This window comes from Rheinheimera sp., assembly GCF_037442345.1.
Classification (GTDB): Bacteria; Pseudomonadota; Gammaproteobacteria; order Enterobacterales; family Alteromonadaceae; genus Pararheinheimera.
Map to the genome: position 1 here is coordinate 1 of NZ_JBBIQL010000016.1, position 56,015 is coordinate 56,015.

Annotated in this window: 55 protein-coding genes (1 of these 55 running past the window's edge); 34 read left to right on the forward strand and 21 right to left on the reverse strand. The window is 52.6% G+C overall.

What is annotated here, in order from left to right; all coding sequences use genetic code 11:
* Window positions 1-174: 174 nt before the first annotated feature.
* From WKJ04_RS11075 to alr, 9 genes are all read left to right on the forward strand, one after another.
* On the forward strand, window positions 175-786 hold the full coding sequence (locus WKJ04_RS11075; RefSeq protein ID WP_337880480.1) for a tetratricopeptide repeat protein: 612 nt from the start codon (window positions 175-177) through the stop codon (window positions 784-786).
* A gap of 57 nt (window positions 787-843) precedes the next feature.
* The gene (gene rnr, locus WKJ04_RS11080) at window positions 844-3,198 is read left to right on the forward strand and encodes a ribonuclease R (RefSeq protein ID WP_337880481.1); all 2,355 of its coding nucleotides are present in this window, start codon (window positions 844-846) and stop codon (window positions 3,196-3,198) included.
* Window positions 3,199-3,301: 103 nt separating this feature from the next.
* Complete coding sequence (gene rlmB / locus WKJ04_RS11085) at window positions 3,302-4,045, forward strand: 23S rRNA (guanosine(2251)-2'-O)-methyltransferase RlmB (RefSeq protein WP_337880482.1); 744 nt, start codon at window positions 3,302-3,304, stop codon at window positions 4,043-4,045.
* A 171-nt stretch (window positions 4,046-4,216) separates the two neighbouring features.
* On the forward strand, window positions 4,217-4,594 hold the full coding sequence (gene rpsF, locus WKJ04_RS11090; protein ID WP_337842303.1) for a 30S ribosomal protein S6: 378 nt from the start codon (window positions 4,217-4,219) through the stop codon (window positions 4,592-4,594).
* A gap of 4 nt (window positions 4,595-4,598) precedes the next feature.
* Complete coding sequence (priB, locus tag WKJ04_RS11095) at window positions 4,599-4,904, forward strand: primosomal replication protein N (RefSeq protein ID WP_337880483.1); 306 nt, start codon at window positions 4,599-4,601, stop codon at window positions 4,902-4,904.
* Between the two features lie 10 nt (window positions 4,905-4,914).
* Window positions 4,915-5,142 carry a 30S ribosomal protein S18 gene (rpsR, locus tag WKJ04_RS11100; protein ID WP_031568572.1) on the forward strand — a complete coding sequence of 76 codons (228 nt, stop codon included), beginning with the start codon at window positions 4,915-4,917 and terminating at the stop codon, window positions 5,140-5,142.
* A gap of 32 nt (window positions 5,143-5,174) precedes the next feature.
* On the forward strand, window positions 5,175-5,627 hold the full coding sequence (rplI, locus tag WKJ04_RS11105) for a 50S ribosomal protein L9 (RefSeq protein ID WP_337842301.1): 453 nt from the start codon (window positions 5,175-5,177) through the stop codon (window positions 5,625-5,627).
* A gap of 150 nt (window positions 5,628-5,777) precedes the next feature.
* On the forward strand, window positions 5,778-7,166 hold the full coding sequence (gene dnaB, locus WKJ04_RS11110) for a replicative DNA helicase (RefSeq protein ID WP_337842300.1): 1,389 nt from the start codon (window positions 5,778-5,780) through the stop codon (window positions 7,164-7,166).
* Window positions 7,166-8,239, forward strand: a complete 1,074-nt coding sequence (gene alr, locus WKJ04_RS11115) for an alanine racemase (protein ID WP_337880484.1) — start codon at window positions 7,166-7,168, stop codon at window positions 8,237-8,239. The genes dnaB and alr overlap by 1 nt, the downstream gene beginning before the upstream one ends.
* Window positions 8,240-8,279: 40 nt before the next feature.
* On the opposite strand, the gene WKJ04_RS11120 is transcribed toward alr, so the two are convergent.
* Entirely contained in the window at window positions 8,280-8,744 is a 465-nt protein-coding gene (locus tag WKJ04_RS11120; RefSeq protein WP_337880485.1) for a chemotaxis protein CheX, read from the reverse strand.
* Window positions 8,745-8,921: 177 nt separating this feature from the next.
* Window positions 8,922-9,371, reverse strand: coding sequence for a transcriptional repressor (locus tag WKJ04_RS11125; RefSeq protein ID WP_337880486.1), 450 nt, complete (start codon window positions 9,369-9,371; stop codon window positions 8,922-8,924).
* Between the two features lie 178 nt (window positions 9,372-9,549).
* Between WKJ04_RS11125 and WKJ04_RS11130 the strand changes: the two genes are divergently transcribed.
* The 5 genes from WKJ04_RS11130 to WKJ04_RS11150 all read left to right on the forward strand — a co-directional run bounded on the left by WKJ04_RS11130 (window position 9,550) and on the right by WKJ04_RS11150 (window position 12,715).
* Entirely contained in the window at window positions 9,550-10,347 is a 798-nt protein-coding gene (locus tag WKJ04_RS11130; RefSeq protein ID WP_337842296.1) for a glycosyltransferase, read from the forward strand.
* An 87-nt stretch (window positions 10,348-10,434) separates the two neighbouring features.
* The gene (gene dusA, locus WKJ04_RS11135) at window positions 10,435-11,412 is read left to right on the forward strand and encodes a tRNA dihydrouridine(20/20a) synthase DusA (protein ID WP_337880487.1); all 978 of its coding nucleotides are present in this window, start codon (window positions 10,435-10,437) and stop codon (window positions 11,410-11,412) included.
* Window positions 11,413-11,578: 166 nt separating this feature from the next.
* Entirely contained in the window at window positions 11,579-11,857 is a 279-nt protein-coding gene (locus WKJ04_RS11140) for a hypothetical protein (protein ID WP_337880488.1), read from the forward strand.
* Window positions 11,858-11,860: 3 nt separating this feature from the next.
* Entirely contained in the window at window positions 11,861-11,986 is a 126-nt protein-coding gene (locus WKJ04_RS11145; RefSeq protein WP_337880489.1) for a hypothetical protein, read from the forward strand.
* Window positions 11,987-12,508: 522 nt separating this feature from the next.
* Window positions 12,509-12,715 (forward strand): PspC domain-containing protein, encoded by a 207-nt coding sequence (locus tag WKJ04_RS11150; protein ID WP_337880490.1) that lies wholly within the window; start codon window positions 12,509-12,511, stop codon window positions 12,713-12,715.
* A 46-nt stretch (window positions 12,716-12,761) separates the two neighbouring features.
* Here WKJ04_RS11150 and prmA read toward each other — a convergent pair whose 3' ends face one another.
* From prmA to cutA, 6 genes are all read right to left on the reverse strand, one after another.
* Window positions 12,762-13,640, reverse strand: a complete 879-nt coding sequence (gene prmA, locus WKJ04_RS11155) for a 50S ribosomal protein L11 methyltransferase (RefSeq protein WP_337880491.1) — start codon at window positions 13,638-13,640, stop codon at window positions 12,762-12,764.
* A 103-nt stretch (window positions 13,641-13,743) separates the two neighbouring features.
* Window positions 13,744-15,087, reverse strand: coding sequence for an acetyl-CoA carboxylase biotin carboxylase subunit (gene accC, locus WKJ04_RS11160; RefSeq protein WP_337880492.1), 1,344 nt, complete (start codon window positions 15,085-15,087; stop codon window positions 13,744-13,746).
* Between the two features lie 14 nt (window positions 15,088-15,101).
* Complete coding sequence (gene accB, locus WKJ04_RS11165; RefSeq protein WP_337880493.1) at window positions 15,102-15,551, reverse strand: acetyl-CoA carboxylase biotin carboxyl carrier protein; 450 nt, start codon at window positions 15,549-15,551, stop codon at window positions 15,102-15,104.
* Between the two features lie 29 nt (window positions 15,552-15,580).
* Window positions 15,581-16,039 carry a type II 3-dehydroquinate dehydratase gene (aroQ, locus tag WKJ04_RS11170; protein ID WP_337842288.1) on the reverse strand — a complete coding sequence of 153 codons (459 nt, stop codon included), beginning with the start codon at window positions 16,037-16,039 and terminating at the stop codon, window positions 15,581-15,583.
* Between the two features lie 253 nt (window positions 16,040-16,292).
* Window positions 16,293-18,065 (reverse strand): protein-disulfide reductase DsbD, encoded by a 1,773-nt coding sequence (locus WKJ04_RS11175; protein ID WP_337880494.1) that lies wholly within the window; start codon window positions 18,063-18,065, stop codon window positions 16,293-16,295.
* Window positions 18,058-18,372: a divalent-cation tolerance protein CutA gene (gene cutA, locus WKJ04_RS11180; protein WP_337880495.1), complete on the reverse strand. Its 315-nt coding sequence runs from the start codon at window positions 18,370-18,372 to the stop codon at window positions 18,058-18,060. The genes WKJ04_RS11175 and cutA overlap by 8 nt, the downstream gene beginning before the upstream one ends.
* A 221-nt stretch (window positions 18,373-18,593) precedes the next feature.
* Here cutA and WKJ04_RS11185 point away from each other — a divergent pair, with 221 nt between their 5' ends.
* From WKJ04_RS11185 to WKJ04_RS11195, 3 genes are all read left to right on the forward strand, one after another.
* On the forward strand, window positions 18,594-18,884 hold the full coding sequence (locus WKJ04_RS11185; protein ID WP_337842285.1) for a co-chaperone GroES: 291 nt from the start codon (window positions 18,594-18,596) through the stop codon (window positions 18,882-18,884).
* A gap of 42 nt (window positions 18,885-18,926) precedes the next feature.
* Window positions 18,927-20,561: a chaperonin GroEL gene (groL, locus tag WKJ04_RS11190; RefSeq protein ID WP_337880496.1), complete on the forward strand. Its 1,635-nt coding sequence runs from the start codon at window positions 18,927-18,929 to the stop codon at window positions 20,559-20,561.
* A 219-nt stretch (window positions 20,562-20,780) separates the two neighbouring features.
* On the forward strand, window positions 20,781-21,509 hold the full coding sequence (locus tag WKJ04_RS11195; protein WP_337880497.1) for a hypothetical protein: 729 nt from the start codon (window positions 20,781-20,783) through the stop codon (window positions 21,507-21,509).
* Window positions 21,510-21,555: 46 nt separating this feature from the next.
* Here WKJ04_RS11195 and WKJ04_RS11200 read toward each other — a convergent pair whose 3' ends face one another.
* A complete protein-coding gene (locus WKJ04_RS11200) occupies window positions 21,556-23,610 on the reverse strand; it encodes a S9 family peptidase (protein WP_337880498.1) in 2,055 nt (684 codons plus the stop codon).
* A gap of 182 nt (window positions 23,611-23,792) precedes the next feature.
* Here WKJ04_RS11200 and WKJ04_RS11205 point away from each other — a divergent pair, with 182 nt between their 5' ends.
* The 6 genes from WKJ04_RS11205 to WKJ04_RS11230 all read left to right on the forward strand — a co-directional run bounded on the left by WKJ04_RS11205 (window position 23,793) and on the right by WKJ04_RS11230 (window position 28,729).
* Window positions 23,793-24,830 carry an FAD:protein FMN transferase gene (locus tag WKJ04_RS11205; protein ID WP_337880499.1) on the forward strand — a complete coding sequence of 346 codons (1,038 nt, stop codon included), beginning with the start codon at window positions 23,793-23,795 and terminating at the stop codon, window positions 24,828-24,830.
* Window positions 24,831-24,833: 3 nt separating this feature from the next.
* Complete coding sequence (locus WKJ04_RS11210; RefSeq protein ID WP_337880500.1) at window positions 24,834-25,730, forward strand: virulence factor BrkB family protein; 897 nt, start codon at window positions 24,834-24,836, stop codon at window positions 25,728-25,730.
* Window positions 25,711-26,664 carry a prolyl aminopeptidase gene (gene pip, locus WKJ04_RS11215; protein WP_337880501.1) on the forward strand — a complete coding sequence of 318 codons (954 nt, stop codon included), beginning with the start codon at window positions 25,711-25,713 and terminating at the stop codon, window positions 26,662-26,664. The genes WKJ04_RS11210 and pip overlap by 20 nt, the downstream gene beginning before the upstream one ends.
* A complete protein-coding gene (gene dtd / locus WKJ04_RS11220) occupies window positions 26,665-27,102 on the forward strand; it encodes a D-aminoacyl-tRNA deacylase (protein ID WP_337880502.1) in 438 nt (145 codons plus the stop codon).
* Window positions 27,103-27,111: 9 nt separating this feature from the next.
* Window positions 27,112-28,011: a bifunctional GNAT family N-acetyltransferase/hotdog fold thioesterase gene (locus WKJ04_RS11225; protein ID WP_337880503.1), complete on the forward strand. Its 900-nt coding sequence runs from the start codon at window positions 27,112-27,114 to the stop codon at window positions 28,009-28,011.
* A gap of 100 nt (window positions 28,012-28,111) precedes the next feature.
* A complete protein-coding gene (locus tag WKJ04_RS11230) occupies window positions 28,112-28,729 on the forward strand; it encodes a restriction endonuclease (protein ID WP_337842276.1) in 618 nt (205 codons plus the stop codon).
* A 182-nt stretch (window positions 28,730-28,911) separates the two neighbouring features.
* Here WKJ04_RS11230 and WKJ04_RS11235 read toward each other — a convergent pair whose 3' ends face one another.
* Together WKJ04_RS11235 and hutC are read right to left on the reverse strand one after the other, a co-directional pair.
* Window positions 28,912-30,939, reverse strand: a complete 2,028-nt coding sequence (locus tag WKJ04_RS11235) for a methyl-accepting chemotaxis protein (RefSeq protein ID WP_337880504.1) — start codon at window positions 30,937-30,939, stop codon at window positions 28,912-28,914.
* Window positions 30,940-31,167: 228 nt separating this feature from the next.
* The gene (gene hutC, locus WKJ04_RS11240) at window positions 31,168-31,902 is read right to left on the reverse strand and encodes a histidine utilization repressor (protein WP_337880505.1); all 735 of its coding nucleotides are present in this window, start codon (window positions 31,900-31,902) and stop codon (window positions 31,168-31,170) included.
* A gap of 109 nt (window positions 31,903-32,011) precedes the next feature.
* Between hutC and hutI the strand changes: the two genes are divergently transcribed.
* Together hutI and WKJ04_RS11250 are read left to right on the forward strand one after the other, a co-directional pair.
* Window positions 32,012-33,241, forward strand: a complete 1,230-nt coding sequence (hutI, locus tag WKJ04_RS11245; protein ID WP_337880506.1) for an imidazolonepropionase — start codon at window positions 32,012-32,014, stop codon at window positions 33,239-33,241.
* A gap of 55 nt (window positions 33,242-33,296) precedes the next feature.
* Window positions 33,297-34,808, forward strand: a complete 1,512-nt coding sequence (locus WKJ04_RS11250; RefSeq protein ID WP_337880507.1) for a bifunctional diguanylate cyclase/phosphodiesterase — start codon at window positions 33,297-33,299, stop codon at window positions 34,806-34,808.
* Here the strand turns inward: WKJ04_RS11250 and WKJ04_RS11255 are convergent.
* On the reverse strand, window positions 34,805-35,854 hold the full coding sequence (locus WKJ04_RS11255; RefSeq protein WP_337880508.1) for a formimidoylglutamase: 1,050 nt from the start codon (window positions 35,852-35,854) through the stop codon (window positions 34,805-34,807). The genes WKJ04_RS11250 and WKJ04_RS11255 overlap by 4 nt on opposite strands.
* 5 nt (window positions 35,855-35,859) lie before the next feature.
* Window positions 35,860-36,345 (reverse strand): ribonuclease E activity regulator RraA, encoded by a 486-nt coding sequence (gene rraA / locus WKJ04_RS11260; protein ID WP_337842270.1) that lies wholly within the window; start codon window positions 36,343-36,345, stop codon window positions 35,860-35,862.
* Between the two features lie 183 nt (window positions 36,346-36,528).
* Here rraA and WKJ04_RS11265 point away from each other — a divergent pair, with 183 nt between their 5' ends.
* The 4 genes from WKJ04_RS11265 to WKJ04_RS11280 all read left to right on the forward strand — a co-directional run bounded on the left by WKJ04_RS11265 (window position 36,529) and on the right by WKJ04_RS11280 (window position 41,798).
* A complete protein-coding gene (locus WKJ04_RS11265) occupies window positions 36,529-38,523 on the forward strand; it encodes a bifunctional diguanylate cyclase/phosphodiesterase (RefSeq protein WP_337880509.1) in 1,995 nt (664 codons plus the stop codon).
* 57 nt (window positions 38,524-38,580) lie between these two features.
* The gene (locus WKJ04_RS11270) at window positions 38,581-39,105 is read left to right on the forward strand and encodes a phosphatase PAP2 family protein (RefSeq protein WP_337880510.1); all 525 of its coding nucleotides are present in this window, start codon (window positions 38,581-38,583) and stop codon (window positions 39,103-39,105) included.
* A gap of 117 nt (window positions 39,106-39,222) precedes the next feature.
* On the forward strand, window positions 39,223-41,103 hold the full coding sequence (locus WKJ04_RS11275; protein WP_337880511.1) for a methyl-accepting chemotaxis protein: 1,881 nt from the start codon (window positions 39,223-39,225) through the stop codon (window positions 41,101-41,103).
* Window positions 41,104-41,105: 2 nt separating this feature from the next.
* Window positions 41,106-41,798 (forward strand): transporter substrate-binding domain-containing protein, encoded by a 693-nt coding sequence (locus tag WKJ04_RS11280; RefSeq protein WP_337880512.1) that lies wholly within the window; start codon window positions 41,106-41,108, stop codon window positions 41,796-41,798.
* Here the strand turns inward: WKJ04_RS11280 and WKJ04_RS11285 are convergent.
* The 5 genes from WKJ04_RS11285 to priA form a co-directional block, all read right to left on the reverse strand.
* Window positions 41,788-42,177 carry a gamma-butyrobetaine hydroxylase-like domain-containing protein gene (locus WKJ04_RS11285; protein WP_337880513.1) on the reverse strand — a complete coding sequence of 130 codons (390 nt, stop codon included), beginning with the start codon at window positions 42,175-42,177 and terminating at the stop codon, window positions 41,788-41,790. The two genes, WKJ04_RS11280 and WKJ04_RS11285, sit on opposite strands and share 11 nt — an antisense overlap.
* Entirely contained in the window at window positions 42,177-43,508 is a 1,332-nt protein-coding gene (gene hslU, locus WKJ04_RS11290) for an HslU--HslV peptidase ATPase subunit (protein ID WP_337880514.1), read from the reverse strand. The genes WKJ04_RS11285 and hslU overlap by 1 nt, the downstream gene beginning before the upstream one ends.
* 11 nt (window positions 43,509-43,519) lie before the next feature.
* Window positions 43,520-44,038: an ATP-dependent protease subunit HslV gene (hslV, locus tag WKJ04_RS11295; RefSeq protein WP_337842263.1), complete on the reverse strand. Its 519-nt coding sequence runs from the start codon at window positions 44,036-44,038 to the stop codon at window positions 43,520-43,522.
* A 94-nt stretch (window positions 44,039-44,132) separates the two neighbouring features.
* Window positions 44,133-44,666 (reverse strand): SPOR domain-containing protein, encoded by a 534-nt coding sequence (locus WKJ04_RS11300; protein WP_337880515.1) that lies wholly within the window; start codon window positions 44,664-44,666, stop codon window positions 44,133-44,135.
* 97 nt (window positions 44,667-44,763) lie between these two features.
* Window positions 44,764-46,935, reverse strand: a complete 2,172-nt coding sequence (priA, locus tag WKJ04_RS11305) for a primosomal protein N' (protein ID WP_337880516.1) — start codon at window positions 46,933-46,935, stop codon at window positions 44,764-44,766.
* A 206-nt stretch (window positions 46,936-47,141) separates the two neighbouring features.
* Between priA and rpmE the strand changes: the two genes are divergently transcribed.
* From rpmE to WKJ04_RS11330, 5 genes are all read left to right on the forward strand, one after another.
* Complete coding sequence (gene rpmE, locus WKJ04_RS11310) at window positions 47,142-47,354, forward strand: 50S ribosomal protein L31 (RefSeq protein ID WP_337842260.1); 213 nt, start codon at window positions 47,142-47,144, stop codon at window positions 47,352-47,354.
* Window positions 47,355-47,957: 603 nt separating this feature from the next.
* A complete protein-coding gene (locus WKJ04_RS11315) occupies window positions 47,958-51,218 on the forward strand; it encodes a winged helix-turn-helix domain-containing protein (RefSeq protein ID WP_337880517.1) in 3,261 nt (1,086 codons plus the stop codon).
* Window positions 51,219-51,243: 25 nt separating this feature from the next.
* The gene (locus tag WKJ04_RS11320; protein WP_337880518.1) at window positions 51,244-51,630 is read left to right on the forward strand and encodes a DP-EP family protein; all 387 of its coding nucleotides are present in this window, start codon (window positions 51,244-51,246) and stop codon (window positions 51,628-51,630) included.
* Between the two features lie 261 nt (window positions 51,631-51,891).
* Window positions 51,892-53,004 carry a diguanylate cyclase gene (locus tag WKJ04_RS11325; protein ID WP_337880519.1) on the forward strand — a complete coding sequence of 371 codons (1,113 nt, stop codon included), beginning with the start codon at window positions 51,892-51,894 and terminating at the stop codon, window positions 53,002-53,004.
* A 95-nt stretch (window positions 53,005-53,099) separates the two neighbouring features.
* Complete coding sequence (locus tag WKJ04_RS11330) at window positions 53,100-53,474, forward strand: rhodanese-like domain-containing protein (RefSeq protein ID WP_337880520.1); 375 nt, start codon at window positions 53,100-53,102, stop codon at window positions 53,472-53,474.
* A gap of 514 nt (window positions 53,475-53,988) precedes the next feature.
* Here WKJ04_RS11330 and suhB read toward each other — a convergent pair.
* The 3 genes from suhB to WKJ04_RS11345 all read right to left on the reverse strand — a co-directional run.
* Complete coding sequence (suhB, locus tag WKJ04_RS11335; RefSeq protein WP_337880521.1) at window positions 53,989-54,792, reverse strand: inositol-1-monophosphatase; 804 nt, start codon at window positions 54,790-54,792, stop codon at window positions 53,989-53,991.
* An 80-nt stretch (window positions 54,793-54,872) separates the two neighbouring features.
* Window positions 54,873-55,379: a response regulator gene (locus WKJ04_RS11340; RefSeq protein WP_337880522.1), complete on the reverse strand. Its 507-nt coding sequence runs from the start codon at window positions 55,377-55,379 to the stop codon at window positions 54,873-54,875.
* Window positions 55,376-56,015, reverse strand: partial view of a HAMP domain-containing sensor histidine kinase gene (locus WKJ04_RS11345; RefSeq protein ID WP_337880523.1) — the 3' portion only. It continues 593 nt past the right edge of the window; only the last 640 of its 1,233 coding nucleotides appear in the window; its start codon lies beyond the right edge, outside the window; the stop codon is at window positions 55,376-55,378. Before WKJ04_RS11345 ends, WKJ04_RS11340 begins: the two co-directional genes overlap by 4 nt.

Genomic DNA, 56,015 nt, shown 5'->3' on the forward strand with positions numbered 1-56,015 from the left:
TTTTCGATGATAACCACCTGCTGAAGCAGGTGGTTTAGGGGCTGAAAATAAAAAACGCTGCTTCGGCAGCGTTTTTGCTTTTTATGGTCTGCCAGTTTGTTGACGTCCAGATTGGCGTAAATTTTGTATAAAAACTGCCAGATACTGGATGCCCTTGCAGGACCCACAACACAGATGAAGAAACTGGTACTGATCGCAGCGTTGCTGTTAGCTTTTCATCAGACTCAAGCTCAGGAGCTTGAAGTGGTGCAGCTTTACACTCAGGACGAATTACTTGACCTGATTAAACAAAACATTCATCTGCAGCGGGTACAGGCTGATGATTGCCAGCTGGTGAACGACATTCAGGCCCGGGCAGATGTGATGAAAGTGCCGGCTTATCAATTCCTGTACGGCGATATGCTGGCCTATGGTGTCTGTGTGCGCAAAGACGTGGAACGGGGCTGGGACCTGATGCAGCAGGCGGCAGCCCAAGGGTTGCCGGAAGCGCTGGAGCAGGTGGGCCGTTATTACCATACCGGCAAATTTGTGCAGCAGGACAGAGATAAAGCCATCCTCTATCTGCGGGAAGCGGCAGGTCTGGGTAATTTAAATGCCCAGCTGCGCTTTGGCCAGATGCTGGTGGATGGAGACGCCAGTCCGGTGGATATGGAACAAGCCTATCGCTGGTTGCACCACACTGTGATTGCTGATGAAAAAAAACATGCGCAGGTTACGCAGCTGCTGGCTCAGTTAGCCAACAAAATGCCTGGGGCTGTATTGGAGAGGGCGAAAAAACCACTGTAGTGAAAAATTCACCTGCCCCTGCTACACTGCGCTCAGATTTAAACAAAAAGAGATACCATGACGGTTAATGATCCGCATCTTGCGCGTGAGCAGGAAAAATACGAAAACCCTATCCCAAGCCGGGAATTTATTCTCGAGCATTTAAAACAACGCCAGCAGCCGGCCTACTTTGAAGAACTGGCCTCTGAGCTGAAATTATCCGACGAAGACCAGCTGTTTGCGCTGAAAAAGCGTCTGCGCGCTATGGAGCGTGACGGTCAGTTGTTGTTTAACAAAAGCAAACGCTATGGTCTGGTCGATGACCTGGATTTACACAAAGGCACTGTGATAGGCCACCGTGAAGGCTACGGCTTTCTGAAAATGGAAAAAGGCGGGTCAGACTGGTTTATTCCGCAGTTTGAAATGAAGCGCCTGTTGCACGGCGACGTTGTATTGGCGTCTGTGTCCGAGTTCTCCGGCAAAGAAAAAATTGAAGCCCGAGTAGTGCGGGTGCTGGAACCCCGCACTGAACCCATAGTTGGCCGTTATTTTAAAGATTTCGCTTTAGGGGTGGTGGTGCCTGACGATCCGCGCATCAGCCAGGACATTGTGATTCCACCTGGCGACGAAAATGGCGCCCGCCATGGCCAGGTGGTGCTGGTTGAAGTGGTGCAGCGCCCGAGCAAACGCATTAATGCAGTGGGAAAAATTATTGAGGTACTGGGTGAACACATGGCCCCTGGTATGGAGATCGAAATCGCGATCCGTAATCACCAGATCCCTCATGTGTTCTCGCCAGAAGTTGAGCAGCAGGTCAGTGCCTATGGCCCTGAAGTACCAGCTGAAGCCAAAGCGGGCCGGGTTGATTTGACCGAGCTGGGTCTGATCACTATTGATGGGGAAGACGCCCGGGATTTTGACGACGCGGTTTACTGCGAGCGCAAAGAAGACGGCGGCTGGCATTTATGGGTGGCAATTGCCGATGTCAGTGCCTATGTGCAGCCGAATACGCCGCTGGATAAAGAAGCGCTGGACCGCGGTAACTCAGTGTATTTCCCGGACCATGTGGTACCTATGTTGCCCGAGCAGCTGTCCAATGGCCTCTGCTCATTAAACCCGCACGTCGACCGCCTTTGTTTTGTCGCCGATATGCATATCAGCGCCAAAGGGAAGCTGGAAGGTTATCGCTTTTATGAAGCGGTGATGCATTCCAAAGCGCGCCTGACTTACAACAAAGTGCACGCCATTTTGCAGGGCGACCCGAAACTGCGTCAGCAGTACGAAGCCAATCTGACCAATATTGAGACCCTGAATTCGCTGTACAAACAAATGGCGAAGTCGCGGGCGGAGCGGGGCGCCATTGAATTTGAAACGGTCGAAACCCGTTTTATCTTTAACAGCCACCGCAAGATTGAACAGATTGTGCCGGTGCACCGCAACGAAGCACACAAGCTGATTGAAGAATGTATGATTCTGGCCAACGTGGCCGCTGCGCAGCTGATTGAAAAACATGAAGCTCATGCCTTGTTCCGGGTGCATGAACGGCCGGATGGCGACCGCTTTGCGAACTTTAAACGTTTCCTGGCTGAGTTGGGTATCAATGCCGATATTTCCAATGAGCCGACGCCGCTGGAGTTGATGCTGGTATTGCAGAAACTGCAGGACAGACCGGACAAAGAACTGATTGAAACCACCATGCTGCGTTCGATGAAGCAGGCGGTGTATCAGGGCGACAATCTCGGCCACTTTGGCCTGGCGCTGGAAGCTTACGCGCATTTTACCTCGCCTATCCGTCGTTACCCGGATTTGGTGCTGCACCGGGCCATCAAAGCCATTCTGGCCGGGCAAGGGCAGCAGGTGACCGGTGCCCGTGGTTACAGTGCAGAGCAAATTGCGCCTTTGGGCGAGCAGTGCTCCATGACGGAGCGCCGTGCCGATGATGCCACCCGGGAGGTGTCAGACTGGCTGAAATGTGAATACATGCAGGATCATGTCGGTGACAGCTTCAAAGGGGTGGTGTCCACTGTCACCAATTTTGGCCTCTTTGTACGGTTGGTTGACCTTTATATTGAAGGTCTGGTGCATGTCACCTCCCTGCCGAATGACTATTACCACTTTGATACCGAGCGGCAGCAGCTGATTGGTGAGCACAGCGGTGCCGGTTACCGGATGGGCGATCTGCTGGAAGTCAAAGTGCTGGCAGTGAACCTGGAAGCACGCAAAATTGATTTGGGTGTGGTCGGCGCGCCAGCCAAAGTGTCGGGCCGTAAAATCAATGCCAGCAAAAAAGCAGCGCAAAGCCCACAGGAAGAAAAGGCTCAAATGCGCAAAAAAGGCGCACGTAAAGCAGAAAAATCTTCTGGTGCGCCTAAAGCCGCGTCGAAAAGGCCCGGCAACAAACCTGCGGCCAAACCGGCCCGCAAACGCAAGTAACAGCATTCACGGCAGAAATTTGCTAAACTTGCCGACATTTCAGGCCCGGAGCTCCGGGCCTTGTTGTTTCTGAGGCGCCGTCGCGCCCAAAGCTGAGGACATCATGAGCGCAGATTTTGTGTTTGGTATTCACGCCGTTAAGGCCTTGTTTGAGCGCAGTCCGGAAGATGTGCTGGAATTGTTTGTGCTCAAAGATCGCGACGACCAGCGGCTGCAGCCCATTTTGCAGCAGGCCCGCCAGTTTGGCGTGTCGGTGCAGTTCTGCCAGCGCCGGGTGCTGGATGACAAAGTCGACGGTGCTCAGCATCAGGGCGTGGTCGCCAAAGCCCGGATGCAACACAGTGGTGATGAAAAAGATCTGGCACTGATTATTGAGCAGCAGACCAATCCGTTATTGCTGATCCTCGATGGTGTGACAGACCCGCATAACCTGGGGGCCATTTTACGGAGTGCCGATGCGGCCGGAGTACATGCAGTGGTCGCGGCGAAAGACCGTTCCGTCAAGCTGACGCCAGTGGTGCGTAAAGTGGCCTGTGGAGCTGCTGAAGTGGTGCCTTTTATTACGGTGACCAACCTGGCGCGTACCATTCGTGAACTCAAAGACGCCGGTGTCTGGGTGGTGGGGGCGGCCGGTGAAACCGACAGCAGTATTTACCAGACCCGCCTGACCGGGCCTTTGGCCATTGCGATGGGGGCTGAAGGCGACGGCTTGCGTCGTCTGACCAAAGAGCTCTGTGATTCCTTGATGAAAATCCCTATGGCCGGTTCAGTGTCCAGCCTGAACGTGTCGGTTGCCACTGGAATTTGCCTGTTTGAAGCGGTGCGCCAACGCAGTAACGCCAGCTAAGTCAGTTTTTTCTCTCATTGGGTATTGCTGCCGTGTATTTTTGCAGCAATGCCTTGTGCTGCTTGCACAAAGTCCCTAGAATATGCCCCCTTCGACCACCCAAGAATGTTCCTTGCCTCTATGCGAGTCTGGTCGAGCTCAGCCGGGGCTAATTAACCGTAAGGAGCTACCATGCGTCATTACGAAATCGTTTTTATGGTTCACCCTGATCAGAGTGAACAAGTTCCAGGCATGATCGAGCGTTACACTGGCGCGATCAAAGAAGCTGGTGGTTCAATTCACCGCTTGGAAGACTGGGGCCGTCGCCAACTGGCTTACCCAATCGAGAAGCTGCACAAAGCTCACTATGTTCTGCTGAACGTAGAAGCACCACAAGCAGTGATCGATGAGCTGGAAACTAACTTCCGCTATAACGACGCGGTATTACGTAACCTGATCATGCGCACTAACGGTGCTGTGACTGAGCCATCACCAATGGCTAAAGTACGTGAAGAACGTCGTGAACGTGCTCCTCGTGATTCTGAAGAGCAGGTAGCAAACGACGAGTAATTGAATGGACAACAGCGTCGTTTTCACCGGGCAAATTTGTCGGCAGGTGGAGCACAGCGAAAGTCCGGCCGGTATCCCGCACAGTTATCTGGTATTGGAGCACCGCTCCATACAGCAGGAAGCCGGCATGAATCGCCAAACCTATGTCCGGCTTCAGGTCGTGTGCGCAGGGCAGGCATTCAGTTCAGTCACTCACAATTTGACAGTGGGGAATACAGTTCGGGTGTCAGGCTTTTTAAACCGGCATCAGAACCGCAGCGGTCAGTCAAAACTGGTGCTGCATGCCCAACAGATTGAAATTTTAAGTTAGGAGAAAGTTCATGGCCCGTTATTTCCGTCGCCGTAAATTCTGCCGTTTCTCTGCCGAAGGCGTGCAAGAGATCGACTACAAAGATACAGCTACTTTAAAAAATTATGTCACTGAAAGTGGCAAAATTGTTCCTAGCCGTATCACTGGTACCAGCGCTAAGTATCAGCGTCAGTTAGCCCGCGCGATCAAACGTGCCCGCTACCTGGCTCTGCTGCCATACAGCGATTCACACGCATAAGCCTGGTTCAACGATACAGAGAGGATTAAACAATGGATATTATTCTGTTGGATAAAGTTGCTAACCTGGGTGGTTTAGGCGACAAAGTGGTTGTTAAATCTGGTTATGCCCGTAACTTCTTATTCCCACAAGGAAAAGCAGTTCCTGCAACCAAAGCTAACATCGAAAAATTCGAACAGCGTCGCGCTGAGTTAGAAGCCAAACTGGCTGCTAACCTGACTGCTGCTCAGGCTCGCGCTGAGAAGCTGGCGGCTCTGGCTGAAGTGACCATCGCTTCTAAAGCGGGTGACGAAGGCAAACTGTTCGGTTCAGTCGGTACTCGTGACATCGCTGACGCTGTGACTGCAGCTGGCGTTGAAGTGAGCAAAGCTGAAGTGAAACTGCCACACGGCGCTCTGCGCGAAGTGGGCGAGTTTGACATCGATCTGCAATTACACGCAGAAGTGACAGTGACCATCAAACTGGTTGTTGTTGCTGAGGCGTAATTGCCAGGACAGGCCGGGGAAACCCGGCCTGTTTTTTTGTATTTCGAAACATCCGCTAGAAAATCTCTCTGCTGCTGCCTTCTGCCTATGGTAGGCTAAGCACCTTTACTGACTCTTCGTTATCGGGCGTTTCGCCTGAACTTCAGGTCTATGGACAAACAAAAAGACAAACAAGTCGCTGCGGTGAAGATGCCGCCTCATTCTATTGAAGCCGAACAGTCCGTACTGGGCGGTTTGATGCTGGACAATGACGCCTGGGACAAAGTGGCGGAAAAAGTGGTGGAGCAGGATTTTTACCTGCGCTCACACCGCTTTATATTCTCTGCGATGGCGCGTGTCGCTGAAGCCAATCAGCCCATTGACTTAATTACGGTCTCTGAAGATTTAGAACGCAATCAGCAGCTGAGTGACGTCGGTGGTTTTGCCTATTTAGGTGAAATTGCCAAAAATACCCCAAGTGCGGCCAATATTCTGGCCTATGCCGATATAGTCCGTGAACGTGCAGTGGTACGCGATATGATTGCGGTTGCGCACGATATTGCCGATGCCGGTTACGACCCGCAAGGCCGTAACAGCGCTGAGCTGTTGGACTTCGCCGAAACCAAAGTCTTTAAAATTGCCGAACAGCGCGCCAATGCCAACGAAGGGCCTGAGCCTATTCATGACATTCTGGCCAAGACCATCGACAAAATTGACGAGCTGTTCCGTAACCCCAGCAATGGGGGCATTACCGGTGTCTCCACCGGTTATATGGACCTGGATAAAATGACCAATGGCCTGCAGCCATCGGACTTGATTATCGTCGCCGCCCGTCCGTCCATGGGTAAAACCACCTTTGCGATGAACCTTTGTGAACACGCTGCTATTACCAGCGACAAGCCGGTGCTGATCTTCAGTTTAGAGATGCCGTCCGAACAAATCATGATGCGTATGCTGGCGTCCCTTGGCCGTATCGACCAGACCAAAGTGCGGACAGGTCAACTGGATGATGAAGACTGGGCGCGTTTATCTTCGGCCATTGAGCTGCTCAATGCCAAAGGCAAAATGTATATTGATGATGGCTCTGGCCTGACGCCGACCGAAGTGCGCTCGCGGGCCCGCCGGGTGGCGCGTGAGCATGGTGGCCTCAGTATGATTATGGTGGACTACCTGCAGCTGATGACGGTGCCGGGTTTATCAGAAAACCGCACCTTGGAAATAGCAGAGATTTCGCGTTCATTAAAAGCCTTGGCAAAAGAGCTCAAGGTGCCAGTGGTTGCGCTGTCGCAGCTGAACCGTTCTTTGGAGCAGCGGGCCGATAAAAGGCCAGTGAACTCTGACTTGCGTGAGTCCGGTTCCATAGAGCAGGACGCCGACTTAATTATGTTTATTTACCGGGACGAAGTGTATAACGACGACAGCCCGGACAAAGGCACCGCAGAAGTCATTATCGGTAAACAGCGGAACGGCCCTATAGGCCGTATTCGCCTGACTTTCCATGGCCGTTTCTCCCGCTTTGATAACTATGCCGGTACCGCCCGTTTTGAGGATGAGTATTAATGAGCCGTCGTCCTCAGGCCCGTATTGATACGGCCGCCTTGTTGCATAACCTGCAGCGGGTGCGTGAGACCGCGCCAGCGGCTAAAGTACTGGCGGTATTAAAGGCCAATGCTTATGGCCACGGCTTGCTGAAAGTCGCTGAAACTCTCAAAGACGCCAATGCTTTTGGTGTCGCCCGTATTGACGAAGCGTTAATGTTACGTGCCGGTGGGGTGGTCAAACCCATAGTGCTGCTGGAAGGTTTTTTTCATGCAGACGAATTACCTCAGGTGGTCGCCAGCAATCTGCAGATAGTGGTGCATCATCCTTCACAGGTTGAAGCCTTGGTTCAGGCGCGGCTGGATGCAGCTGTGCAGGTCTGGTTAAAGCTGGATTCTGGCATGCACCGCTTAGGCTTATTACCGGATGAGTTTTTACAGGCTTACCAGCAGTTGAGTCAAAGCCCGAATGTGATCAAACCCATGCGGTTGATGACCCATTTTGCCTGTGCGGATGAGCTGAAGAGCCTTGCGACGACGCAGCAAATGCAGCAGTTTTTTGCTGTTGTTGAGGGTTGTCAGGGCGAGCTCTGCCTGGCCAATTCGGCTGGTGTCTTTGCCTGGCCACAAAGCCATGGCGACTGGGTGCGGCCTGGCCTTGCACTGTATGGTGTCTCTCCGCTGGAAGACGGGGATGCGTCAGCCCTCCATTTGCAGCCTGTTATGACGTTTTGCAGCAGTGTGATTGCCGTGCGCACTGTGCAGGCCGGCGACAAAGTGGGGTATGGCGGCAGCTGGACTGCAACTCAGCCGACCCGTCTTGCGGTGGTGGCTATAGGCTATGGTGACGGTTATCCACGTAATGCCGGTAATCATTGTGAAGTGCTGATTAAAGGCAAGCGCTACCCTATAGTAGGCCGGGTATCAATGGACATGACCACTGTGGATATCGGCGATGCTCCGATAGAGCAAGGGGATGAAGTGGTGTTGTGGGGAGAGGGCCTGCCAGTCGAGGAAATTGCAGCCAAGGTGCAGACCATTCCTTATGAGCTGCTTTGCAATATCACCAGTCGGGTGGAAATGCATTATCTTTAAGCATAAAAAAACCGGCTTGCGCCGGTTTTTTTGCCACAGACTATTCGTCGAAACTGACTTCGATAAAAACTTTGCCGTGGTCAGAATCAAAAGGCATTAAGATTTTGGCACCTGTGGTTTTATGGGTAATGGTGTGCCCTTTTCCAGACACTACGACTGGAGTGGCCATATTAAACTCGTAGCCTTTTTCACCTAAAATACGTTTGGCACCACCAGTGACCATATTGGTGATTTCCCCGACCATATCTGTGACTTCTTCGTTGATCGTTGCCGGGCGCTCACCCAACATACGCGCCATAATTTCCAGCGCCAGAGATTCTTCAAAAGTAACAGAAAAGGAGCCTTTGGTCGTAGGACCAATCATACCTATTAAACCAGACACTTCACCCCGGGCCACTTCGTCTTTTTTCAGTCGGGGCTGACCTGGAACTATCTTGGTGCTGGCCATAGTCGCCAGCACATTGACCAGCGAAGAAAGAAATGGGTTTACATACTCAACATTCATGTAATTTGCCTGTTCAGAACCGGACTTGTCTCTGGCTTCTCAGAAAGGTTAGGTCTGTTGCTATCAGAACTCAAGTCTAGCTTATTGTTTTGGTATGAAGTTTTCCGCGTCAGTTTACAAAAAAATACGATACTGTTCACTAAAATAACGACTGACGCCAAGCAGCGTCAAGCAGATTCAGCCGTTTGCCTCTTTTTTAAGGCAAGATTGGCAAATCCCATGGGCTTCTATAGTTTGCCGTTGAATTAAAAAGCCTTTTTCTGATGCCAACCGTTGGAACTCTTGTTGCAGCGGTGTGGAGTGTAATTCTTCAACATGATTGCAGCGATCACAGATCAACAGTTGTGCCGGGTGATGCTCTTCAAAGTGGTGACACAGCAAAAAAGCATTGCTGGATTCAATTTTATGAATAAACCCCTGCTCGGTCAGAAAATCCAAAGCCCGGTAAATGGTGGCTGGTTTGGCGGCAGGCTCTGTTTGTTTGAGTTGGTCTAATAATTCATAGGCACCTATACCACCATGGGTATCAGCCAGCAGACGAAATACTTTTTCGCGAATACTGGTAAAACGGGCACCATTGACTTCGCAAATATGGCGGGCCCGGCTGACGAGCGACTCAATCGACATAACAGACTCCATTAAAATCTGACGCAGTTTAACACAGATGCCGATGGACACCAGAACTCCGCCGTACCCAGTACTGGCAGAAGCTATTCAGTAACAATTCATCACATCAAATAAACAATGTTCACTTCTTGCCTGACGGCAGTTTTATACCATAGCCACAGCGTAAAGGAGCAAACATATGGCTATTCCAAAGATTATTCATTATGTCTGGGTCGGTCCCAACAAAAAGACTGAATTGGTGGAGCGCTGTATCGAAAGTTGGCGACGGTATGCGCCGGACTATCAGCTGGTGGAGTGGAATAATGAAAAATTTATGGCGACCGACAATGCGTATGCCAGGCAGGCCTTTGCGGCCGGTAAGTGGGCTTTTGTTTCGGATTACCTGCGCCTCTATGCGTTAGCCAGCCAGGGCGGGTTTTACCTGGATACGGATCTGGAGCTGACCGGAAGCTTAGAACTATTCCGCCAGCATCGCTTTGTCACCGGGTTTGAACGCTTTAAAAACCGTTATGCACCCGTAACTGCATTAATGGGCGCAGAAGCTGCTAACCCCATTATCACTGAATTGTTGCATATGTACCAGCACCGCTCTTTTACCCGCAATGATGGTTCTTTGGATTTGACGCCCAATACAGGATTGATTGCAGAGTACTTTGCGCAGCGCTTTGGTTTGCAGGCGCCGTATCAGGGGGCTGGCCAGGTGCAGTTGGAACCAGGAGCTGTAATTTACCCGAGTCATTACTTCTGTACACCGGAAGCAGGGTTGCCTAACTACAGTATTCACCACTTTAACGGGTCATGGTTTCCTGAGTATGAACGCCGGCCACTGCTGCGTATGACGGGGTACCAGTTGGCTTTGCTGAAGAGGAACAAGGTACGTTCAGGTCAGTTGCCTTTGTTGCAAGGTGAGCATTTGATTGGCTGCCTGCGGCTGTTTAAGCGTTATAGTCTGATGCTGGCCAGCTATCAAAGCTGAAATTTCACGGAAAATCGGCTAGAATCGCTGCCTTGCCCGGGCCAGCCTGTCCAGGCAGCGAAACCTGATAACTGAGCCGATTGCCACATGCCACACAGCCAACTTTCCCACCGTTTCTCTGTTGCCCCTATGCTCGATTGGACAGACAAACATTGCCGTTATTTTCATCGTCTGTTGTCACAACATGCAGTGCTGTATACCGAGATGGTGACGACAGGAGCCATTATTTATGGCCAGGGGGATTACCTGGGCTTTAACGAGGAAGAACATCCTTTAGTGGTGCAGCTGGGCGGTTCTGACCCGGTGGATATGGCGCGTTGCGCCAAACTTTGTGAAGAACGGGGCTATGACGCCATTAATATCAATGTGGGGTGTCCATCCGACCGGGTGCAAAATGGCATGTTTGGTGCCTGCCTGATGGCACAACCACAACGGGTGGCTGACTGCGTGAAAGCCATGGCAGATGCAGTGGACATACCGGTGACAGTGAAAAGCCGCATTGGCATAGATGAGCTCGACAGTTACCAGTTTCTGGTGGATTTTATTGGCACTATCAGCGAAGCCGGCTGCCAGCAGTTTATTGTGCATGCGCGTAAAGCCTGGCTCAATGGTTTAAGCCCGAAAGAGAACCGCGAAATTCCGCCGCTGGATTACCTTCGGGTCTATCAACTGAAACAGGATTTCCCGCAGCTCGACATCAGCATTAATGGGGGGATCAAAACGGTGGATGACTGCCTGGGCCATTTGCAGCACGTGGATGGTGTGATGGTAGGGCGCGAGGTGTATACCAACCCCTTATTGCTGGCTGAAATTGACCAGGCCATTTATCAGGACAACAGGGTTGTTCCAACACCGCATCAGGTGGTGGAACTGATGATCCCTTATATAGAACGGCAGATGGCCACTGGCAGCCGGTTTTGGCATATAGCCCGTCATATGCTTGGTTTGTTTCAGGGAGTACCCGGAGCCCGGTTATGGCGACGTCATTTAAGTGAGGTTGGGCATTTGCCTGACAGCGGTCCGCAGGTGTTATTGGATGCCTTGGCCAAGGTGCCAAACAGATAGCTAAAAAGTGGTGAAATTCACCACTTTTTTTATTCCTACGGTTTTCGCTGAGATGGATGAGCAAAGCTCACATTCCAAGTTATTGTTTATTAACATATTATTTTTTTGTTCAGTTTGGCACAGCAATTGAACTATCTGATTGTCCTTAACCCAATGGAGAATCACGATGAAAACGTTAATTGCTGCCGCTGTACTGTCTGTATCTGCTATCTCTGTGCCTGCTCAGGCAACGCAGGTTGATTTAGCAACCCTGACTGATTTCAGTGTAAAAACCCTGACCGCTGATTTTATTGCCAAGCAGATCAGTGACATTAAATACTCTGTACTGGTGCAGGCGGAGCAAAGCCTGGCTCAGTTGACTGCCGCTGCCACACCACAACAAACTGAGCAGTCAGTGGCTGACAAAGCCCCGGTAGTGAAAATTATCGATCAGACCGGAGAGTAACGGATGCTGATGTTAACAGTCTGGCTGTTAGGGTTGTTTTTATTACCTGTCGCCAGTGTCGGAGTGATCTCCCTGTTGTGGCACTGGCTCAGTCAGCCGCTAAAAATTCCTTCGATAACCCGGTCTTAGCAGTACCGGGTTTTTTCTATCTGCGCCGGACTTCTCCTCTGCATTGGCTGATTCGCCATTCTGTTACAAAGCCTGTTTTTCATTTCTCTGCCCATTGGTCCACCTTTACCTGCAACATAATCATTTTGACTAAAAAGTGGTTAAAAAAACATTTGTACGATATTTAATCGTCACTTCAGGTTGTTCAAATTGTATTTAACTTTGTTAATTCATTGATATTTAAGGTAAAAATATAATTTTCAGATCTGGCATTAAAGTTGAATTGTATAGATATCAGTAAATTGCTGATCACTAAATTGACTAACTTGAGGAGAGATAAAATGGAAATGGTAGCTTTCGCTGTAGTAATGGTTTGGTTAAGTGTTGTGGCTGTTTGGGCTTACGACGAGTGTTAATAAATTCACCACTGCAGGCAAATAAAATGACGCTGATAATGCTTAACATTGCAGTCGTCTGGGCTCTGGCAGCAATGATGTGGTTTCTGGATCAGAAGGTCAGACAACAGACGGGGGAGTACGACAAATGAGAACAATCAATGATGGCTCGTGGTTTATCAACAAAGCGCGACGGAAAATTGCAGGGGTCTGCGCTGGCTTTGCCAGTTATTATGACCAACCCGTCTGGCTGGTCAGAGCCTTGGTGATCCTGCTGGCTTTGTGTTTTCCGGTTGTGGTCCTGGTGGCTTACGTGGCGGCTGCGGTATTTTTACCGGCACGTTGGGTGGTTTAGTATGAAGTGCTGTACCGCAGGTGGCTGTGGCCACCTGCCGAATTGATTAACGCTTACGGGCTGTCAGACGAACCCATTCTTCTTTGACCGCCACAGGGTCAAACTCGAATTCAGCCTGATACGCGGCAATCACTGAATCGGCCTGGCTTTCCAGAATACCGGATAATGCCAGTAAGCCCCCACTGCGAACATAAGCACTGATCACGCTGCTGAGTTCTGCCAAAGGTCCTGCCAGAATATTGGCTACTACCACGTCAGCCTGCAGACTTGGCTGGTCTTTTGGTAAGTAGAGTTCAATTTGCCCTGCAACACCATTGCGCTCTGCATTCGCTTTGCTGGCTTCAATGGCCTGAGGGTCTATGTCAATGCCAATGACCCGGGCTGCACCCAATTTCAATGCGGCTATGCCTAAAATGCCGGAGCCACAACCAAAATCAACCACTGTACTTTGGCTTAAATCCTGCGCATCCAGCCATTCCATGCATAAGGAGGTCGTCGGGTGGGTGCCGGTACCAAAGGCCAGACCCGGGTCGAGCATCACATTGACTGCTGACGGGTCCGGAATATCTCGCCAGCTCGGGCAGACCCACAAGCGCTGACCAAACCGGATTGGATGAAAGTTATCCATCCATTCGCGTTCCCAGTCTTTGTCTTCCAGTTGTTCCAGTTTGTAGTGCACGCCTTGTTTGAACATAGATGCCTGTTCCAGCTGACGGATCACTTTGGGCATCGGGTGTTCAGCATCAAACAGACCCACTACGACCGTATTGGTCCAATACAGCACTTCGCCAGGCATGGGTTCGTAAATCGGGGTGTCTGCAGCGTCAACAAAACTGACGGCCTGGGCTCCCCAGCTCATCAGCATGTCACTGACCTGTTCAGCTTGTTTTTCTGTGCTGTGCACACGCAGTTGGATCCAAGGCATACAAAAACTCGTTTGGCGGTAAAAGCAGGGGGCGAATTGTAGCAATAAAAAACAAAAAGGGTCAGAGCTTCAGCTCTGACCCTTCAGGTTATTTTCAGCACGCTTACTTCAGACCGAGTTTATGCTCTAAATAGTGGATATTGGTGCCACCTTTATTAAAGTTTTCGTCGTTCATAATCAGCTTATGCAGTTCGATATTGGTTTTAATGCCACCCACCACCAGCTCACTCAGCGCATTACGCATCCGGGCTAAGGCGATATCACGGTTTTCACCGTAAGTGATCAGCTTGCCGACCATGGAGTCGTAGTTTGGCGGTACTGTGTAATCGGCGTAGATGTGTGAATCCCAACGCACACCGTTACCACCAGGTGGGTGGAAGCGGGTGATGGTGCCAGGCGACGGGATAAAGGTCTTGGCGTCTTCCGCGTTGATCCGGCATTCCACTGCGGCGCCGCGGATCACTATATCACTTTGTTTCAGACGCAGTTTCTCGCCGGCAGCAACCCGCAGTTGCTCTTTGATCAGATCCACACCTGTGATCATTTCTGTCACAGGGTGTTCAACCTGAATACGGGTGTTCATTTCAATGAAGTAGAACTCGCCGTTTTCATACAGGAACTCGAAAGTACCGGCACCGCGGTAATTCAGATCAATACAGGCCTGCACACAGCGGCCACCGATAAAGTCACGTTGCTGTTGGGTAATGCCCGGCGCCGGCGCTTCTTCCACCACCTTCTGGTGGCGACGTTGCATAGAACAGTCACGTTCGCCCAAATGGATGGCATTGCCCTGGCCGTCGGCCAGCACCTGAATTTCGATATGACGTGGATTTTCCAGGAATTTCTCCATGTACACCATGTCGTTACCAAAGGCAGCTTTGGCTTCTGCTTTGGTCATCTCGATGGATGATACCAGCTCTTCTTCCGCACGAACCACCCGCATACCACGGCCACCACCGCCACCAGCGGCTTTGACGATAATCGGGTAGCCAATGCGCTTCGCAATGGTTTTGTTGGTTTCCGGGTCGTCACCAACGGCACCATCGGAGCCTGGTACACAAGGCACACCGGCTTTTTTCATGGCTTCAATGGCAGATACCTTGTCACCCATCAGGCTGATGGATTCAGGGCGTGGGCCGATAAAAATCAGACCACTTTCTTCCACTTGTTGCGCAAAGTCGGCCCGTTCAGCCAAAAAACCATATCCAGGGTGAATAGCCTGGGCATTGGTCACTTCAGCGGCCGCAATCAAGGCCGGAATGTTCAGATAACTTTGTGGTGAAGGGGCCGGGCCGATGCAAATGGTTTCGTCGGCCAGCAACACATGTTTCAGGTTGCGATCGACAGTCGAATGCACCGCCACCGTTTTAATACCGAGTTCTTTACAGGCGCGTAAAATACGCAGCGCTATTTCCCCCCGGTTGGCGATCAGGACTTTTTCTAGCATGGGACTGCCTTCTGTTATTCGATCACAAACAAGGGCTGGTCAAACTCTACCGGCTCGCCATTTTCCACCAGAATTTGCGTCACAGTACCCGCTTTATCGGCCTGGATCTGGTTCATCATTTTCATCGCTTCCACGATGCACAGGGTATCACCGACTTTGACGCTCTGGCCTACTTCAACGAAGGATTTGGCAGTAGGCGACGCGGCGCGGTAGAAAGTACCGACCATAGGAGAACGCATCTGGTGGCCCGAGATGGCTGGTTTGGCTGCTTCAGCTGGAGCTGCGGCGGCTGCTACAGGGGCTGCAACTGGTGCAGGAGCTGCAGCATATTGAACCGGTGCATACTGCTGAACAGGGCCGTTGCGGCTGATACGAACCGATTCTTCACCTTCGGTGATTTCCAGTTCGTTAATACCTGATTCTTCCAGCAGTTCGATCAATTTTTTAATTTTTCTGATATCCATGACATAAGTGCCTGTGTTGTAGTGGATAGTTAATTGGTTGATTTTGTTGATAACTGCGATACAGCTGCTTGCAATGCAAACTGGTAACCCATGGCGCCAAAACCACAGATCACTCCTTTGGCTATATCGGACAAATACGAGTGCGCCCGGAAGGGTTCACGGGCATGTACATTGGACAAATGCACTTCAATAAAAGGAATGGCGACGCTGAGCAGCGCATCACGAAGTGCAATACTGGTATGAGTAAAAGCGCCCGGGTTGATCAGAATGTAATCCTGCTCGCCCATCGCCTGATGAATGGCATCAATCAGCTCGTGTTCTGCGTTGGATTGCAGATGGCTGAGCTCGACCTGCATTGCTGCGGCTTGTTCGGTCAGCTGACTGACAATCTGGGCCAATGTCTGGGAACCATAGATCTGAGGCTCGCGTTTACCGAGCATATTCAGATTTGGGCCATTGAGCAGCAAAATCTTCAATTTTGACGCCATATTACGCGATGTTCCCCAAAAATTCTTATTGTGCAGTTTATCCTGCCAGAGCAGCTGTACAATTGCATTTTTTTTAAGCAGAGGCCGGGTGGTCCTGCAGTTTTGCGCCTTATTATAGTGAAATCGTTGCAAATGGCAGCAAAATACTGGTCTTATCAGCAGAGCGGAACTTTTTTGGCTGGTGGTGGACGATGGCAGCTAAAAGAGCGCAAAGCCAGTACAGAACTGACTTTGCTTCAGACCAACACCCAGATTATTGGTTCAGTATTGCGGTTAAATGACGCTGAAAATCAACTGGCCCCATAAAGCCTGTGATGCGGGATTGGGTCAGTTCCTGGCCATTTTTGTCAAAAAGCAGCAGGGTCGGCAGGCCGATCACCTGAAAATGCTCCAATACCTGCTGGTCAATAGTGTTGGCTTCCGTGACATCCACTTTAATCAGCACAAACTGGTTCATCAGCGCTTTTACGTCGGCGTCCGCGAATGTGATGTGCTCAAACTCCTTACAGGCCACACACCATTCAGCGTACAGATCGACCAACACAGGTTTGCCTTGTTCTGAGGCCTGCTGTACCGCCTGTTGCAACTCACTCAGGGTATCCAGAGTGCGGAAGCCAGTTTGCTGCACAGGCTGCACAACCGCTGTGGCAGGTTTCGGTAACCAGTAGCCTAAGTTAGCGCCGACTGTGCCGAACATCAGACAGAGTGCCAACACCCATGCACTGCTTTGTGCTAGTGGCTGCTGCAATTGACGCGATAAGCTGTGCAGGTAGACCGCCAGCATCAACAACAACAGCGTGGCCAATACAACCACAACGGCAAAGGGCAAGAAGCGGGATAACAGCCAGACCGGCACAGCGAGCAGCAAAAATGCAAAAATTGTTTTGACCGCATTCATCCAGGCACCGGCTTTGGGTAAGAATTTTCCGCCTGTGCTGCCGAGGATCAGCAGTGGCAAGCCCATACCCAGACTCAGAATATAAAGTGTCAGCGCCCCCAGCGCCAAATCACCGGATTGCGCCACATACAACAGCGCGGCAGTCAGCGGTGCTGTGGTGCAAGGGGAGGCCACCAGACCGGACAACACCCCCATCACAACGGCGCCTTTGACACTGCCACCTTGTTGTTGGTTGGACAGCTGGTTCACTTTACTGAGCCAACGTTCCGGCAGGCTCAGGGTAAACACACCAAACATCGACAACGCCAGCAGCACAAATAAGACACTGATGGCAATTAACACAGCCGGGTGCTGAAAATAGGTCTGGAATTGCAAACCCAGGCTGGCCACCAGCAAACCAAGCAATGAGTAGCTGATCGCCATGCCCTGCACATACGCCATCGACAAACTAAAAGCACGTTTGCCACTGAGTTGTTGGCCCTGTCCGACAATGATGCTGGTCAGAATAGGGTACATAGGAAAAACACAAGGAGTAAACGCCAGGCCAAGGCCCAGCAGGAAAAACAGCGCCAGAGTGGTGACCAGATTCTCGCCCTGCAATTGCCCCAGCAGCTGCAGTTGTTCAGATACCGGGGCCTCTGTTGTCGTTGTGGCTGATGCCTGCACTGGAGCTGTCGCCGCCACCGTAGTGGCGGTAAGTGGAATTTCCAGGGTCTGTACCGGGTAGCAGAGCCCGGCTTCAGCACAGCCTTGATAACGCACTTTAAGCAAGCCATCAGGCCCAACCTGGCTCAGCGGAATTTCCAGGATCACCTGATGAAAATAGACTTCAGAGTCACCGAAGGTTTCATCGCTGACCATGCGGCCTGCTGGATAGTGCGGGTGAGAAAAGCTGAGATCCACCCCAGCAAATTTAAATTTGTCTTTATAAAGGTAATACCCGTCTGCAATGGTAAAGCTGAGTTTCAGTGCGTTACCGTCCTGACGAAAATCCGCCACAAAGGCCTGCTCCACTGGCAAGTATTGCGGCTGCTGAGTCAGTTGCGCCAGTACTCCCCCAGGTTGCACCTGAGCCAGGCTGAGATGGGAAAAAAGTAAACACACAAAGAGCAGTAAGGATCTAATCACGTTCAGTTACCTCATACAGCCAAGTCTGATACGACGCCAATGCAGATTCTACAGGCAAAGCGATAATTTCCGGAACCTGATAAGGGTGCAACGCCAGAATGGCCTGCTCTATCTGGACATAATCCTGCTTACGGGCTTTCAACAGCAGAGGGATCTCTTGTGTCTGCTCTATTTTTTCTTGCCAGTTGTAAACAGAACGCACTGGGGGCAACAGATTCGCACAGGCAATTAAACGCCGTTGCAGCAAGTCATGGCTGATTTGCTCAGCGACGGCTGCAGTGGGGCAGTTGCAGAGAATAAGCAACATCATGGACTCCTGATTTGGACATACCATCACTGACCTGAGCGGCACAGTTTTTATTGCATGGCTTGGGGCTGTTTGCTGGAAAAATGTGCAATCAGACAAGCCGGCGCATTTTTTTCGGCGGCAGCCCTTGGGATTGTAAGGGCTTTGCCCCATATAGCCAGTACTCAATTTTTAGCGTCAGCTAATTTATAAACAAACTCGCTTTTAGGAGATAAAAAAGCATGAACATTCGTCCATTACACGATCGCGTGATCATCAAGCGTCTGGAAGCTGAAAGCAAATCCGCTGGTGGCATTGTGCTGACTGGCGCTTCTGCTGAAAAGTCTACCCGTGGCGAAGTGGTGGCAGTAGGTAACGGCCGTATTCTGGAAAACGGTTCAGTGAAGCCATTAGACGTCAAAGTAGGCGACAAAGTGATTTTCGGCGCTTATGTAGAACGCACAGAAAAAATCGACGGTCAGGAATATGTCATCACCAAAGAAGACAACATCCTGGGCATTATCACTGAGTAACTGAATTTTCCGTCTGAAAACCAAATTTGAGGATTAGTAAACATGGCAGCAAAAGACGTACGTTTTGGCGATGACGCCCGCAATAAAATGTTAAAAGGCGTAAACATTCTGGCAAACGCTGTTCGTGTCACTTTAGGACCGAAAGGCCGTAACGTGATTCTGGATAAATCATTCGGCGCTCCGCTGATCACCAAAGACGGTGTGTCAGTGGCCAAAGAAATCGAGCTGGAAGACAAGTTCGAAAACATGGGCGCCCAGATGGTGAAAGAAGTGGCGTCTAAAGCCAATGATGAAGCCGGTGACGGTACTACTACTGCTACTGTACTGGCGCAAAGCATCATCAACGAAGGTGTCAAAGCTGTTGCCGCTGGTATGAACCCAATGGACCTGAAACGTGGTATCGACAAAGCTGTTGCTGCCGCGGTGGAAGAGTTAAAGAAACTGTCTCAGCCATGTGCCGACAGCAAATCAGTGGCTCAGGTAGGGACTATTTCTGCCAACTCAGACACTGAAATTGGTGAAATCATTGCCAGCGCCATGGACAAAGTGGGCAAAGAAGGCGTGATCACCGTCGAAGAAGGCCAGGGCCTGGCGAATGAGCTGGCTGTGGTGGAAGGGATGCAGTTTGACCGCGGTTACCTGTCTCCGTACTTCATCAACAATCAGGAAGCGGGTCAGGTGGAACTGGACAACCCATTTATCCTGACAGTGGACAAAAAAGTCAGCAACATCCGTGAACTGTTACCAGTGCTGGAAGGTGTGGCGAAATCTGGCAAACCTCTGCTGATCATTGCTGAAGATATCGAAAGCGAAGCTTTGGCTACGCTGGTGGTGAACAACATGCGCGGTATCGTCAAAGTGACAGGCGTAAAAGCGCCTGGTTTCGGTGACCGCCGTAAAGCCATGCTGCAGGACATTGCCGTGCTGACTGGTGGTGTAGTGATTTCTGAAGAAATAGGTCTGGAGCTGGAAAAAGCCACGCTGGAAGACTTAGGTACGGCCAAACGTGTGGTGGTGACCAAAGACAACACCACCATTATCGATGGGGCCGGTGAGCAAGAAGCTATCGATGGTCGTATCAAACAAATCCGTCAGCAAGTGGAAGAAGCCACTTCTGATTACGACAAAGAAAAGCTGCAAGAGCGTCTGGCCAAACTGGCTGGCGGTGTGGCTGTAATCAAAGTCGGTGCTGCTACTGAAATTGAAATGAAAGAGAAAAAACACCGTGTTGAAGACGCGCTGCACGCAACCCGTGCTGCGGTGGAAGAAGGTGTGGTGCCTGGCGGTGGCGTGGCTCTGGTGCGTGTTGCAGCGAAAATTGCTGGCCTGACCGGTGCCAACGAAGATCAGACGCACGGTATCAAAATTGCGCTGCGCGCGATGGAAGCGCCACTGCGTCAGATCGTCGACAACGCAGGTGACGAGCCTTCCGTAGTCGTGAATGCAGTGAAAGGCGGTGAAGGCAACTACGGTTACAACGCGGCCAACGGCACTTACGGTGATATGGTCGAAATGGGTATTCTGGACCCAACCAAAGTGACCCGTTCTGCATTGCAGTTCGCTGCTTCTGTCGGTTCACTGATGATCACCACCGAAGCCATGGTGACAGAACTGCCGAAGAAAGATGCACCAGCTGCACCAGATATGGGTGGCATGGGCGGCATGGGCATGATGTAAGCCCGGCTGTTTAAGCACTGCACAAAACCCGGCCTGGTGCCGGGTTTTGTTTTTTCCGTCGCTATGCTTCAGCTGCGGTACAGCCAGAAGGCGGCAAAATTAGGTCAGGCCTGGTGTTTTTGCTACACTGCCGCCCCTCTGACGATGTCTGGACTGACGGCACCTTTTGGCTGACCGTTGGTCTAACCCCGACCCTAAACAAAGGCTGGATACTTATTGATGCGAATTTTTTTGCTCCCTCTGCTGGTGTGCAGTGCAGTGCTGATGGCAGAAGAAACCGGTCAGGCCAATGCAGAAGGCAATGCGTTGTCTTATGCACTGAAGGTGGCGAAACCATTGAAAGCCAATGTGCAGAGCCGTTGTCCGGATGACACGGCGTTGTCAGTCGTACTGGATGCGGAAAAACAACAACTCTGGCAGGACTACTGGCTGGATCAGGCCAAAGCGGCAAAAGGTTCAGCACTTTATGCCTGGGTGTATGGTCCGGACTGGCTAACCCGCTTCAAGCATCAGTTGTTTCCTTTAACTGGCGAACTGCAGAGGCCCGCCCGCCTGGGTGACAGCTACCGTTATGAATACAGTTTTGAGCAGTCTGAGCAGGCAAATGTCGCCTTCCCGGATATGCTGGTGTTTGATATCCGCTTCAACGGTTTTCTGAACGCGCAGACGCCGGATTTACAAATCCAACTGAATAAAGACTTGAGCCGGGTGGCTGGAGTGGCGGATCTGGATTTGGCACTGAATCAGCGTATGGTGCACAACCCTTGCCTGGTGGCGACACTGAACAGTGCCGTGGAAGCGGAACAGGTGGAACTGAAAGTTGCAGGGAAATCAGTGAAACAGCTGCGCTTGAGTGATGAGTTATTACCCAGTCGGCTCTGTGTGGTGGAAATCCACCAGCAACAGCAGGTCGTCGGCTCATTTATGATGCCAGCCACACAATGCTGACCCTTGATGACTGGGGCCAGAGCGGGACTCTGACCCCAAAGCCTGTTTAGGGCTGGGTGCGGTACTTGGCAAACCAGGCCAGGCTGTATTCCACTTTACCAATCATTCGGCTGGGTTTGTTTGAAATTCCGTGTGGCGAGCCAGGGATACGTACCATCACAGTGTCGACCTTGCGCAGCTTCAACGCCTGATAAAACTGTTCTGATTCGCTGATCGGCGTGCGTCTGTCTTCTTCGCCTGTCATTAGCATCACAGGGGTTTTGACATTGCCCACCAGCGATAATGGCGAACGTTGCCAGTAGTGCTCCACATTTTCCCAAGGCGTGCCCGGGAACTGATGGTAGGTCTGGTACAGATACGAATCCCCAGTCAGCACTTTACTCAGCCAGTTAATAATAGGTTTAGCGACCACAGCCGCTTTGTAGCGGTCAGTCAGGCCAACGGCATAAGCTGAAGCGATGCCACCGGCTGACCCCCCGGCAATAAACAGGTTATCCGGGTCAACAAAACCCAGCTCGATCATCGCGTTGACCCCTGAATCGTGGTCTGCGTAATCCTCTTTCGAACTGTATTTACCATGCAACAACATGGCGAAACGCTCCCCATAGGAGGTGCTGCCTCTGTGATTGTCGTAAAACACCACATACCCTTCTTTGGCAAACCGCTGCATTTCGGCGCTGAAATGCGGGCCATAGGCCAAATGCGGGCCCCCATGGATCTCCAGCAGCAGAGGGTACTTTTTGTCAGGGTCGAAATCGGGCGGGGTAATGTACCAGCCTTGGATCGTTTCACCATCAAAGGACGATTTGTAGTGAATTTCATGCACCTGACCAAGCTTTTTATGGCCCAACAGGTCTTCATTTAATTCGGTCAGGACCCGGGTTTTACCATCCACCAGCAGCGCCACATCGGCAGGCCGCTGCGGGGTGCCACGGGTAAAAGCAATCACTTCATTATTCAGGCTGTATTCGCCGCTTAAATACGGCTGTGGTAAACCGGCACCGGACAATTCATTGGTCAGTGGCGTCAGTTTGCCGGATAAACTGACCCGGGCCAAAGTACGTTTGCCCTGGTCGTCAAACTGCACCACCAGTTCGTCATTATCCAGCCACTGCGGATTCTCAATGTCTCTGTCCAGCCCGGCCTGCAGGTCGGTTACTTTGCCGCTTTTCAGATCCATCACCTTCAGTTTGCCATTGGTGTAAGGCACCTTGGCATTGTTGCCCCAGACAAACGCCAGCTTTTTGCCGTCTGGTGAAAAAACTGCTGCGCTTTCCTGGCCAGGCATTGAAGTCAGGTGGGTCAGTGCGCCAGTCTGCAGGTTGATTTGATGCAAATCGCTGTCTCTTGGCTGATACTCCCAGTCTTTATTCAGATTGGCAGAAAACACCAGCCCCTGACTGTCCGGCGTCCAGCTGAGGTCCGCGCCATAGTTGAAATCGCCATCGGTCAGTTGCCGCTCTTTGCCCCCTGTGGCGGGCACCACAAACAGATGACGGTATTCCGACTTCAGAATACCGGCACCATCGGCCTGATAATTGGCTCGTTCAATCAGGGTAAAAGGCGCTGACCATTTGGCACCTTCAGGCTTTTTCGGCAGCTTGGTGCTTTTCATCAAGGCGGTCGGTGCGGCTGGCACACTCATGGTGAATGCCAGTTGTTTGCCATCCGGTGACCAGCTCAGGTTACCGGGGCTTTTTTGCAACTGACTGACCAAAGCGGTTTTATTCTGATTCAGGTAATGCACATGAATTTGACGTGAGCCGCTGCGATCGGAAATAAAGGCAATGCGGGAGCTATCATCAGACCAGCGTGGTTGACTGTAATTAAACTGGTCCGCAAAAAGTGGTGTCTGGGCACCGGTGTTCACATCAATCAACCACAAACTGCTGTGGGTGCCGTCGGTCATAATGTCATTACTGTTCCGCACATACACCACAAAACGGCCGTCCGGCGATACTTGCGGATCGGCGGCGTACTCCAGTGCAAAAATATCTTCAGATTCAAAATAGGCTGAACTGGCAGCGAATGCGGCCTGGGGCAAGGCAGCCAGAAAGCTCAGCCCCAGCAGGGCGTGGCGGAATAAAACAGGGTGTTGCATAGGAAACCTCAGTATTTTTTCTTATCTCGCTTACCCTAACGCAGAGTAACCTTTTTGCCCACCACTGCAGCGACCAGCTCCCGTATTCTGGCGTTTAATCTGGCGGCCAGGCGCGCTGCGGCTGGATTTTAGCAGGCTGATAAATTACACTGGCCGCATCTTTTCCCGCCAGTTTTATTGCTATGTTATTGAATCGTCTGTGTTGTTTTGTTGTGGTCAGCTTATCTGTGTTGGGCTGTTCTGACCCTGATCCCATTCAGCGGATCTCAGGCCCGGCTCAGGGCTCGACTTTTATGGTCAGCTATTGGTCAGAGCAGCAGGTCGATAAAGCTGCACTTGAGCAAAAGCTGAAGCAAGAGCTGGATCGTATTGATCAGTTGATGTCGAACTACAGACCTGATTCGGTGATTGAAGGCTTTAATACCCAGCAAAGTGCCGAACCTGTGGAGGTTGGCACTGAGCTGGTGCAACTGGTGCAAATTGCCCGTGAGGTATCGGCCCACAGCCAGGGCTGTTATGACCTGACGATTAAGCCATTTTTTGAGCTCTGGGGTTTTCGTGGTGACAAGCTGACCAAACCCTCGGATGAACAAATTGCAGAAACCAAAGCCTTGATTGGTCTGGATAAAGTGAAAACCATCAGCCACAGCCAGCTGGCAAAAACTCAAGCGTCACTGCGTATTGATGTGTCGTCCATTGCTCAGGGCTACACAGTGGCGCAACTGGCCAAACTGATGGACCAGGCCGGTATCGAGAACTACCTGGTTGAAGTGGGGGGGGAACTGGTAAGCCGTGGTCGCAAACCAGAACAAAAACAATGGCGTATAGCTATTGAAAAGCCACTGCCAGATTCTCAGACGTTACAGAAAATTATTGCTGTTGAGCAAACGCAACCTCTGGCGATTATGACATCCGGTACCTACCGGCATTTTTATGATGAGGCCGGTGTCCGTTACAGTCATGTGTTGGATGGCCGCACTGGTGCACCTGTGACACACCCTACGGTCTCCACCACTATTCTGCTTCCGGATGCCACCTGGGCCGACGCCTGGTCCACGGCTTTTTTGTGTCTGGGCAGCGAGCAGGGCCTGCCGCTGGCGGACAAGCTGAAATTACCAGTGCTCTTTATTGACCAGCAAGGCAGCAGTTTTGTTGAGAAACCCAGCCAGGCCTTGACCGAGGCTCTGGCGTCCAAACAAGCTTTCAGTTTTGTGGAGTAACCCATGATGCCAGCAGGACGGCCTTGGCAGCAGTATCTGCATCAGATATATCGGGTGCTGGGATTGTATGTTCAGCGTTGTCTGCAGGATCAGATTAATGTGGTGGCTGGCTATCTGGCCTATATTTCCTTGTTGTCCCTGGTGCCGCTGATTGCGGTGATGTTTTCGGTGATGGGGGCTTTTCCGATGTTCGCCGAATGGCGTACTCAGCTGGAGGCCTTTATTTATGCTAATGTCGTCCCTTCCCGGGGGGATGAACTGCGGCTTTATATTGCTGGCTTTGTCGAAAATATTGGCCGGATGACGGCGGTAGGTGTGGGCGCTTTGGTCGTGGTGGCGTTAATGCTGATTCATAATATCGACAAAAGCATTAATAAAATCTGGCGGATAGAAAAACGACCGCGGCTGATTATTTCGTTTTCAATTTATTGGATGCTGCTGACTTTTGGTCCTATTTTGCTCGGGGCCTCTATCGCTGTGTCGTCTTACCTGCTGACTTTGTCAGGTTATGCCGAAGATTACACGCCGGGTCTGAGTAATCTGTTGCTGACGCTGACGCCATTTTTCTTTTCCGTTGCCGCCTTTTATCTGCTGTATTTATTGGTGCCCAATACCAAAGTGAAGTATCGCCATGCGCTGGCTGGTGCTGTGCTGGCCAGCCTGTTGTTTGAACTTTTGAAAAAAGGCTTTGCGCTGTACATCACTTATTTTCCGTCCTACCAGACCATTTATGGGGCTTTGGCGTTGGTGCCCATTTTGTTTTTGTGGGTCTATCTGGTGTGGTGGCTGGTGTTGGCAGGTGTGGAATTCACCGCATTGTTGCAGCAGCTTTACCCCTTAAATCAAGCCGAACAACAGCAACAGTGCGAAGGAGAGGTCAATGAGTCCGAAAATACCTGAGCCTTATGCAATACAGTGGTTGCCGACCGCAGACGGCCATCAGCTGTACCTGGAACAAAGTGGCGCACCTGACGGAATACCTGTGTTGTATTGCCATGGTGGCCCTGGTGGTGCCAGTTCACCTTTTCATCGCAGCCTGTTTGACGCCCGCCGCTACCGCATTATTTTGTTTGATCAGCGCGGTTGTGGTCAGTCCAAACCCCTGTACTGCCTGACCAACAATGATACACACCACCTGGTGGCGGATATGGAACTGATCCGCGAGGCTTTGGGTATAGAGCGCTGGCTGGTTTGTGGCGGTTCCTGGGGCAGTACACTGGCACTGGCGTATGGGCAGGCCCATGCCTCACGTTGTCTTGGCTTTATTTTGCGCGGTATTTTCCTGGCCAGGGATGAAGATATTCAATGGTTGTATGGCCAGGAAGGTGGCGCCGCCCAAGTGTTTCCTGATTTTTACCGTGATTTTTTCAGACCCATAGCAGGTTCGGAACTGGATGACCCAATCAGGGCTTATCATCAGTTGTTGCACTCTGATCAGCACAGAACCCGATTGGATGCAGCCTTAGCCTGGAGTTTATGGGAATCGCGTATTGCCAGCCTGCGCACGCATCCTGCTGCTTTTGCCGGCGAGCAGGAGGAAGATGCTGCGCTGGCGTTGGCGCTGATTGAAAATCACTATTTTATGCATCAGAGCTTTTTACAGCCGAACCAACTGTTGAATGGTGTTGCCGCGATACGGCATTTGCCCTGCATTCTGGTGCATGGCCGTTATGACATGGTGTGCAAAGCAGAAAACGCCTGGCAGCTGGCCCAGCTCTGGCCACAGGCCGAGCTGGTCTGGGTGGAAGACGCCGGGCATTCTGCGTCCGAACCCGGTATTACAGCGGCTTTGTATCAGGCGTCGGTGCGGATGGCGCTGAAGTTAGGAGTGTAAATGAAGGCGTTATTGCAACGGGTCCGACAGGCGAAAGTTGAAGTGGCGGAGCAGACTGTGGGGCAGATAGGCTGCGGATTGTTGGTGTTGTTGGGAGTGGAGCAACAGGACACTGAACAACAGCTAAAAAAACTGGCAGATAAAGTACTGAAATACAGAATGTTTTCTGATGAAAACGGCAAAATGAATCTGAACGTGCAGCAGGCCGGTGGTGCTTTGCTGGTGGTGTCGCAGTTTACTCTGGCCGCAGACACCAACTCAGGTTTAAGGCCCAGCTTTACACCCGCAGCTTTACCCGAGCATGCAAAGCAGCTTTACCTGCAATTTGTCGGCTATTGTCGCAGTCAGGGGATAGACGTGCAGACAGGTCAGTTTGCTGCTGATATGCAGGTCAGCCTGACCAACGATGGTCCCGTTACTTTTCTACTGCAAAGCTGAGGTGAGTGGATGAAATGGCAGCTGCGTTCCCCACAAACTCCCGCTGAATGGCAGGCGTATTACCTGTTGCGCTGGCAAGTGCTGAGAGCTCCCTGGCATCAGCCCCAAGGTTCTGAGCGGGATGAGTTGGAACAGGACGCTTTTCATAGTGCGGCCTGGACTGAACAAGGCGAGGTAGTGGCCGTCGGGCGGGTGCATAAAATTAACGCGCAACAAGCTCAGGTGCGTTATATGGCGGTGTCGCCAGATTGGCAGGGGCATGGTCTGGGTGCTTTGGTGTTACAACAATTGGAACAACAGGCACTGCAGTGGCACGCGCAACAGTTGGTACTGAATGCCCGGGAGAGCGCAGCAGGTTTTTACCGTAAGCTGGGTTATCAGTACCTGGAGCCGGCCAACGCTTTGTTTGGTATTGCCCATGACCGTTACGGCAAAGCTTTGGCATTTCAGGCGAATACCAGCACGCTGGCTGACTGGCGTGCCGAGCTGCAACACACCTGGCATCAGACTATTCCACTGTCAGCCTATATGCAGCTTGGCATTCAGCAGCTGAGTCCCTGGTTCCTGGAGACTCAGGTGCCGTTGCCGCCCAATATCAATCTGCATCAGACGATGTTTGCCGGCAGTATTTACACCACTGCGACGCTGACCGGCTGGGGCATGGTCTGGTTGCTGTTACAAGAGCACCAGCAGCAAGGCCATATAGTGCTGGCCGACGCGCAAATTCGTTACCTGAAACCAGTGCCAGGCACAGCCACAGCACGCTGTTACCGCTATCTGCATCAGGTGGACTGGACCGCCTTGGCTCAGGGGCGGAAAGTCAGGGTACCTGTGACCGTTGAACTCTGGTCTGACTCGGTTCTGGCGGCTGAGTTTCGCGGCCAGTTTGCGGTGTTGCCTAAGCATTAAACAGAAACCAACCCCTTATTATTCCTTTATCAACAGATGATCAGGTAATCAGCTGTTGCCAGAGCCACACTCACACCTCGTTTTCTGAGGAGAATTAGTGATGAACAACAAGTGGCTGATTTGCTCCTGTATTGCAACTGGCATCGGAATTCTTGCCGGTGCAGGTTACCTGATGTTTTCTGAGTATTCGGTGCTGTCTGGTTATCAGGACTGGGTACTCAGCAGCTTTTGGTCTAACTCATTGCTCTGGACCTTTGTTGTGATGTTTTTAATGGCTTTGGTGTTTAATGTGCTGGCTTTTCTGGAGCTGGAGCGGCAGGAAGACCTGCTGAACCCTATGGCCTGGCTGAATGACGGCAAAGGAGAGCGGTCACAGCAGCAGTACAAATACAGCACGGACTTGCTGCTGGAACATTTGCAGCGTGATATGGAGTCGTTGGAGCGGCATGACTCGCATTATTTGGTCCGTAACCGCCATCAGGCATTGCTGGTTTATATTCAGCAGGACGCCGAAGCTCCACTGACCGTGTCTTTGGTGCGCTCTGTTTTCCAGCAAATGTTGATGCAAAATTGTCAGCGAGGCCTGATTGTCAGCTGTCAGCGTATCAATAGCCAGGTGCGGCTCTTTGCAAACGAAGCCGGCATTGAATTGTTTGATCATCAGAAACTGAAACGTTACCTGAGCAATGAACAAAGTGGCCAGTTAGTGCTGATATAACGGCTAAGTAAGGCTTTCGTCATGTTTTATTCGAAGATAAATACGATGATGTTCAGGTAGTTACCAATCTGATTAACGGAATACACAAAGATAAAGGATGACACACTTCCTGCCTGGCCAGAGATTCTCTGGCCATTTTTTTTGCTGTAATTTGGGTGGCAGCTGGTGATGAAAGAGCTGGGTTAATGCAATCTGAAGTGTTGAACTGATGCCTCCAGCCGGCTTGCGGCTGTAGCCACCTGGGTGCTTTGTTCAAGGGTCGTGGTGGCCCGCGCGGTACTTTGTTCAGCCAGCTCGACCATGCTGTGCATCCGCTCTTCAATTGCGTGCCCGAGCTGACGTTGTTCTGCGCTGGTTGTGGCAATGTGGTCACTTACCTGATGCATACTGCTGATAGCTTGATTGATGTCCTGCAATGCTTGCATCAGTTGCTCGTTCTGGCTGACACAGAGGTTGGCGTCTTGCTGACCTTTCTCCACTGAACTGACCGCCTGCACACTTTGCTGTTGTAACTGACTGATCATATCCCGGATTTCATCTGTCGCCTGTTGGCTGCGTACGGCCAGAGAGCGGACCTCATCAGCCACTACCGCAAAACCCCGGCCTTGTTCGCCGGCCCGGGCGGCTTCAATGGCGGCATTCAGCGCCAGCAAATTGGTTTGTTCGGCAATACCCCGGATGGTTTGCAGAATGCCGCCAATATTGTTGGACTGGCTGTTCACCTGCTGCATCAGTTGGCTGGTCTGGTCCAATTGACCTGCCAGTTGCACCACGGCCTGGTTATTTGCGGCAGAGATCCGGTCTATGGCCTGGCTTTGATGCAGGGCTTGTTGCATTTGCAGCTGAGCCTCGTCGGCCTGCGCAGCTATCTGTTCAGTCTGACCCGCTAATTGCACTGTAATTTGATTCACTGTGGCCACTTGCTGGTTCTGGGTACTCAGTGCCTGGTGAATGGCGGTAATTTCTTCGCTGGATCGGTGTGCGCTGTGGTTCAACTCCAGCACCCCTTGCTGAATTTGTTCAATCAGCTGACGCAGTGCCCGGGTCAGGCGGTTGACGTTGGCTGACAGCTCGCCAAATTCATCCTGCGAACGAATATCCAGCTCACGGCTTAAATTGCCTGAGGCGATATCCGCCAGTACTTTATTAATGCCGGACAATGGCTGAATCATTGCTTTAATGGTCAGATAAGCGGCGGTCAACGCCAGCCCTACCAGCACCACCATCATCAGAATGGTCCGCACCGTGCCTGAGTTGACCGACGAGGAAAGGTCTTGCTGCAGGCTGTTAAACTGCTGCTCGGCACCAAGAATTAACTGGTCAAGCGCAGCAATAGCTTCCCGAACCTGTTGCTCTGACTGCAGAAACTGTTCACGGGCGCGCTGCAGTTCGTCCGCCTGCTGCAGTTTGATGCTGACCAGATTGGGGCTGGCCTCCAGCCGGGTTTTGGTGTCGTTCAGCTGACTGAGAAAGTCCTGCCATAAATCACCGGCCTGAACCTGTGGAATCAGGTTGGCAATATAGTCCAGATTGCCTTGCATATCGCTGAAGGTAAAACTCAGGTTTTCCTGGCTGCTCGCCAGTGGTTGCCTGCTGCTGTATGCCGCAGTTTCCCTCACCGTTTGCAGCAATTGCAGCAACTGACCATCGACCCGGCTGGCAGCTCCGGCAATCAGTTCCACCTGGGCAGATTTGCCTGGCACCTCCAGAAAGGATAAATCCACCAACGTGGCCCCGGCAGTATCAATGAGTTGCTCCAGTTGTTTCAATTCGGCTTGAGCCAGCTCGCCGTGCTCTAAGGCTTTTAAACGTGCATCGAACAACGCACTGACCGCCTGCTGATAATTCTGGTAATGACCTGAAGCTAATGCCAACTGGCTTTTTAAGCTGTCATCCTGTTGCACCAATTGTCCCAGCGTCTCTATCAGTTGCCGATAGCTGTCGGACGTATTGCTGAAGTCGGTTTGAATGGCTTTAATTTCGTCTGCTTTTTCGACGGTAAAACCCATAGCGGACAACTTGGCTAACCGCAGTAGCTGAATCTGGGCTTTATTGCTCTGTTGTTGTACAGGCACTGCGGTTTCATTGATTTGATTGCTGGAGCTGCTGACGACCGCAAAACTCCATAAAGAAGACAAACTGGCAATCAGTAACAGCAAGGCAATAAAGCCAAAGCCCAGATAAATCTTGTGAGCCACCCTGAGTTTCATAAAATCATCCCAACTTCTGTTCTTGTTATTAGTTTTAGAGCATGTTGACGCTGATGCGAACAGCCGTCTGACACTAACAGAGTTTTCACAACTGGTCTAGCCAGACTGGTGCAGCGTTGCTGGGCTTCAGCTGAGATAAAATGCAGCCCGGCTGCGGTTAGCAGCTTGATATGTTCAATGGGGGGCTTTTTGGGAAAAAATTGCACCAGGTTGGTGCGCCCTGTTGGGTCAAGGGGCTGGTTTTTTCTGTGACACCGTCAGCTGACCACCCAGCCGGTAACGGCTGCCAGCTGAGGTCAGGTAAGCAAAACTGACGGCTCCGCCCCGGCTGAAGGTACGCCGGGTCAGGCGTAAACAAGGTTCAGAGGGCGGGATCTTCAGGTATTTCTGGCACAGCTCGTCAGGCAACACGGCTTCAATTAAATGTTCGGCATCTGTCAGCGGTGCCACCGCACTCAAATACTCATGTGGAGTTTGGTAGTGGAAATCCTGAGCCAGGTAGTCTGGAATCATCACCGGGTTGACATAACGGGCTTCCAGCTGCAAAGGGGTCTGGTTGTCATAATGCACAATCAGTGAAAAAAACACTGGCTGATGACGCACCATGCCAAGTGCTGAGGCCACCAGGGCCGGGCAAGGCAGGCTGGTCAGTTGCACCAGCTGAGCGCTGTGAAAATGGCCGCGCCTGGTGATATCGTCGGCAATATTACGGATTTCCAGTAAAGAGGACTGTGACTTAGGTGAGGCCACAAAGCTGCCTACCCCCTGAGTGCGGTACAGTACGCCTTGTTCTGTCAGCTCTTGCAAGGCGCGGCGTGCCGTCATCCGGCTGACGCCAAACTGGCCGGCCAGCTCGTTTTCCGATGGGATCCGGCTGTGTTCAGGCCAGGCGGCGCTCTCCACCTGCGCCAGAATATGGTCTTTGATGGTGATAAATTTTTTGTTGGAGGCCGGGTGATCCATGGCGGTACCAAAGGCGGTAAGTTTTATTCTTACTCTAGAGTCTATCTCTTGTATAGACAAGTTGTTCGGTTAGAATTGCTGACATCAGACAGGTTTTTTTGGGGTGTTTATGCAAGATTTCGACGCAGTCTGGGTGAATGTTCAGCTGGCCACTATGACGGATGCAGCGGGGCCTTACGGGACTATTGCGGACGGCGCTTTGGCAGTCAAAGACGGCCGTATTGCCTGGTTGGGCCCCAAAGCGGAACTGCCTGCCACAGATGTGCTCAGCACCCCTTGGTATGATGGGCAAGGCCAGTGGTTGTTGCCCGGTTTCATTGACTGTCACACCCATCTGGTTTACGCCGGCAGCCGTGCCAATGAATTTGAAATGCGTCTGAATGGTGCCAGTTATCAGCAGATCGCCGAAGCGGGTGGCGGTATCAAATCCACAGTGATGGCCACCAGAGCGGCCAGCCATGAAGAACTCTTTGTGCTGGCAAAAAACCGGCTCAATGCACTGCTGAGCCAGGGGGTCACCACTGTAGAAATCAAGTCCGGTTATGGGCTGGATCTGGCCACAGAACAAAAGATCCTGGAAGTGGCGGCTGAGCTGGACAGAGTGCACCCGGTCGATATTCAGAAAACCTTTTTGGGTGCGCATGCGGTGCCGGCTGAGTACCAGGGCAACGCAGAGGGCTATATGGCGCTGGTGGTGGAAAGCATGTTGCCACAACTGGCAGCGTTGGGTCTGGTGGATGCTGTGGACGTATTTTGTGAAGGCATTGGTTTTTCTGTTGAGCAAAGCCGCCGGCTCTTTGAAAAGGCCAAAAGTCTGGGGTTGCCGGTTAAGGCGCATGCCGAGCAGCTCTCCTGCCTGGGGGGCACCCGCCTGGTGGCCGAGTTCAGCGGTTTGTCGGCTGACCATATTGAGTACCTGAGCGAAGAAGATGTCAAAGCCATGGCGGCGGCAGGCACTGTGGCTGTATTGCTGCCGGGCGCGTATTATTTTCTGCGTGAAACCCAACAGCCTCCCGTGGCTTTGTTGCGTCAACATGGCGTGCCCATGGCCATTTCCACCGATTTAAACCCTGGCACTTCGCCTTTTTGTAATTTACCGCTGATGCTGAATATGGCCTGCACCCTGTTCCGTCTGACGCCGGAAGAAGCCCTGCAGGGCGTCACCCGTCATGCGGCTGCGGCTTTAGGTTTATCCGACCGTGGTCAGCTGGCCGTTGGGAAAAAGGCCGATTTTGCGCTCTATGCGATAGGCCAGCCAGCAGAACTCTGTTATCAGTTTGGCGTCAATCCACTGCGCCAACTGGTCAAAGATGGCCAGGTGCTGCGACTTCCTGTCTAGACAATCATAAAATCTGAAGTAGGATTAAGAAGTTAGCGTTTTATAAGGGGTAGGTGTGCGACGAATTCTGATAGCGGTCACAGTGGTATTGGTTTGGTCGGCCCCTGCTATGGCGCAACAACAACAGGACCCGCTGGGCTGGCTGGTCAGTGCTGTGTTGGCCCTGCTGCTGCTTTGGACCTTGTGGCTGCTGCGTAAAGCCAAAACTCAACTGCAAGTTTCTGTACCGATGCGGCCTGACAGCTCAGATGATTTGCATGATGAACTGAGTGGTTTGCCGAATAAAGCCAGGCTCAGTCAAATTGTTAAACGATGGGACAAACAGCAGCGTGGTAAAAAGGCCGCTTTGCTGGTGTGCAAAGTGCAACACTTTGACCGGGTGAATCAGGCGATAGGGGCACAAAATGCTGATTTGTTATTGGTACAGATTGCTCAGCGCCTGCAGCAGCGGCTGATCTCTGAAGCACAAGCCTGTCTGCTGGATAAAGAGAATAAGGTGGCCCACCTGGGGGGCATTTATTTTGCGCTCTGGCTGGATGCCTCTGAAAAACAACATGGTGCGGAACAGCTGGCGCACAAACTGGAATACCAGCTGCCCCAGTCCTTATTGATCCATGGCTGCGCCATTGATTACCAGCTACTGAGCGGTATTGCCTGTTACCCCGAGCACGGTGAACAGCTCAATGAATTGCTGGATAAAGCGCTGCTGGTGCTGCAACACCGTCAATTTGGTCACAGCCACCATCTGGTGTATCAGCCGGAGCTGACACAGTATGATCAGGATAAACTCAGCCTGATGGCTGAACTGCAACAGGCGATAGATTCCCAACAACTGAAACTGCATATCCAGCCACAGCTCAGCCTGACGGATCACAAGGTGCTGGCCGGTGAAGTGCTGATCCGCTGGCATCACCCACGCCGGGGGTTGATGGGGCCGGATCAGTTTTTGCCGCTGGCCGAACAAATGGGGGTCATTTACCCGCTAACCCGCTGGGTGCTGGAGCGGGCCATTCAACTGCTGGCTCAGTTACAGCAACAGCAGCTGCATTGCCAGATAGCCGTGAATCTGTCCAGTAAGGATTTGCTGCAGGACGAGCTGGTGGACACTGTAGAGCTATTGCTGAATAAGTACCAGGTGCCTGCCAGTCTGTTGATTCTGGAGCTGAAAGAAAGTGCTTTGGTGGCCGAGCCTGATTTAGCGTTACGCACTTTACATCATCTGTCTCAACTGGGAGTGGAGCTGGCACTGGACGACTTTGGGACCGGTTTCTCGTCGTTGGCCTATCTGCGTGAACTGCCTATTCAGCAGGTCAAAGTGGATTGTTCTTTTGTGTTTGACCTGCACCGTTCCGATACCCACAGCGCCATCACAGGCGCCATTATCGATATTGCGAAAAACCTGCAGTTCACCGTGGTCGCCGAAGGTATTGAACAGCAGGAAGTCGAGCAGAAACTGCTGGCAATGGGCTGCAGCAGGGGGCAGGGTTACCTCTATGCCAAACCTTTTGCTCTGGACGCTTTTGTACCCTGGATGCAGCAGTGGGGTTACAGCAAAGCCAGTTACTAAACCGGCCTGGCTTGTTTTGCCATCACAAAAGCACAGACCAATGCAGTCAGTATTTGCCCGGCGTCATTGATCCCGGCGGTCAGTCCGGCCGGATGGCGCTCCGGTGCCGCTTCGGCCAGATGCAGATATTGACTGTCCGCAGAACTGCCCAGCAGATAAACAAAATGTTCCGCCTGTTGCACCGACACCCCACAACTGTTGTAAGCGCTGACCGGCATACCGGTAATCGCATCGGTGTCCAGCTCAATCCCAAAAGGCCCGGAATGCTTTGCCTGCCATTGTTGCAGCAGCGCCGGCCAGTCGGCCTGCTGACGCACAAATAACTGCTGATAACTCAGTACATCGACCTTTTCCGCTTGCAAACCCGCCAGGGCTGCTGCTGAATTTTTTAGTTCATGCAGACCCATCACCAGATAATGCTGCAAGTACCCCTGAGCTTTGGCGTAACTAAAACCGTTGCCGCTGTGCCGGCCTTCCAGTAAACGAAAATCGGCATGCGGGTCCAGGTTAATCGCGTTTACCGGCTGGCCCCGACTGCGGCTTAAGCCCGCTAACAAAGGTAATGCATTGTTGTGGCCACCACCTATCACCACTGGCAGCAGTCCGGCATCGAAGATCGCCAGCAGCACAGGTTCCAGCCGTTGATCCAGTTCCGTGCACAAGGCCCGTAACTGCTGCAGTTGTTCTGGCTGCGCCGGGTCGAGCTGCAGACTTTGTTGCTGTAAGTCGGCGCAGTCCAGTTCACCCAACAGCATTAACTGGCTGGCATCCAGAAATGCATTGGCCTGCAGGTTAATAAATTTGCGGATAAAAGCGTTCCAGCCCTGAGTGGCGCCGCCAAACCCCAGGTTGGCACGTGGGCCTATATCCTCAGGAACGCCCAGCAGCACAATACGTACACCGGCCGCTTTGGCTTGTTGCAGGCGTTGGGTCAGGCCCAGGCTCGGGTCAGGCCAGAACAAGGCTTCACCTAAACGCTGTTCGCCAGCACGCAGTTGTTGAAAGGCCGCCAAGTCGGCGGCCTGATAAAAAGTGAACTGAGACAAACTAACTATTCCAGATCCAGAGGTTCAGGGGACAGGATCACGCCTGTACCGTCAGCATACAGATGATCGCCAGGCAAAAAGGTGACACCGGCAAAGTTAACCGGCACATCGGTTTCACCAAAGCCCTGATCGTCGGCGCCAACAGGAATGGCGTTCACGGCCTGAATACCAATATCAAAATCTTCCAGCGTATCGACATCACGCACGCTGCCGTAACAGACAATCCCTTCCCAGCCATTGCTGGCTGCCATTGATGCCAGCTCGGCATCAATCAGCGCGCGACGGGCAGAGCCGCCGCCGTCAATCAGCAGTACTTTGCCCACACCGGGTTCCGCCAGCATTTTACGCACCAGGCCATTGTCTTCAAAACACTTCACGGTCAGGATCTGACCGCCAAAGGAACGACGTCCGCCATAGTTGGCAAAAATAGGTTCCACCACATCAATCATATCGGCGTACAAGTCGCATAACTCTGAGGTGTTGTATTCCATGACGGGCTCCGTTAGATAAGTCGTTGATCAAAAACAGAGTATAACTTTATCGCCGTTAAGCTCAAGCGGATTCTGGTTTTGCTCAGGATCTGTGCTTTCAGTCAGTCCTGCAGTTGTGATGCTGTGCAGGCGATGCTAAGGTGAAAATCCACATGCTGAATTTGTTGTGACAGGGCTGACTGGTTGAGCACTGAAATACTGGCGAGATTCCTGCTTTATCTAACCCAAATTGGCTTTGCCTGCGCTATGGCTGGTTTGCTATGGCATTTCTATACCATCTATCAGCGGCATTACCTGAAATCCTGGGCCATTGCCTTTAGCTGTTTTGCCTTGTTTGTCAGTTCCATACTCAGCGGGGTTTATCTGGCCGCAGAGCAGGCTCCAGCCTGGCTGCGCGAGCTGAACAGTTTTGTCAATCTGGGCTCTTGTTATGCCTTTGCCGTGTGGCTGCTGGTGGGGGTGCATGAAACGGTCACGGCTCAACGCACTCCCAGCCGTCGAGTCAATCAGCTGCTTGCCGGGCTGGCATTACTGGCCTTTATTTCGGTCTGGCCTGTGCAGTGGTGGGCTGTCACCCGTGAATGGACGGCTTTTTTACAGCTGAATTTACGCTTGTTGCTGATAGGGCTGGCGGTTACTGTGTCCGGCGCCTGGCTCTGGACTCTGAATAAACAGCAGCTGGCTGTGCGTATTGTTGCCAGCGCCATGTTGCTGTGGGGCAGTCTGTTTTTACTGACCCCCCTGCTGCTGCAGCTGTTGCCCTCTGACAGCACCAAGGTCAGTTTTGTCATCAAATACCTGGAGCTCTTTGTACAGATGGTGCTGAGCCTGGGGCTGGTGATTTGGTTGCAGCAGGACGAACGTCAGGCCAATCAACAACTGGCGGCGAAAACACAGTATCTGGACACCCATGATCCGCTGACCGGCGCATTAAACCGCGATGCACTGTTTCAGCAACTCACCCCGTTACTGGCGGGGCAAAAGGCCTGCCTCTTGCTGATGATTGGGCTCGACAGTTTTAAAGTGGTGAATGAATCTGTCGGGTTAAAACAAGGGGACCGTATTCTGCGTGAAGTGACCAGGCGGCTGGAGTCTTCCGTGATTAAACCTGTGCTGGTGGCCCGCACCGGTGGCGATATTTTTGCTGTGGTGGTGCAGGATTGTGTGACAGACCGGCAAAAGCTGTTTGTGTTGCAACACCTGGAGCAGCTGATTGAAAAACCTTTTAGCTCAGAGCAGGGGTTAATCAAGCTGACCGCCAGTGTCGGAGTGGCCGAAGCACCTCTTCACGGTGATGACGCTGAGCTATTGCTGCGTCGTGCCAATATTGCGTTTCACCACTGCAAACGCCTGCAGCAAAGTTGCAGTTTTTACCAGCCAGGCATGGAAGAAGAATCGGCCCGTTTGCTCAGCCTGGAAAAAGATCTGTTGCTTGCGCTGGAGCAGGACCAGTTTATCTTTTATTTCCAGCCGCAATGGGATTTGCGTGAAGGCCGTATCGAAGCCTTTGAAGCTTTGGTGCGCTGGAACCATCCGGAAAAAGGCCTGCTGATGCCCGCACAGTTTTTGCCTTTGGCTGAGCAGGTGGGGTTGGCACAGGCGCTGGATTTATTGTTGCTGGAAAAAGCGGTGGCCACGCTGGCCGACTGGAAACGTCAAGGCATTGCAGTGCCATTGGCTGTGAATATGTCGCCAGTGCATTTTCAGCTGGAGGGCCTGAAAAAGAGGGTGCAGCACTTGCTGCTGAGGTACCAGGTGTCACCGGCCATGCTGGAGCTGGAAATTACCGAAAATACGGCGATGAATGATATGGAAAAAGGCTCCAACTATGTGGCCGAATTGCAGCAAATGGGCATCCGGGTCTCGATTGACGATTTTGGTACTGGTTATTCCTCTTTGGGTTATTTGCGCAGAATGCCGATCGACAAAATTAAAATCGACCGCAGTTTTGTCATCGAAATGGCCACCAACGATTCCGATATGATGATTATCAAAACCATGGTGACGCTGGCCCATGGCCTCGGCAAACGCATTCTGGCTGAAGGGGTGGAACACCAGTCTCAGCTGGACGTGCTGCGGGCTTTGTCTTGTGACGCCATGCAAGGTTATCTGCTGGCTAAACCTTTGCCCGAACAGGACGCATTGGATTTGCTGAAACGGGACAATTTGTTGTCATAGTATTGTCACCCAAGCGTCTTAAGCTGGTCAAAGCTTCAGCAAAGTGGCGGGTGAGTTATGTGGCTTGAGCGTGTCCGTCTTTGGGATCAAAAATACTTTCATTGGGTGTTCAGCCGCAGCCAGCGGCAGTCGGTGCACAAGTTCAGCTTGTGGTGCTCGAAAACCGGCGACGGCCCTTTCTATCTGCTGCTGTTATCCGGTTTCTGGCTGGCCGATGCCTTTCATGCTTCGGCCCTGACTGAACTGCTGTTGCTCAGTTTTGCTATTGAATTACCGCTGTATTTTCTGCTGAAAAACTCCATTCGCCGTCAGCGGCCGTATCAGCGGCTGGCGGAAGGTATCCAGGCCCATATTGAAGCCTCGGACAAATTCAGCCTGCCGTCCGGTCATACCGCGGCTGCCTTTGTGATGGCTTGTGCTATCAGTCTGTATTACCCCCTGTGGAGTGGCATGTTATTTGGCTGGGCCTGCCTGATTGGTTTATCCCGTATTTTGCTGGGTGTGCATTTTCCGCTGGATATTCTGGCAGGTGCCTTGCTGGGCAGCTGCAGTTGCCTGATTGCAGTGCAGTTGCTGCAGTAAAAAGCATCGCAACCATTTGCCATTTTTTTCATTTCCCGCTTGTTTGCCGCCTGCTTTACTGAAATTCCTCTTATAATCAACGTATTTGGTGCCGCGATTTAGCCGGAGTGAAGTCACATGTCTGCATTACGTCAATTGAGTATTCGTCAGCGTTTATTACTGAATGCGTGGATTGTTGGCCTGGCCATGCTTGTCATGCTGGCGTTGCTGTTATTCCAGGGGCAAAAGCTCAGTCAACTGGCACAGTTGCGGCTGGAAGTGGAGCAGCTGCAGTTGTCGGTGTTACAGCTGCGGCGTTACGAAAAGGATTTTCTGCTGAGGTCCGAGCTGGAGTATCAACAAAAATTTAATCAGCAGGCAGATTCGCTGGCGAAAAGCGGGCAGCAGCTCGAGCAGGATATGCAGGATTTAGGGCTGGATACTGCGGCACTGCAACAGTTTTTACAACTAACAGGTAACTACCGTCAGTTGTTTAATCAACTGGTGACGGTGTCAGAGCAGGTCGGGCTGGACCCGCAGTCGGGTTTGTATGGCGCTTTGCGCAAAAATGCCCATGAACTGGAGCAGGCGTTTGCCAGCATCCAGGACTTTGAACTCAGTACGCAGTTGCTGCAGCTGCGCCGTGCGGAAAAAGATTTTATGCTGCGGCTGGATCTCAAGTACCTGCAGACTTTTCAGCAGGGCCTGAACCAGTTTACCGGCTTGTTGCAGCAGAAAATCACTGATCCGGCCCAGGCTGGCAGTCTGATCACGAAAGCCCAATCGTATGGGACTGCCTTTGAGCAACTGGTGCAAGGGGAGCAGCAGATTGGTCTGGCACATGATCAGGGCCTGATGGGGCAGATGCGTCAGGCGATTCATCAGACCGAACAAAGCCTGGAACAAATGTCTGTGGCGTCATCCGCCGCCGTGGATGGTGCCACAAAAGCCAGCAAAACACTGGCCATCAGTCTTTTTGTGCTGGTGCTGATAGCGGTCATTGCGCTGGTTCTGCTGACCAGCCGCAGTATTCTGAAACCTATAGAAAAAGTCTGTGCCACTATAGGGCTGGTGCGCAAAGACAATGACTTTCGCCTGCGTATTGACGAAGAAGGGCAGGATGAAATGACCGGGCTGGCGCGGGATGTCAACCAGATGTTGTCCGATGTGCAGGATTTGGTCCGCAGTGTCAATCAGGCACTGACCATGCTGGATCAGGCCACAGCTGAACTGGCTCAATCCACCAGCGATACCAGCAAGGGCATGGCACAGCAACAGCTGGAAAGCGATATGGTGGCGACCGCTGTGACGGAAATGGGCGCCACAGTCAACGAAATTGCACAGAACACCGAACAAGCGGCACAAAAAGCCCAGGACACCAACCAGAACGCACAGCAGGGCCTGAACGCCGTGGAACAGACGGTGAGCCGCATTCAGCAGCTGGCGCAGCAACTGCAGCAGGCGTCGACTGTGTTGAATGAGCTGGAGCGTGACAGCGTGACCATAGGTCAGGTACTGGATGTGATCCGTGGTATTGCGGAGCAAACGAATTTGCTGGCGTTAAATGCGGCAATAGAAGCCGCCCGCGCTGGCGAACAAGGCCGGGGTTTTGCGGTGGTGGCCGACGAAGTACGCTCATTGGCGATGCGCACTCAGGAATCGACCGGCCAGATTGAACAGATTATTTCGGGCCTGCAGCAACGCACAGGGAACATAGTGCAAGTGATGCAACGTTGTCAGCAACAGGGCACAGAAAGCGCAGAACAGGCGGGTACCACTATCTCGTTACTGCGTCAGATCACCGGCGATGTCGGTCTGATTATGGATATGACCAGCCAGATAGCCACTGCAGTGGAGGAACAAAGCCTGGTCGCCGCCGACGTCAACAAAAATGTGGTGCGCATTCGCGATATCTCCGAACATTCGCTGGTGCTGGCGCAACAAAATGCGCAAACCAGCGAAGAAGTGGCCAGCCAGGCCAGCATGTTGCATCACACAGTCGACCGGTTTAAAGCCTGACCATGAAACGGCGTGCTGCTTTGCTGCTGGGGGCATGTGGTCTGTGGGTGCAGGCCGCCGATTTTATTGCGGTCACCGAGTCCATGCCACCCATGCAGCAGGAGCAAGATGGCGTTCTGAGCGGCGAAAATGTTGACAGGGTGCGTGCTGTGCTGAAACAAGCCGGTTTATCGGCTGAGTTTCGTCTTTATCCCTGGGCCAGGGCCTACAACATGGCGCAGCGTCAGTCCAAAGTGCTGATATTTGCCTTGGCAAGAACACCGGCCCGTGAAGCCAAATTCCATTGGATAGGCAAACTGGTGGAGTTCAGGCTGGGGTTGGTGCGGCTGAAACAACGGGGAAGCCCGCTGAATAGTCTGGAGCAGCTGAAACACAAAACCATTGCGGTACAACGGGAAGATTCGGCCTATCAGTGGTTAGTCCAGGCTGGGTTTGCTGAAGGCAAGCAGCTGATGGTGGCGGCCAACTCCGAACAAAGCTGGTGGTTACTGGCCAATGGCAAAGTAGATTACGTCCTGGAGAACCCGTTGTTTCTGCCCGAAATTGAACGGCGCAACCAACTACCACCTGGCAGCCTGGTGTTTGACTGGGCTATTCCTGAGTTGTCAGCCAGCGCTTATCTGGCCGCCAGCCTGGGCACCCCGCCCGAACTGGTGCAACGGCTGCAACAGGCTTACGGGCAGCTTAAGGAATAAACCTGACGGCTATCTGGTCGTCGCGGCTGCCATTGGCCTGTTTCACCTGCGTCAGATACTGCTGCCACAACTGCTGTTGCTGTTCGGCCAGTTCACGCAAATACCCCCAGCTGTACAGGCCGGTAAAATGGCCGTCGTCAAACACCAGCTTCACCGCATAATGCCCCACAGGCACAATAGAGTGAATAGCCACCTGTTTTTTATGCAGCACCAGTGTGGCCTGACCATGGCCACGCACTTCTGCTGAAGGTGAAAACACCCGCAGCAATTCGGCCGGCAAGGAAAACTGCTGGCCGTCACTGAACTGCACATCCAGTGTTTTGCTGTGGCGGTGGTAATGCAGCCGGGTCACGACTGCTTGGGGGGATGCCTGCTGCATTACAGAATAAAGCGGCTTAAGTCTTCGTCCTGCACCAGGCTGTCCAGGTGGCTTTCGACATAAGCGGCGTCTATGGTGATCTGCTGGCCCTGATGGTCGGCCGCGTCAAAAGAAATATCTTCCAGCAGTCGTTCCATCACTGTGTAAAGGCGACGGGCACCAATATTCTCCAGCCGTTCATTCACCTGCCAGGCGGCATTGGCAATGCGGGATATGCCATCTTTCGTAAACTGAATATTCACCCCTTCGGTCGCCAGCATCGCTATGCTCTGCTCAGTGAGCGAGGCTTTGGGTTCGGTCAGAATACGCTCGAAGTCGGCGGCGCTCAGCGCTTCCAGCTCAACCCGGATCGGCAAACGGCCTTGCAGCTCAGGCACTAAATCGGACGGTTTCGCCAGCTGGAAAGCCCCGGACGCAATAAACAGAATATGGTCAGTTTTGACCATGCCGTGTTTGGTATTGACGGTGCAGCCTTCAATCAATGGCAGTAAATCGCGCTGCACCCCTTCACGGGACACGTCCGGGCCACTGGTTTCGCCGCGTTTGCAAATCTTGTCAATTTCATCAATAAAGACAATGCCGTTTTGCTCCACCGCATCCAACGCTTTCAGCTTCAGCTCTTCCGGGTTGACCAGACGGGCGGCTTCTTCTTCCACCAGTTGTTTAAAGGCGTCTTTGATTTTCAGTTTGCGGCTTTTCTTTTTATCACTGCCCAGGTTCTGGAACATCGACTGCAGCTGAGCCGTCATTTCTTCCATGCCCGGCGGCGCCATAATTTCCACACCCACTTGTGGGGCGGCCAGGTCGATTTCAATTTCTTTCTCGTCCAGCTGGCCTTCACGCAGCTTTTTACGAAACACCTGGCGGGTGGAATTGTCGCTGTCGGACTGCTGCACCTGACCCCAGCTGTCGCGGGCCGGTGGCAGTAATACATCCAGAATACGTTCTTCGGCCGCTTCTTCAGCGCGGAACTTGTTTTTTGCCACTTCCTGCTCACGGAACATTTTCACCGCGCTGTCGGTCAGGTCGCGGATAATGCTTTCCACTTCTTTACCGACATACCCCACTTCGGTGAATTTGGTGGCTTCCACTTTAATAAAAGGTGCGTTGGCCAGTTTGGCCAGGCGGCGGGCAATTTCAGTTTTGCCAACCCCAGTCGGGCCAATCATCAGAATGTTTTTTGGGGTGACTTCCTGGCGCAAAGCCGGGTCCAGCTGCATCCGGCGCCAGCGGTTCCGCAGCGCAATGGCCACAGCGCGTTTGGCTTTGCTCTGACCAATAATATGGCGGTCCAGTTCGTGCACTATTTCACGGGGTGTCATATCAGACATAAGGCAGTCTCTTACAATTCTTCGATGGTCTGGTGATGGTTGGTGAACACACAAATATCACCGGCTATGGTCAGGCTCTTTTCGACAATGTCCCGCGCTGACAATTCAGTATTCTGCAGCAGCGCTGTGGCGCTGGCCTGGGCGTAAGGGCCGCCGCTGCCAATGGCAATCAGGTCATGCTCGGGCTGGATCACATCGCCATTGCCGGTAATGATCAGCGAGCAGTTGGCATCGGCCACTGCCAGCAAAGCTTCCAGCCGGCGCAGCGCCCGGTCCGTGCGCCAGTCTTTTGCCAGCTCCACGGCCGCACGCATCAGATGGCCCTGGTGCATCTCCAGTTTGGCTTCAAAGCGTTCAAATAAGGTAAAAGCATCGGCGGTGCCGCCAGCAAAACCTGCCAGCACCTTGCCATGGTACAAACGCCGCACTTTACGGGCATTGCCTTTCATCACAGTGTTGCCCAGTGACACCTGGCCATCACCGCCCAAGGCCACATGGCCGTTGCGACGTACAGAAACAATAGTGGTCATGATAAATCCGGTAAGGACAGAAACATGCTGATGAAGTGGGGCAGTGGCGGCCGCTTTTCAAGGTTGCGGCCGTTTTTATAACTGAGCTTGCCGCTTAAATGGCCGCTATCCGGCAATCTGCTACTTTTTGCCGGTTCAGCCGGCTTTTTTCGCTTTCGGCCTGCCGTTTACTGGCATAAGGCCCTAAAGTGACCCGAAAGAATACGCCGTTTTTGCCTTCAATACGCCGCACTGTTGAGGCATAACCGGCAAAGGCAATTTTGGCTTTGAGCTGCTCGGCAGTTTCTTCAGAGCGGTAGACCCCACAATACATTTCAAAAGGACCTTTGTTTTCCAGCTCTTCCACCTTGACCTGAATTTCTTTGTTTTCCAGCTCTTTAATGTACTGGTACGGCTCAGCTTTTGGTTTAGGTGGCAGTTCTTTTTGCGGCGTAATGGCCGCTCTTTTCGCCGGTTCAGGAATGGCGACAGGTTCACGGGTGCTTAAATGGTATAAAAACCAGGCGAACGCCAGCAGCAGCGCAGCAGCCAGCACCATCAAAGGCCAGGGGTAGGTTTTTGGCGGTGGTGCATTTTTCTTCGGGCGGGGCTTGGCCCGGCCAGCTTTGACATAATCGCGTTGAGGCATAACAACTACTAAAACAAGCTAAAACAGGCATTCTACTGAAGTTTTATGAAAAAGACAGGGTTGGGGTCAGAGTACTACTCTGACCCCAACTTGCAGGTTAGCTTAAATCCAGCGGGTCCACATCCAGTTGCCATTTGAGTTTGCGGCTCAGCGGCCAGTCTTTCACGCTGGCTACAGCCTGCGCTAAGGCCTGATGCAGCACCTTGCGGTCTTTGCAGAACAGCTGCAGTTGCCAGCGGTATTTACCGGCTTTGCGTTCCATAGGGCAGGCCAAAGGGCCGAGCAATTGCACGGTCGGAAATGCCGCCAGCAGCTGCGCCAGTTGCTGCAGCCATTGCTGACATAGCTCCAGCTGCAGTGCTTCGGTGCGAAACAGCGCCAGATGCATATAAGGTGGCAACTGGGTGGACTGTCGCTCCAGCAAGGCGCTGCGGGCAAAAGAGGCATAGCCATTTTGAATCACGTCCTGCAGCAGCGTATGGCCGGGGTAATGGGTTTGCAGCAACACGGTGCCGGGTTCAACGCCGCGGCCTGAGCGACCGGCCACCTGCGTCAGCAGCTGCGCCAGTTGCTCAGGGGCACGAAAATCACTGCTGTACAAAGCGCCGTCCACATCCACAATGACTGCCAGTGCCACATTGGGAAAATGGTGGCCTTTGGCCAGCATCTGGGTGCCGACAATCAGCTGTGGCTCACCCTGCTGAATTTGCTGCAGTGCCTGATCCAGGCTGCCTTTGCGCCGCGTCGAATCCCGGTCCAGCCGGGTAATAGGCACCTTTGGGAACAGCAGCTGCAGCTGCTCTTCCAGTTGCTCCGTGCCCTGACCGACGGTCGATAACTGGGTGCTGCCACAGCTGCCGCACTGGCGTGGCACTGCTTTGATAGTGCCGCAGTGGTGGCACACCAGCTGGCGGCTTTGTTTGTGGTAGGTCATAAAGGCGCTGCAGCGCTGGCATTCGGTCAGCCAGCCGCACTCATGGCAAATCAGCGCCGGGGCAAAACCACGGCGGTTTAAAAACAGCAGCACCTGACGGCCCTTGTCCAGGCATTGCTGAATACGCTGACGGGTGAGGCCAGCCAGGCCTGCCTGCATCACCTGCTGTTTTAAGTCCACCAGTTCCACTTTGGGGACTGCCTGGCCTGTGGCGCGCTCTGGCAGTGGCAATGGGAAAAACCGGCCGGCCTGCACATTGGCCAGGCTTTCCAGGCTGGGCGTGGCCGAGCCCATCAGCACCGGCAGCTTTAACAATGAGGCGCGTTTAATGGCTAAATCGCGGGCGTGGTAACGAAAGCCATCCTGCTGCTTAAAAGACGCATCATGTTCTTCGTCCAAAATCAGCAGCTGCAGCCTGAAAAAAGGCAAAAACAATGCCGAGCGGGTGCCAATCAGAATCGCCAAATCGCCGGTCTGACAACGCTGCCAGACGGTAAAACGCTCGAGGTCAGTCATATTGGAATGCCAGACCCCGACCGGCACCGCAAAACGCTGCTCAAAACGCGCCAGGGTTTGTGGCGTCAGGCCAATTTCCGGCACCAGCACCAGCACCTGGCCGCCGGCGGCGACCACAGGGCTGATGCTTTGCAGGTAGACTTCAGTTTTACCCGAGCCGGTGACGCCATCCAATAAAAAGGTGGCGAATTGCCCAAGGCTTTGGGTCACCCGGCTGACCGCCAGCGCCTGCGCCGGGTTCAGCGGCAACGCTTTTTGCGCTTCCGGCTGGGGTGCATAAGGCCCATAAGGCAGCTCAATGGTTTGGGCATACTGCAGTTCTAAAAAGTAATTCAGGTCGCTGCGGCTGAACTGGCCCGCCAGGGCTTGCTGCTCTGGTGCAGTTTTTAGCAGCTGCCACAGTGCCAGGCGTTTCGGGGCCCGTTTAAATTGTTGCTCGTCCAGCGCGTTGCCCGCGTCGGTGAGCTGGTAACGCACAGTGCGGATGGGGTCGGCATTTTTACCTTCACGCAGCAGCGCGGGCAAGGCGCTGGTCAGCACTTCGCCCTGCGGATGGTGGTAATAATCGGCGGCAAACGACAATAACTGGCGTAAATCGGGCGCCAGCACAGGGCTGTTGTCCAGCACCTTCAGCACAGCTTTTAACTGCTCAGCAGGGTAGTGATCGACCGGCTGCAGTTGCCAGACAATGCCAATCAGCTCGCGGTTGCCAAAAGGCACCAACACCCGGCAGCCCGGACAAACCGGCTCAGACTCAGGCAACAGATAATCAAAATGTTGACGCAGCGGCAGCGGCAAGGCCACCCTAAGCACAATCACAACAGTTTTCCCGCATAAAAACAGGTGTTTAGTCTACTGAGGCCTTGGCCTGAACGCCATCGAAAAGAAATGCCTGGCCCAGTTGTTTTTTTAGGTTGAAACTTCAGCAGCTATCCATTAAGCTACGCGCCCTAAATTCACTGTAATACGTATGGTGTCTGACACATGGGTGATCAGATAGCGATACGGCCTAACGAGGTAACGCCATGAAACCAGGTATCCACCCGGAATACAAAGAAATCACTGCAACTTGTACTTGCGGTAACAGCTTCAAAACACACTCTGCTCTGTGCAAAGACATCCACTTGGACGTTTGCTCAGCTTGCCACCCGTTCTACACTGGTAAGCAGAAAGTGGCTGACGTAGGTGGTCGTGTTGACCGCTTCAAAAAACGCTTCAGCGTTCTGGGTGCCCGTTAATACTGGCGACCGACTTAAGAAAAAAAGCACCGCAAGGTGCTTTTTTTATGTCTGCCATCCCTGGCAGACCCCCTTCGGGCCAGTGCTTCGCACTGTTAAAAATCGTTCCTGACGATTTTTTATGTCAGCCGTCCTTGGCTTAGCGCGGGCGGGTCAAGACCCGCCCCTACAGCCAGCGTTCGATACACCGCATTGAAATCACCTGAGTTGCATCTATTGGCGTAGGGGCGTAGCTTGCTGCGCCCGTTCAAGACCCGCCCCTACAGCCTGCATTCGATCCTCAGCATTCAACGACGTAGGGGCGTAGCTTGCTGCGCCCATTCAAGACCATTAGCAAAGCAGTAATTGGTTACTGCGTAGTGAGCAATATAAAAGTGAGCGCGGGAGGCGCGAACGGGCGAACGCAGTAGTAACCTTTTGCTGATTTGCCTGAGTCTGATGCCCGTATTGAGCTTTGGCATCCACTGGTTACTCAAAAATGTTCATTTTTGCCGATTTGTTTAATCAAAATTGAAATATTCATCAAATCTTTACCGTTTTTGCTGCTGTGTTCTGCGGCCGAGTCCGATATAGTAAAAACAGAACAGCCATAATAATGACGGTATGGATACAACTTTTTTCTTTGGTGACTGCCAGGTAGACCCCAAAGCCAACACAATCCGCTTCGGTAAACAGCAAATCCCCGTCGAGCCTAAGGCCATGGATGTGCTGGTTTTTTTGTGCAGTCATGCCGGAGAGGTGTTAAGCGCCGACCAGATTACCCAACACTGCTGGCCTGAAGTGATAGGCGACAACCCGCTGCACAAAACTATTACCGCCTTGCGTAAAGCGCTGGGCGACAGCGCCACCAGCCCTGTTTATATCGAAACCATCCGCAAACGCGGTTACCGCACTGTCGCACCAGTGCGTTTTCCGGTGGGCCAGTTGCAGTTGGTCGAATCGACCCCCTGGCAACAAGGCTCGCCTTTCCCCGGCCTGCGGGCCTTTGACGCCAGCCATGCCCAGGTATTTTTTGGCCGGGGCAAAGCCATAGACGCTTTGTTGCAGGCCATTGCCCGCCAGGTCAATTTAGGCCGGGCGTTTTGCCTGGTATTAGGGCCCAGCGGCAGCGGTAAATCGTCGTTAATTCAGGCCGGTGTGCTGCCCAATTTGCAGCAGGAAACCGGTTACCACGGCGTGCGGGTGTTGTCGGCCAGCAGCCTGGATTTAGCCGACGTGGCCCCCGGCCGTTTATTCACTGAGCTGGCCAGCGCCATGCTGGACTGGGAGCTGGACGACAAACCTGTGTTTGTTGGCGAAAGTGCCGACAGCCTGGCCGAAAAACTGGCGTTCTCTTCAGAGCAAGTGCTGTTTCGTTGCCTGGCCCTGCTGAAACCTTACCAGCAGCACAAAAGCCGGCTGGCGCTTTTTATTGACCGGCTGGAAGTGCTGTTGTCAGCACCGCAGTTCAGCCCCGACGAGCGCCAGCAGTTTGTGGCCTTATTGGACCAACTGGCGCAAAGCGGTGCTGTGCTGGTGTTATGTGCCTGTCGTAACGAGTTTTACCCACAGCTGGCCACCTACCCGGCGCTGATGGCCGACAAACAGCGCGGCGCGCATTTTGACTTAGAGCCACCCAGTAAGCTGGAACTACAACAGATGATCCGCCTGCCAGCGCTGGCGGCCGGGCTTAGCTGGCAAACCGACCCGGTTAGCGGTATTGCGCTGGACGAACAACTGTGCAATGAAGCCGCCGACAACCCGGACGGCCTGCCGATGTTGCAGTATTTGCTGCAGCAGTTGTACTTAAAACGCAGTGAACAAAACCAGCTGTTATGGGCTGTGTACGAACAGTTGGGCGGGATGGAAGGCGCCATAGGCCAAACCGCCGAGCAGGTGTTAAGCCAATTGAGCAGCAACCAGCAAGCCGCCTTGCCCACTGTGTTGTCACTGCTGGTCACCTTACGTGACGACGAGCAGGTGGTCACCAGCCGCAGCGCGCCCTGGTCGGCACTGCAAAACAGCGAGCAACAACAGCTGGTGCAGGCGCTGGTTAATCAGCGCCTGCTGGTGTCACACCTGGACGACACCCGCCCCAGTTTCAGCATTGCCCATGAAGCGCTGCTGCGGCGCTGGCCTCGCGCCAGCGACTGGATAACCGCGCATTACCAGGCGCTGGCAGTAAAAAGCCGGCTGGTGCAACAAAGCAAACGTTGGCAACAGGAGCAGCAACACAGCGCTTATTTGCTGGCTGAAGGCAAACCTTTGCAGGAAGCCCAGTGGGTGCAGGCGCAGGGCTCGGTACTGCTGGAGCCCGACATTCGCCGTTATATTCAGGCATCCGCCAGCAAAGCCAACAGCAAACGCTGGGCCCGGCGTGGTCTGATGCTGCTGTTGTCGCTGTTAACTCTGCTGGCGGTGCTGATGAGCCTGCGCAGTTTTCAGGCCGAAAAAGACGCCCAGCAAAAGCGGCTGGCGGCCGAAAACCTGGTGGGGTTTATGGTGGGTGGTTTTGCCGACAAGCTGCGGCAAATAGGCCGCATGGACTTACTCGACGGCATCAGCAATAAAGCGCTGCAGTATTTTACCGACTTTACCAGCGCCGGCTCAGGCCAGTATTTAAGCCTGGAATCGCGCCTGCTGCATGGCCAGACGCTGGAAGCCATGGGCGAAGTGGCCTATTCCCGCGGCAAAACCGACGAAGCCACCACAGCTTTATTGGCGGCGCGCGAGCAACTGACTGCTGTATTAAAACAGCAGCCAGATAACCTGGAGCTGCTAAAAACCCTGGGTGCCAACGCCTTTTGGTTGGGCCAAATGCCGTACGACAATAAAGACTGGGCTGGCGCTTTGCCTTATTTACAGCAATACCACGACTACAGCGCTCGTATGCTGCAGCTGGCACCCAACGATTTTGATGCGGTGATGGAGCTGTCTTACGCCACTAATTCATTAGGCTCAGTGGCAATGAAACAACAGCAGTTTGATGTGGCTGTAAGCTATTTTGAAAAATCACTGGAGTTAAAGCTTAAAGCCCAACAAATATCACCTGACCACAGCACTTTAAAAGCGGATATTGCGGATAGCCGTTCATGGTTGGCCAGTGCGGCTATGACACAGGGGAATTTGGATAAGGCGATATCGATGCACTTGCAGATTCAGGCAGAATTTGAACATCCAAACAAAGGTACGATTTCCGATGCCTACTTGTTGTACAGAGTGTTTAACAGTTATGCCATATTGTCGACTATTTACGGATATCAGGGCTTCACTAAAAGGTCCTTTGATTTGGCATATCAGGCTTTTGAGTTGCTGCAGCAAGCGCTTGGTCAGGACCCTGAAAATAAGGGGTGGCAAAATGATTTGTTTAATCAAAAAGTGAAGTTAATGGTGCTTAATGGGCATATGCACGACTCTAGAGTTAGTTATACCCCTGAAACGCTAATGGAAGAGCTTGAAGCGAAAAGAAACGAATTCAGCAGTGAGCGGCATTACCTTAGGCTTAAAAATAGCCTACTACTAGAATCTGCAAACTACTACTTTGCGAAGGGGGTACAGCAGAAGGGGGCTGAGTTAGCGTCGCAGGCTATAGCTGCGTACCGGAAGCTTTATGCTGATGATTCCAAAAATCAAGGTATTGCACTTGCTTTGGCTGAGACTGAATTATTAGTGGCATTCAATTACAAACAACATCGTCAATTAAAACAAACTCAAGAATCCTGTTACAGAGCAAAAGAATTACTCGCTCCTCTGCAACAAAGGGATAAGAAGCCGCACCTTATTCAGCCATATGCCACAGCTCTTCAATGTTTGAATGAATTGGATCAGCATTCTGATGTGCAGCAGCTTGTCCAACAATCAGGTTTGGTGTTAGGCGAGCTTTAGTTTTTTATAACCCAAGGAGAACATAATGAATCCAACCAACTTAATTCAGGGCCCTGTTATTGAGGTGCTTATTAGCCTGAACGACAATCAGGAACCGCAGATCACTTATATGCAGGACGGCGCAGTAGCCTCAGGCAGTATTGTTGTGACTTGTGGCGAAACCATTACTTACCGTTTAGTTAATTCACCTGGTTATGCTTTTGTTGGTGCAGGTTTTTTAACACCAAATGACCATATTATTGATGCGGTGCAGGTATCGGCCGATGGCCAGGAACTGGTATTAATGGACGAAGACCAAGTGAAAGGCGTTACTAAATTTCAGCTGATCTTTACCAACCCAACCAATAGCTTGTTGTTATTAAGCCCAGACCCACAAATTGTTAATAAAGACGAAGAACCGCCTTTGTCATAAGCCGCTGTGTTGTTATGGTGCAAAGCCCCAGCCGGGGCTTTTCCTTGACCAGTTACTAATTAAGCTTTGTTTTCCAGCGAACTAGTCAGAATAAAACCCCGCTTTCCTATCAAATTACTCCGGAAGCTTGGCAGAAGATTGTGTTTTAGTTGAATAAAATCAGTAACTTAATCTGGAAGGTAACCAGAAGGTTTAAAGGGGGTGGATTTTTTATAGTGTGCTTATCAACACAAGGCCAGCAGGGCCCAGGGAGCGCACATAATGAAAACATCCACAGACACTTTTCCTCCATTTCCGGAAAAAACCACCGCCGATGCAGGCACCAATGTGCTGGCCTTTCACCCGCAGCAAGGCAGCCTGGCCGATTTACCGGCTGAACCCAAAGCCTCAGCCAAAGCTGCTGTCAGCCCGCCAGTCGCTGCATCGCAGCAAGCCCCTGCGCCGCAACCAAGCCCAGCACAACCTCAGCCAGCCAACCCGGCACAGCAGCAGCTGAATACTGCATTGCTGTGGGTGCATGCCATGGTGGATGCGGCGGTACTGGTGAATGCCAAAGGCAAAATTTTAGGCATTAACCGCTTTGCCGCCCGTTACCTGGGCACGACGCCAGATGCGTTAATGGGCCACTGCTGGCCAGATTTTCTGCTCAAACGCCACCAGCCGCGGTATTTAAGCCTGGTCGATTCGGCGTTAAAAGAGCTGTCGTCGCCGCAACATGGCCTGGCGGAAGTCAGCCTGATTAAAGTGAACGGCGAGCTGAAGGACGTGGAACTCAGTGTGTCACGCCTGCCGCTGGCCGAACCCACCTGGCTGGTGCTGATGCGCGATTTAAGCTTTTACAAAGAAGAATGCCTGAAGCTGCATATGCTGGCGTCCACCGACGCGTTAACGGCACTGCCCAACCGTCGCTTCTTCGACCAGCAGTTGCAGCAGCAGTGGCAGGAATGCCAGAGCAAACAAAGCCCGCTCAGTGTGCTGGTGATTGACGTGGATTTCTTTAAACAGTTTAACGACGAGCACGGCCATGTGCAGGGCGACGAATGCCTGCGCCGGGTAGCTGCCGCCATTTCGCTGGCCTTGCCTGCGGGCGTGGGGCTGGTGGCCCGCTATGGTGGTGAGGAATTTGCCATGTTGTTGCCGCACCACAATGCGCAGATGGCACAGCAAGTGGCGCTGAATGTGCAGCGTAAGGTGCAGCAGCTGGATTTCAGTGAACAAGGCCTGTCTGCTGAGGTGACTGTGTCGGTCAGTCAGGGCATTGCCACGGAAAGCCGGGGCTTGTACCCCAACGCCCAGGCGTTGCTGGCAGCGGCTGACACCGCGCTGTACCGCGCCAAAAGCGAAGGCCGTGACCGTATTGGCCAAAGCTGCTAAGGGCTTTGGCTTTTCAAAGGTAAACCGCGGCGGTTGCCAAATTGGGCATCGCCGTTACAATCGAAGGTTTTGGGGTAAACAGATAAGGCCTTCTGATGAGTAAACAACATTCTGCTGGTTTTCTGGCGCTGGTCAATGACGCCAAAAGCCGGGTGACTGAACTCAGCATAACCGACTTGCAGCAGTTTAACCGGCCTTATGTGCTGGTGGATGTACGCGAAGACCACGAATGGCAGGCCGGGCACTTACCCGGCGCTTTGCATTTGGGCAAAGGCATTCTTGAACGTGATATTGAAAAAGCGGTGCCGGACCTGCAGCAAACCCTGGTGTTGTATTGCGGTGGCGGTTTTCGCTCGGCTTTAGCGGCCGATATGCTGCAAAAAATGGGCTACAAAGACGTACTCAGCCTGGCCGGTGGTTACAGCGCCTGGGTAGCCGCCGATTTGCCTTTGCATCAGCCGGGGGCTTAACGAAGGCGGGCCTGCAGGGCGGGCGCAGCAAGCTACGCCCCTACAGAATTAAACGATGCGTTACGTAGGGCAGGGTTTTAACCCTTCCGAACCAGAGAAGACCGAAAGGCAAAGCATCAGATACACCAGTGACGGCCGCCCAATCTCCCGTAGAGGCGAGCCGATGAAAAACGATGATTTGAGGTTTTAAACTGGAGGGTGTTTGAGTGAGGCATGGTATTGCCGAACGAGTTACTCCAGCGCCTCAAATCATTGAATTTTCAGCGGGCTTTATGCGGACTGCGTCCTTCCCTTCGGGCCAGCTAAAGCTGTTCAGCGCAAGCGCTGTCGAGCCAAACCGGGTCGCCTTTTCTTTGGATACTTTCTTTTGGCGAAGCAAAAGAAAGTATTTCGCCTAGGGCGAAGCAATCATGTTGATGACTCAAAAGAAACATCTTTAGAAATGACAATGCCAGTCAGCTGCACTGACTGGCATTGGGCCGTAGGGGGGTAACCCTCCCGAACTGACGCCGAATTACTTCAGCAGAGAATCGCTTAAATGCGGGCGCATGGTTTTCAGCATATTGCCCAGCAGTTTCGGGCTGGCCGCTACTGTGTTGCCGCTGCGCAGGTAGTTGTTGCCACCGGCAAAGTCGCTGACCAGACCACCGGCTTCACGCACCAGTAAATCACCGGCGGCAATGTCCCATGGCTTTAAGCCAATTTCCCAGAAACCATCCATACGGCCAGCAGCCACGTAGGCTAAATCCAGCGCGGCAGAACCGGCGCGACGCACGTCAGCGGCGTCTGTGATAAAGCTTTTAAAGGTGGCCAGGTAAGCATCCATATGGTGCTTTTGTTTAAAGGGGAAGCCAGTGGCTAACAGGGCGCCGTTAATGTCTGGCAGGTTGGTGGTACGGATACGGCGGCCGTTTAATTGGGCGCCGGCACCCCGGCTGGCGGTAAAGACTTCGCCGCGCAGCGGGTCAAATACCACGGCTTGTTCGGTGCGGCCATTGACACGCAGCGCAATAGAAACGGCAAAATGAGGAATGCCTTTGATAAAGTTGGCGGTACCATCGAGCGGGTCGATGATCCATTGGTAATCGCTGTTGTTGTTGCTGTGTTCGCCAAACTCTTCGCCGATAATATTATGGTCTGGGAATGACTTGCGCAAAACGGCCACAATGGCGTGCTCTGCTTCCTGGTCAACGTTGGTGACAAAATCGTTGGTGCCTTTCTGGCTGGTCTGTACCCGGTCTAACTCGCCATAAGCTTTGGCGATAATATTACCCGCGCTGCGCGCAGCACGAATGGCGATGTTTAACATCGGATGCATAAGCGATTACCTTATTGTATAAAGAACAGTCAAAAGAGCGGCGCGTATTGTAGCGGCTCAGCACAAAAAGTAAAGCAAATTCAGGGGCGGTGTTTTTGCAGTTTACGCTGCAGGGTACGGCGGTGCATATTCAGTAATTTCGCGGTTTGCGACACATTGCCTTGCTGCTGCTCCAGCACCCGCTGAATATGTTCCCACTCCAGTTGCTCTGGCGATAACAATGCGGTGCTGTTGTCTGGCTGCGGCGCACCTTCGAGCGCGGCCAGCAGCAAGGCAAAATCCAGAGGTTTGGTCAGGTAGTCGTCGGCACCGGCTTTTACGGCCTGCACCGCCGTGGCAATGCTGGCAAAGCCGGTCAGCAGTAAAATGCGGCAGTGCGGCAGGGCCTGGCGCAGCGGGGCAATAAAATCCAGCCCTGACTGTGGGCCAAAACGTAAATCCAGCAGGTACGCATCGGCCTGGCTGTCCACCAGCGCTTGCGGGCTTTGTGGCTGGCTAAAGCTCTGCACCTGATGGCCTTGCTGTTCCAGCCGCCGGCTTAAGGTGCGGATTAAGGTTTCGTCGTCGTCCACTAACACCAGTTTCATCGCGTTTTCGCCCCGGCAAAAAAAATTTCTGTGCAGCTGCCACCCTCCGGCAGGTTGTAGCGTTTCACCTGGGCGCCTAAACGTTGCAGCGAGACGGTGGCCAGAAACTGGCCCAGCCCCAGGCCCTGTTCACTGGGTTGTACGACCCGGCCCAGTTGCTGCAGTTGTTGTTCACTCAGGCCGGGGCCAAAGTCGCGGATGCGCAGCAGTACTGTGCCGTTCTGGCTGGTCAGGTCCAGCTCCAGCTGATTGCTGTCACACTGGGCGCTGGCGGTGGCCGCGTTGTCCAGCACATTAAACAAAGCAGCGGTAATGCTTAAGGCTTCGCTGACCGGCTGAGCGGAACCGTCGTGCTGGTGGCGCAAACTGGCGCTGATCTCAGGCCGGCTGACCAGCCAGAGCTGCAGGCTTTGTGACAGCAGTTGGGTAAGATCCTGCGGCTGTTCATCCCGTAACTGCTGCGCACTGTGGCGCAGCTGCTGCACCAGCGCACTGCATTTATCCAGCTGGGTCAGCATATCTTGCTTCAGCTCGGTGGGTAGTGGGTGTTCCTGCAGTTCGTCGGCCAGCAGGGTGAGGTTTTGCAGTGGGGTGGCCAGATCGTGGGCCGCATTGGCCGCATAAGTGGCCACCACC

What these genes read in the sequence shown, in the direction of transcription:
- WKJ04_RS11075 (WP_337880480.1), top strand. Translation starts at nt 175, where the DNA reads ATGAAGAAACTGGTACTGATCGCAGCGTTGCTGTTAGCTTTTCATCAG.
- rnr (WP_337880481.1), top strand. Translation starts at nt 844, where the DNA reads ATGACGGTTAATGATCCGCATCTTGCGCGTGAGCAGGAAAAATACGAA.
- rlmB (WP_337880482.1), top strand. Translation starts at nt 3,302, where the DNA reads ATGAGCGCAGATTTTGTGTTTGGTATTCACGCCGTTAAGGCCTTGTTT.
- rpsF (WP_337842303.1), top strand. Translation starts at nt 4,217, where the DNA reads ATGCGTCATTACGAAATCGTTTTTATGGTTCACCCTGATCAGAGTGAA.
- priB (WP_337880483.1), top strand. Translation starts at nt 4,599, where the DNA reads ATGGACAACAGCGTCGTTTTCACCGGGCAAATTTGTCGGCAGGTGGAG.
- rpsR (WP_031568572.1), top strand. Translation starts at nt 4,915, where the DNA reads ATGGCCCGTTATTTCCGTCGCCGTAAATTCTGCCGTTTCTCTGCCGAA.
- rplI (WP_337842301.1), top strand. Translation starts at nt 5,175, where the DNA reads ATGGATATTATTCTGTTGGATAAAGTTGCTAACCTGGGTGGTTTAGGC.
- dnaB (WP_337842300.1), top strand. Translation starts at nt 5,778, where the DNA reads ATGGACAAACAAAAAGACAAACAAGTCGCTGCGGTGAAGATGCCGCCT.
- alr (WP_337880484.1), top strand. Translation starts at nt 7,166, where the DNA reads ATGAGCCGTCGTCCTCAGGCCCGTATTGATACGGCCGCCTTGTTGCAT.
- WKJ04_RS11120 (WP_337880485.1), bottom strand. Translation starts at nt 8,744, where the DNA reads ATGAATGTTGAGTATGTAAACCCATTTCTTTCTTCGCTGGTCAATGTG.
- WKJ04_RS11125 (WP_337880486.1), bottom strand. Translation starts at nt 9,371, where the DNA reads ATGTCGATTGAGTCGCTCGTCAGCCGGGCCCGCCATATTTGCGAAGTC.
- WKJ04_RS11130 (WP_337842296.1), top strand. Translation starts at nt 9,550, where the DNA reads ATGGCTATTCCAAAGATTATTCATTATGTCTGGGTCGGTCCCAACAAA.
- dusA (WP_337880487.1), top strand. Translation starts at nt 10,435, where the DNA reads ATGCCACACAGCCAACTTTCCCACCGTTTCTCTGTTGCCCCTATGCTC.
- WKJ04_RS11140 (WP_337880488.1), top strand. Translation starts at nt 11,579, where the DNA reads ATGAAAACGTTAATTGCTGCCGCTGTACTGTCTGTATCTGCTATCTCT.
- WKJ04_RS11145 (WP_337880489.1), top strand. Translation starts at nt 11,861, where the DNA reads ATGCTGATGTTAACAGTCTGGCTGTTAGGGTTGTTTTTATTACCTGTC.
- WKJ04_RS11150 (WP_337880490.1), top strand. Translation starts at nt 12,509, where the DNA reads ATGAGAACAATCAATGATGGCTCGTGGTTTATCAACAAAGCGCGACGG.
- prmA (WP_337880491.1), bottom strand. Translation starts at nt 13,640, where the DNA reads ATGCCTTGGATCCAACTGCGTGTGCACAGCACAGAAAAACAAGCTGAA.
- accC (WP_337880492.1), bottom strand. Translation starts at nt 15,087, where the DNA reads ATGCTAGAAAAAGTCCTGATCGCCAACCGGGGGGAAATAGCGCTGCGT.
- accB (WP_337880493.1), bottom strand. Translation starts at nt 15,551, where the DNA reads ATGGATATCAGAAAAATTAAAAAATTGATCGAACTGCTGGAAGAATCA.
- aroQ (WP_337842288.1), bottom strand. Translation starts at nt 16,039, where the DNA reads ATGGCGTCAAAATTGAAGATTTTGCTGCTCAATGGCCCAAATCTGAAT.
- cutA (WP_337880495.1), bottom strand. Translation starts at nt 18,372, where the DNA reads ATGTTGCTTATTCTCTGCAACTGCCCCACTGCAGCCGTCGCTGAGCAA.
- WKJ04_RS11185 (WP_337842285.1), top strand. Translation starts at nt 18,594, where the DNA reads ATGAACATTCGTCCATTACACGATCGCGTGATCATCAAGCGTCTGGAA.
- groL (WP_337880496.1), top strand. Translation starts at nt 18,927, where the DNA reads ATGGCAGCAAAAGACGTACGTTTTGGCGATGACGCCCGCAATAAAATG.
- WKJ04_RS11195 (WP_337880497.1), top strand. Translation starts at nt 20,781, where the DNA reads ATGCGAATTTTTTTGCTCCCTCTGCTGGTGTGCAGTGCAGTGCTGATG.
- WKJ04_RS11200 (WP_337880498.1), bottom strand. Translation starts at nt 23,610, where the DNA reads ATGCAACACCCTGTTTTATTCCGCCACGCCCTGCTGGGGCTGAGCTTT.
- WKJ04_RS11205 (WP_337880499.1), top strand. Translation starts at nt 23,793, where the DNA reads ATGTTATTGAATCGTCTGTGTTGTTTTGTTGTGGTCAGCTTATCTGTG.
- WKJ04_RS11210 (WP_337880500.1), top strand. Translation starts at nt 24,834, where the DNA reads ATGATGCCAGCAGGACGGCCTTGGCAGCAGTATCTGCATCAGATATAT.
- pip (WP_337880501.1), top strand. Translation starts at nt 25,711, where the DNA reads ATGAGTCCGAAAATACCTGAGCCTTATGCAATACAGTGGTTGCCGACC.
- dtd (WP_337880502.1), top strand. Translation starts at nt 26,665, where the DNA reads ATGAAGGCGTTATTGCAACGGGTCCGACAGGCGAAAGTTGAAGTGGCG.
- WKJ04_RS11225 (WP_337880503.1), top strand. Translation starts at nt 27,112, where the DNA reads ATGAAATGGCAGCTGCGTTCCCCACAAACTCCCGCTGAATGGCAGGCG.
- WKJ04_RS11230 (WP_337842276.1), top strand. Translation starts at nt 28,112, where the DNA reads ATGAACAACAAGTGGCTGATTTGCTCCTGTATTGCAACTGGCATCGGA.
- WKJ04_RS11235 (WP_337880504.1), bottom strand. Translation starts at nt 30,939, where the DNA reads ATGAAACTCAGGGTGGCTCACAAGATTTATCTGGGCTTTGGCTTTATT.
- hutC (WP_337880505.1), bottom strand. Translation starts at nt 31,902, where the DNA reads ATGGATCACCCGGCCTCCAACAAAAAATTTATCACCATCAAAGACCAT.
- hutI (WP_337880506.1), top strand. Translation starts at nt 32,012, where the DNA reads ATGCAAGATTTCGACGCAGTCTGGGTGAATGTTCAGCTGGCCACTATG.
- rraA (WP_337842270.1), bottom strand. Translation starts at nt 36,345, where the DNA reads ATGGAATACAACACCTCAGAGTTATGCGACTTGTACGCCGATATGATT.
- WKJ04_RS11270 (WP_337880510.1), top strand. Translation starts at nt 38,581, where the DNA reads ATGTGGCTTGAGCGTGTCCGTCTTTGGGATCAAAAATACTTTCATTGG.
- WKJ04_RS11275 (WP_337880511.1), top strand. Translation starts at nt 39,223, where the DNA reads ATGTCTGCATTACGTCAATTGAGTATTCGTCAGCGTTTATTACTGAAT.
- WKJ04_RS11280 (WP_337880512.1), top strand. Translation starts at nt 41,106, where the DNA reads ATGAAACGGCGTGCTGCTTTGCTGCTGGGGGCATGTGGTCTGTGGGTG.
- WKJ04_RS11285 (WP_337880513.1), bottom strand. Translation starts at nt 42,177, where the DNA reads ATGCAGCAGGCATCCCCCCAAGCAGTCGTGACCCGGCTGCATTACCAC.
- hslU (WP_337880514.1), bottom strand. Translation starts at nt 43,508, where the DNA reads ATGTCTGATATGACACCCCGTGAAATAGTGCACGAACTGGACCGCCAT.
- hslV (WP_337842263.1), bottom strand. Translation starts at nt 44,038, where the DNA reads ATGACCACTATTGTTTCTGTACGTCGCAACGGCCATGTGGCCTTGGGC.
- WKJ04_RS11300 (WP_337880515.1), bottom strand. Translation starts at nt 44,666, where the DNA reads ATGCCTCAACGCGATTATGTCAAAGCTGGCCGGGCCAAGCCCCGCCCG.
- rpmE (WP_337842260.1), top strand. Translation starts at nt 47,142, where the DNA reads ATGAAACCAGGTATCCACCCGGAATACAAAGAAATCACTGCAACTTGT.
- WKJ04_RS11315 (WP_337880517.1), top strand. Translation starts at nt 47,958, where the DNA reads ATGGATACAACTTTTTTCTTTGGTGACTGCCAGGTAGACCCCAAAGCC.
- WKJ04_RS11320 (WP_337880518.1), top strand. Translation starts at nt 51,244, where the DNA reads ATGAATCCAACCAACTTAATTCAGGGCCCTGTTATTGAGGTGCTTATT.
- WKJ04_RS11325 (WP_337880519.1), top strand. Translation starts at nt 51,892, where the DNA reads ATGAAAACATCCACAGACACTTTTCCTCCATTTCCGGAAAAAACCACC.
- WKJ04_RS11330 (WP_337880520.1), top strand. Translation starts at nt 53,100, where the DNA reads ATGAGTAAACAACATTCTGCTGGTTTTCTGGCGCTGGTCAATGACGCC.
- suhB (WP_337880521.1), bottom strand. Translation starts at nt 54,792, where the DNA reads ATGCATCCGATGTTAAACATCGCCATTCGTGCTGCGCGCAGCGCGGGT.
- WKJ04_RS11340 (WP_337880522.1), bottom strand. Translation starts at nt 55,379, where the DNA reads ATGAAACTGGTGTTAGTGGACGACGACGAAACCTTAATCCGCACCTTA.